This window comes from Streptomyces poriferorum (assembly GCF_019399235.1).
GTDB classification, from domain to species: Bacteria; Actinomycetota; Actinomycetes; order Streptomycetales; family Streptomycetaceae; genus Streptomyces; species Streptomyces poriferorum.
This window is the reverse complement of record NZ_JAELVH010000033.1, coordinates 1-44,405: the sequence shown is the minus strand read 5'-3', so window position 1 is coordinate 44,405 and position 44,405 is coordinate 1. Positions and strand designations below refer to the sequence as shown.

Genomic DNA, 44,405 nt, shown 5'->3' with positions numbered 1-44,405 from the left:
CACGCTGGACGCGTCCAGCGGGTCGTCACCCCGGATCCGCAGGAAGCCCGCGCACTGCTCGTACGCCTTCGGGCCCAGCCTGGCCACGTCCTTGAGGCCCTTGCGGGAGCGGAACGGGCCGTTGGCGTCGCGGTGCGCCACGATGTTCTCCGCAAGCCCCGAACCGATTCCGGAGACCCGTGAAAGCAGCGGTGCCGACGCGGTGTTGACGTCGACCCCGACCCCGTTCACACAGTCCTCGACGACGGCGTCCAGCGAGCGCGACAGCTTCACCTCGGACAGGTCGTGCTGGTACTGCCCGACCCCGATGGACTTCGGGTCGATCTTCACCAGCTCGGCGAGGGGGTCCTGGAGACGGCGCGCGATCGAGACCGCGCCGCGCAACGACACGTCCATGTCCGGGAGTTCCTGCGAGGCGAACGCCGAGGCCGAGTAGACGGAGGCGCCCGCCTCCGACACCATCACCTTGGTCAGCTTCAACTCCGGGTGCTTGTCACACAGTTCACCGGCGAGCTTGTCCGTCTCGCGGGACGCCGTGCCGTTGCCGATCGCGATCAGATCGACATCGTGCGCCTTCGCCAGCTGCTCCAGCTTGGCGAGCGACTGGTCCCACTTGTTGGCCGGTACGTGCGGGTAGATGACATCGGTCGCGACGACCTTGCCGGTCGCGTCGACGACGGCGACCTTCACCCCGGTACGGAAGCCGGGGTCGAGCCCCAGCGTGGAGCGCGTGCCGGCCGGCGCGGCCAGCAGCAGGTCGCGCAGGTTGGACGCGAAGACGCGCACCGCCTCGTCCTCCGCCGCGGTGCGCAGCCGCAGCCGCAGATCGATCCCGAGGTGGACGAGGATCCGGGTCCGCCACGCCCAGCGCACCGTGTCACCGAGCCACTTGTCGCCGGGGCGCCCGCGGTCGTTCACCCCGAAGCGCCGGGCCACCATGTTCTCGTAACCGGACGGGCCGGGTGTCTCGGACGGCTCCTCCGGCTCCAGGACCAGGTCGAGGACGTCCTCCTTCTCGCCCCGGAGCATCGCCAGCACCCGGTGCGAGGGCAGCGCGGTGAACGGCTCCGCGAAGTCGAAGTAGTCCGCGAACTTGGCGCCCGCCTCCTCCTTGCCGTCCCGCACCTTGGCCATCAGCCGCCCGCGCGACCACATGCGCTCCCGCAGGTCGCCGATCAGGTCGGCGTCCTCCGAGAAGCGCTCGGTGAGGATGGCCCGGGCCCCCTCCAGGGCCGCCGCGGCGTCCGCGACCCCCTTGTCCGCGTCGACGAAGGCCGCGGCCGCGGCGAGCGGGTCCGTCGACGGGTCGTCGAGCAGGCCCGAGGCGAGCGGTTCGAGACCGGCCTCACGGGCGATCTGGGCCTTGGTCCGCCGCTTCGGCTTGAACGGCAGATAGATGTCCTCCAGCCGCGCCTTCGTGTCGGCGGCCCGGATCTGCGCCTCCAGCGCCTCGTCGAGCTTGCCCTGCTCCCGTACGGATTCGAGGATCGCCGCCCGGCGCTCCTCCAGCTCCCGCAGATACCGCAACCGCTCCTCGAGCGTGCGCAGCTGCGCATCGTCGAGCATCTCGGTCGCTTCCTTGCGGTAGCGCGCGATGAACGGCACGGTCGATCCGCCGTCGAGCAGCTCGACGGCCGCCTTCACCTGTCGCTCGCGTACGCCGAGCTCCTCGGCGATCCTGCCTTCGATGGACGTCGTCACGGTTCTACCGACTCGCCTTCTCCTGCTGGCTGTGCTGGTCGGGCCCGGGCCGCCCGTTCGGGCGGAAACCGGAGCCACTCGCCTGCATTGTGCCGGGTGGCCGCGTGCCGTGTCGCCCGACCACCCCAGTTACCGGCCGCCGTTTTCCGGCAGGTCAGCCGGTCGCGTCCGTCGGAAACGCACCGGCCGCCAGTGCGATGCCGAGGAATCCGCGCCCCAGCTCCGTCAGCCGGGCCACGCCCGCGCCGCCGAGATGCTCGTACGGTGCCAGGTCCATCCGGTCCGTGGTCTCCTCCAGGCCGGTCCGCAGCGCGGTGCCCTCTTCCGTCAATTCACCCTCGGCGGTGAGCAGTCCACGCCCGCGCAGCCGCGCGGACGCGTCCTCCCAGTCGGTGCGCCGCCAGCCGCGGCTGGCCAGGATCCAGCGCGGCGCCATGCCCTTGCCGGTGGCCGTGTGGCTGACCAGGGCCTCCATCGGGTCGAGCGAGGCCGCGAGGAGCGCGGCGAGATGCGCGTCGCCGCGGTGCTCACGCAGGAGTGTCGCGGCGTGCCAGTACGCCAGGTGCGGCTGCTCCGGCACCGGGAGGTCGGCGTGCGCCGCGTAGAGCGGCCGGGCGTGTCGCGTGCAGCCCTCGGTGGCGCGCAGGGCCAGCCGGGCCGCCTCGGCCATCTCGGGGGAGGCGATGACCTCCTCGCCCAGCAGCCGGCGCAGCGTCGAGTCGGCGGCACGCAGCCGCGCTGTCAGGACCGCCTCGGGCGACGCGATGTCCCAGACGGCGGGCACGTGCCTGGCCACGAGCTCGTGGTTGAAGTTGTAGAAGGTGGCGGTGACCGTGCCCGGACCGACCGCGCCCATGGCGGCCGCACGCGAGGCGAAGTAGGCGGCGGACGGATCATCGATCCCGATCCCGCCGAGCTCCTTGCCGAGGTCGGGGGAGAAGTAGAGCGCGGAGTGCAGCGGGTTGAGGGCGTTGTGGCAGCGGCGTCCGGCACGGGGCGGAAGAGTACTCATACCCGCACGTTACCGACTGGTCGGTACGTGTCGGAACCCCAGGGCCCGGTGAATCACGCCGCATCCCGGAATGGCAGGAAAGGTGGGCAACCCGTCATTGCGGCCTTCCATCCGGCTGCCCAGGATGGCTGACATGAAGCAGCGATCCGTCCTCGTCGTCCTCTTCGACGGCATCCAGAGCCTCGATGTCACCGGGCCCCTGGAGGTCTTCGCCGGTGCCTCGGGGTTCCCGGAGGTCACGTACGAGCTGCGCACCGCCTCCCTGGACGGCGCGCCGGTGCGTTCGTCCAGCGGTCTCGTGCTGGTCCCCGACGGCAGCCTCGCCGACGCCGCGACACCCCACACCCTCCTCGTCCCGGGCGGTGAGGGCACCCGCGACCCCGCCCCCGGCCTCATCGACTGGCTGCGCCTGCACGGCCCGCGCCCCGAACGGCTCGTCTCCGTCTGCAGCGGCGCCCTGCTCCTCGCCGCGGCCGGACAGCTGGACGGGCACCGGGTGACCACCCACTGGAACGTCTGCGACCACCTGGCGCGCACCTATCCGGCGGTCGAGGTCGACCCCGAGCCGATCTTCGTACGCGACGGCCGGCTCGCCACCTCCGCCGGGGTCACCGCGGGCATCGACCTCGCACTCGCGCTCGTCGAGGAGGACCACGGCCGGGAGGTGGCCCTCACGGTGGCGCGTCACCTGGTGGTCTTTCTGCGCAGACCCGGGAACCAGTCCCAGTTCAGTGCCCAGCTCACCGCTCAGACGGCCCGTCGCGAACCGCTGCGCGAGGTCCAGCACTGGATCACCGAACACCCCGGCGAGGACCTCTCCGTCGAATCCCTCGCCGCCCGCGCCCGGCTCTCGCCGCGCCACTTCGCCCGCGCTTTCCAGGCGGAGACCGGCATGACCCCCGGCCGGTACGTCGACCGGGTGCGCCTCGAACAGGCCCGCCGGCTCCTGGAGGACACCACCGACGGAGTCACCGGGATCGCGAGCACCTGCGGCTACGGAACCCCGGAGGCCATGCGCCGGGCGTTCCTCAAGGCGCTGGGCACGGGCCCCGCCGAATACCGGCGGCGGTTCAGCCCCCGCCCGGCGGGCGACCCCGCCACCACCACGAAGCAGTTCGCCCACTGACCGGAAGGCAGGCACCCGCCCATGCAGATCGCCATCGTCCTCTTCGACCGCTTCACGGCGCTGGACGCCGTGGGACCGTACGAGATGCTGAGCCGGGCGCCCGGCGCCGAGACCGTGTTCGTCGCAGAGTCGGCCGGCGCGGTGCGCAACGACAGCGGCGGCAGCCTGGCGCTGGTCGCCGACCGGACACTGGACGACGTCCCGGCACCGGACCTGGTGATCGTCCCCGGCGGCCCCGGGCAGAGCGCCCAGATGGACAACGAGACCCTCCTCGGCTGGCTGCGCCGGGTCGACGCGACCAGCACCTGGACGACCTCCGTCTGCACCGGATCGCTGCTGCTCGCGGCCGCGGGACTGCTGACGGGGCGGCGCGCCACCTCGCACTGGCTCGCGCTGGACACACTGAAGACGTACGGCGCGGAGCCGACCGGTGAACGCGTGGTCACCGATGGCAAGTACGTCACCGCCGCGGGCGTCTCGGCCGGCATCGACATGGGCCTCACCCTCCTCGGCCGGATCGCCGGTGACGAGCACGCCCAGGCCGTGCAACTGCTGGCGGAGTACGACCCGCAGCCGCCCTACGACGCGGGATCACCCGAGAAGGCCCCGGCCGCCATGGTCGAGCAGTGGCGAGCCAGGAGCCGCTTCATCCTCGAATAGCTCGAACAGACCGAATAGCCGGCACAGGCCGAGTGGCAGGTCCTGCGCTCAGGCCGGCCAGGTGAAACGGGGCGAGCGGCGCTCCAGAAACGCGGCGACGCCTTCCGCGGTGTCGCCGCTGCGGCGCGCCTGGTCCGCCCAGTGCGCGTCCCGGTCCTCGCGCCCCGCGGCGAACTCCTTGGCCGCCGCCTGGGTCAGCTGCGAACGGGACACCAGCGTCCGTACGTACGCCCCGACCCGCTTGTCCAGCTCTCCCGCGGGCAGCACCTCGTCCACCAGACCGGTCCGCAGCGCCCGGTCCGTCCCGATCAGCTCACCGGAGAACAGCAGGTGCTTGGCGGTCGCCGGCCCGGTGAGCGCGACCAGCCGCCGCGTCGACGAGGCGGGGTAGACGATGCCCAGCTTCGCCGGGGTGACGCCGAACGAGGCCCCTTCCTGCGCGAACCGCAGATCGCAGGCGGCCGCCAGCTGGCTGCCCCCGCCCACGCAGTAGCCGCGCACCGCGGCGATCGTCGGCCGGGGGAAGGCGGCCAGCGCCTCCTCCGCCTCCACGGCAAGCCCCTGCGGGGCGCCCGAGGGGTCGCGGAGCGAGGAGATGTCCGCGCCGGCACAGAAGGTGTCCCCGGCGCCGGTCAGCACCAGGGCGCGCACCGACTGGTCGGCGGCGAGCCCTTCGAGCAGCAGCGGCAGCGCCTGCCACATCGCGGCCGTCATCGCGTTGCGCTTGGCGGGGTTGCTGATGACGACGGTGGCGACGCCGTCCGTGACGGTGTGCTCCAGCCTGGGTTCCGTACGGTCCATACGCCGGATGCTATCCATGGCGTTCGAACCTATGATCAAGAAGGGGTCGCGAAGCAGGTACGCACCCTGAGGAGTGTCTGGTGGCCGATCCCGTCAAAGAGGGCAGGAAGCTCCACCGCAGTTTCAGCGGTCTGGCCCTGCTCGGCATCCTGCTCGTCGTCGCCGGCCTGGTCGGCCTCGTCTACACGGGCGTCGCGACGCTCACCTCGATGATCCTCTTCGGCTGGCTGCTGCTCATCGGCGGCCTGGTCGGGCTGCTCCACGCGATCCAGTCGCGCGGCACCAGCTACTTCTGGCTGGGCGTGGTGGTCGCGGCGCTGAACATCGCCGCCGGAGTCGTCGTCATCCGCCACCCCCACGGCACCGCCGAGGCGCTGACCATGTTCGCCGCGCTGCTGTTCCTCACGGGTGGGGTGTTCCGCCTCGTCGGCAGCGTCGTGGTGCGCGGGCCCCAGTTCGGCTGGACGCTGCTGCAGGGCGCGTTCGGACTGCTGCTCGGGCTGCTGGTCCTCTTCGACTGGCCGCACAGCAGCCTCTACGTGCTCGGCTGCTTCTTCTCGCTCGCGCTGCTCTTCGACGGGCTGGGGCTCATCGCGATCGGTGTCGGCGGCCGGCGGATCGTGTCCATGGTCTCGGATCAGATGGCGCCCGGCACCGACGCGGACAGCCTCTCGGAGGAAGAGCAGAAGCGGTCCGAAAGCTGACGAAGTCTCGCTGATCCGGTCAAGTTCCGTCGATTGGAGTCGACTTCTGTTCAGTGCTACGGACCGGGCCGACTACGCCCCGCACCCTGTACTCGACGTGCAGTCACCACCGAGTGGAGAGCGGGTACGGACAATGGAGAGCCGCGGGAGTGTCCCCGCCCGGCCCGTGTCGTACGAAGGGGTCTGGCGGTTCACCGCCCCGGCAACGGACGTCTCCGTACCCCAGGCCCGGCACGCCGTACGCGATCTGCTGGAGCGCCAGGGCGTCCCCGTGGACGACGACATCGCCCAGGGTCTGCTGCTCATCGTCTCCGAACTGGCGACCAACGCCGTGAAGCACGCCGCACTGCTCTCGCCCGAGCTCGCGGTCGAGGTCGCCGTGGGCGCCGAGTGGATCAGGGTGTCCGTCGAGGACAACCACCCCTACCGGCCGACGGCCCTGGAGACGGACTACGCGCAGACCGGCGGGCGCGGGCTCCTGCTCGTCCGTGAGATCACCCGGGAAGCGGGCGGCACCTGCGACGTGGAGCACACCGCAGGCGGCGGAAAGGTCATCTGGGCGGCCCTGCCGCTCAGCACACGGCTGTGACCCCTCCGCGCCGGCGGGTCGCGCCTACCAGCCCGCAGACGGTCCGGTCAGCTCCCGGATCGCGGGACGGGCGGCGTCCAGCACCGTCATGAACCAGGCGGAGAAGGGCGCCCGGGCATGCCGCTCGGTCAGCTCCCCGGCCGTCACGAAGGCCGTCTCGCCCACCTCCTCGGGATCCGGCCGCAACTGCTCCTGGGCCATGCCCACGAAGAGGTGGTTGAACTCCTGCTCGACCAGACCCGACGCGGGATCCGGGTGGTTGTAGCGCACCGTGCCCGCCTCGGCCAGCAGCGAGGGCGAGACACCCAGCTCCTCGTACGTCCGCCGGGCGGCGGCGGCGAAGGGCGCCTCACCCGGATAGGGGTGGCCGCAGCAGGTGTTGGACCAGACACCGGGGGAGTGGTACTTGCCGAGTGCGCGGCGCTGGAGCAACAGCCGGCCCTGCTCGTCGAAGAGGAACACGGAGAACGCCCGGTGCAGTTGACCCGGTGCCTGGTGGGCGGCGAGCTTCTCCGCCGTGCCGATGGTGGTGCCGTTCTCGTCGACCAGTTCGAGCATGATCGCTTCTGCTGCGCCGTTCGACGAGTTGTTCGCCGCGGTGGCTGGTGTGGTCGGCATACCCATCCTTCGCTATGGACTCGGCCCCGAGCGCCGGTCCCGTCGAGTCTGCTCAAGTCTGCCGTACAAAAGCGGCTTGTCCGCACTTCGGGTGCTGGCATGTCCGGCCCCGCCGCACCACCCGGGCGCGCCGGGTCCGGACGGCGCGTCAGACCCCGAACGCCGCCGGATACTCGATCGTGCCCCGCGCGACGGCCGCGGAACCATCGAGGACCAGGGCCATCATCGCCTCGTCGGGCACCTCGAATCCCGGCCGGATTCCGTACCGCGAAGCGGGCACGAAACCGAACTTCGGGTAGTACTCGGGATGGCCGAGCACCAGGACCAGTGACTCCCCGCGCAAGCGTGCGGCATCGAGCAGGGCCCGTACGACGGCCTGCCCCGCGCCACGGCGCTGATACGCGGGGGCGGTTGCCACCGGAGCCAGTGCGAGTGCGGGTTCGCCTGCGACCAGGCAGCGGGTCAGCAGGGCGCAGGCGGCGAGGGATCCGTCGGGCGCCTCGGCGACGTACGCGAGCCCGGGCAGCCAGGCCGACGGGTCCTCGCGCAGGGCGTCGACCAGGTCGGCTTCGGCCTCCGTCGGGAACGCGGCGGCGTTGACCGCGTGCACGGCGGCGATGTCGGCAGCGGTTTCGGGACGGGTGGCCCAGCGGATTCCGGCGGGCGGGTGCCCCGGATCGCGATCATGCGGGGAGGAAAGGGAAGGAAGAGGCGAGTCGTCCAGAGAATGGTCGTCGTCGGTCAACGTGGGCAGCCCTTGAGTGATTCGTACATCGCTGCGAAAACCCTACACCGCGGGTTCGCCCGGCCCCGCGTCAGTGGCAGAGCCTCGCCTCGTGCTCGGCGTGGCCGCTCGGCTCCAGCTGGAAGGTGCAGTGCTCGACGTCGAAGTGGTCGCCGAGACAGCCCTGCAGTTCATGGAGGAGCTTCTCGTGCCCGATCGAGTCGAGGAACTCCTGATGCACCACCACATGGGCGGAGAGGACCGGCATTCCCGAGGTGATCGTCCAGGCATGCAGGTCATGGACGTCCAGCACCCCGGGCAGGGCTGTGATGTGGTCCCGCACCTCACTCATGTCGACCCCCGGCGGCGCCGACTCCAGGAGGACGTTCAGCGTCTCGCGGAGCAGCTTCACCGTGCGGGGGACGATCATGAGCCCGATGACCAGGGACGCGGCCGGGTCCGCGGCCTGCCAGCCCGTCGCCAGGATGATGCCCGCCGAGACCAGCACGGTCACCGAGCCCAGGGCGTCCGCCAGCACCTCCAGATAGGCGCCGCGCACGTTGAGGCTGTCCTTCTGCCCGCGCATCAGCAGGGACAGCGACACCATGTTCGCGACCAGGCCGACCAGGGCGAAGGCGATCGTCAGACCGCCCCGGGTCTCGGCCGGGGTGATGAAACGCTCCACCGCCTCGAAGAGCAGATAGCCGCCCACCCCGAGCAGCAGGACACAGTTGGCCAGCGCGGCGAGGATCTCCGCACGGGCGTAGCCGAAGGTCCGGTTCGGCCCGGCCGGCTTGTTCGCGAAGTGGATCGCCAGCAGGGCCATGCCCAGCCCGAGGGCGTCGGTCGCCATGTGGGCGGCGTCCGCGATCAGCGCGAGGGAGCCCGACAGCACACCTCCGACGACCTCCATGACCGCCACGGCGAGCGTGATGCCCAGCGCGATCCTCAGTCGCCCCCTGTACGCGGCGGCCGCCGTGCCGGTGGGCGCGGGCCCTCCGTGCGCATGTCCGTGATCGTGCCCTGCCCCCATGGGGACGCCTCCCGGTCGTCTGCGGACCCGGACGCGAACGGTCCGGGCCCGGGTTGTGCTCTGAAAGTCCCGCCTGCCCTGCGGGCGGACGGCGCTGCCTTCCAAGCACGCCCCGGTGCCCCTCCCGGCGAGCTCTGCCCCGTCGCGTCGTCCAGCACGCACGCGCCTGACGGGGCAGACATCGCCGTTCGGCACTGCCAGTGAACTACGGGTGGGGGGTATTGGGCAACACGGCACTGAACACCGTTGTCAACTGCTCTGACCTGCGGAAATGCTTGCAGGTCAGAGCGGCGGACCGGCCCGCTGGACCGCCTACCCGGCCACCGGGCCGGGGTGGTGCAGCAGCCAGCCCTGCCAGGCCGACTCGACCATCTCGCGCACCCCGCGCCCGGCCGTCCAGCCCAGCTCCCCGGACATCCGCTCGCACGAGGCGACCGCCTTCGCGGCGTCCCCGGCGCGGCGCGGCTCGATCTCCGGCTTCAGCTCGTGGCCGGTGACCTCCGCCACCAGATCGGCGAGCTCGCGCACCGAGACGCCCTCTCCGCGGCCGATGTTCACGGTCAGGTCCCCGGGTCCGTCCTGCGCGGCCAGCTGCCGGGCCACGGCCAGATGCGCGTCGGCCAGATCGGCCACGTGGATGTAGTCGCGGATGCAGGTGCCGTCCGGTGTGGCGTAGTCGTCCCCGAAGATCCGAGGCGCCTCACCGCGGGTCAGCCGGTCGAAGAACATCGGAATCACGTTGAAGACGCCCGTGTCCGACAGTTGCGGCTCGGCGGCGCCCGCCACGTTGAAGTAGCGCAGGCAGCCGGTGGACATCCCGTGGGCCTGCCCGGCCGCCCGCACCAGCCACTCGCCGGCGAGTTTGGTCTCGCCGTAGGGACTGATCGGGACGCAGGGGGCCGCCTCGGTGATCATCTCCGCCTCCGGTACGCCGTAGACCGCGGCCGACGACGAGAACAGGAAGCGCCGCACCCCGGCGGCCGCGACGGCCTCCAGGAGGATGTTCAGCCCGGTGACGTTCTCCCGGTAGTAGAGAAGCGGCTTCTCGACGGATTCGCCGACCTGCTTCTTCGCTGCGAGATGCACCACACCGGTCACCCCGTGCTCCGCGAGCACCCGGTCCAGCAGCGCACGGTCGGCCGCCGAGCCCCGGACCAGCGGCACGTCGTCCGCCAGCCGGTCCGGATTGCCCGTCGAGAGGTCGTCGAGCACGACCACCCTCTCTCCGGCTCCCCTCATCGCCCGCACCACGTGGGCCCCGATGTATCCGGCTCCGCCGGTGATCAGCCATGTCATGGCGGCCAGGTTAGAGGGTCGGGCGACGGGGGCACGGCGTCGCATGCCCGCCCCCTGTGACGCGGGACCCGTGTTTTGTCAGGCGGGGCGGCCATCGACGATGATGATCGCGGACGGGGCCGGATGATGCCGGTCCCCCCGGAACGGAGCACAAACGGGCAGTGAACTCCCGCTTCCGTTCATCCGATAGCCTCTGCCGACATGCCGCCGGCCATATCAAGGGCCGCACTGTCGCGCGCCGACCCGTGTCAGCACCAAGGAGTGAGTTCGTCTGTCGACCGCCATTCTCACAGGTGCTCCGGTACCCGGATCCTCGCTCCATGACGATCTGAGGTCACTGGGCTTCGACGTACAGACCGCCGCCGACGTCACCGAGGCGGCCCGGTTGCTGTCGGCGGTGCCGGCCGAGAGCCGCGTCGCCCTCGTCGACCCCCGCTTCGTCGGTCATGTTCACGCCCTACGGCTCGGACTGACCGACCCCCGCTTCCCCGCCGCCACCGTTCCCGGAGCGCTCACCGCGCAGCCCGAGGCGCGTCCCGCCCTGGTCCGGGCCCTGCGCACCACCACCGAGGCGGTCGGCGCAGGCGTCCCCCCAGGCCCGCCCGGCAACACCGTCACGGTCACCGACCGCACCGTGCCCGGCCGGCTCGCCGCCACCATGGACGCCGAAGGCACCGCGGTCCAGCGCCCGGAGCTCGGCTCGCTCGTCGCCACCGTGCCGGCGGACGGGGCCGCACGCGTCACCGCACAGTCCGCCGTCGCCGCCGTCGACGACGAGGCGGTCCGGCTGCGCGGCGCGGTGAAGGCCCGCGACGGCTTCTTCACCACGTACTGCATCAGCCCGTACTCGCGCTACATCGCCCGCTGGTGCGCGCGCCGCGGCTTCACCCCGAACCAGGTCACCACCGCGTCCCTGCTGACCGCGCTGGTCGCGGCCGGCTGCGCCGCCACCGGCACCCGCGGCGGATACGTCGCCGCCGGGCTCCTCCTCCTCTTCTCCTTCGTGCTGGACTGCACCGACGGGCAGCTCGCCCGCTACTCGCTGCAGTACTCGACGATGGGCGCCTGGCTCGACGCCACCTTCGACCGGGCCAAGGAGTACGCCTACTACGCGGGTCTCGCCCTCGGCGCGGCACGCGGCGGTGACGACGTCTGGGCGCTGGCGCTCGGCGCGATGGTGCTCCAGTCCTGCCGCCACGTGATCGACTTCTCGTTCAACGAGGCGAACCACGACGCGGTCGCGAACTCCAGCCCCACGGCCGCCCTCTCCGACAAGCTCGACAGCGTCGGCTGGACGGTCTGGGTGCGCCGCATGATCGTGCTCCCGATCGGTGAGCGCTGGGCGATGATCGCCGTACTGACCGCGCTGACCACCCCGCGGATCGTCTTCTACGCGCTCCTCGTCGGCTGCACCTTCGCGGCCTGCTACACCACCGCCGGCCGGCTGCTGCGGTCCCTGACCCGCAAGGCCCGCCGCACCGACCGCGCCGCCCAGGCGCTCGCCGACCTCGCCGACTCCGGTCCGGTCGCCGAACTCGTGGCGGCCCGCGGCCCCCGGATCCCCGGCGCCTGGAGCGCCCCCGTGGTGGCGGTCGTCGGTACCGGCGCGCTGATCGCCGCCGCACTGCAGCAGCCCTTCGGCAGCCGGCAGATGATCGCCGCCGCCGTCTTCTACGCGATCTGCTCCGGCATAGCCGTCGCCCGCCCGCTCAAGGGCGCACTCGACTGGCTCGTACCCCCCGTCTTCCGGGCGGCGGAGTACTGCACGATCCTCATCCTGGCCGCGCGCAGCGACATCGACGGAGCGCTTCCCGCGGCCTTCGGCCTGGTTTCGGCGGTCGCCTACCATCACTACGACACGGTGTACCGCATCCGAGGCGGCACCGGCGCCCCGCCGAAGTGGCTGGTGCGCGCGATCGGCGGTCACGAGGGCCGGACCCTGGTGGTGGCCGTACTCGCCGCCGTACTCACGGGGGCCTCCGACTTCACCGTGGCCCTCACCGCCCTCGCGGTCGCCGTGGCACTGGTCGTGCTCGTGGAATCCATCCGTTTCTGGGTGTCCTCCGGGGCGCCCGCCGTTCACGACGAAGGAGAACCCGCATGATCGGCCTCGTACTGGCAGCCGGCGCAGGACGGCGCCTGCGCCCCTACACCGACACCCTCCCCAAGGCCCTCGTGCCCGTGGACGGCGACAAGACGGTCCTCGACCTCACGCTGGCCAACTTCGCCGAGATCGGGCTCACCGAGGTCGCGATCGTCGTCGGCTACCGCAAGGAAGCCGTGTACGACCGCAAGGAGGAGCTGGAGGCGAAGTACGGCCTGAAGCTCACCCTCGTCGACAACGACAAGGCCGAGGAGTGGAACAACGCCTACTCGCTGTGGTGCGCCCGCGAGGTCCTCAAGCGCGGAGTGATCCTCGCCAACGGCGACACCGTGCACCCCGTCTCCGTCGAGCGGACCCTGCTGGACGCGCGCGGCAAGGGCCAGAAGATCATCCTCGCCCTCGACACGGTGAAGAACCTCGCCGACGAGGAGATGAAGGTCATCACCGACGGTGACAAGGGCGTGCAGCGGATCACGAAGCTGATGGACCCGGCCACCGCCACCGGCGAGTACATCGGCGTCACCCTCATCGAGGCCGAGGCCGCCGAGGAGCTCGCCGACGCGCTCAAGGCCACCTTCGAGCGGGACCCGGACCTCTACTACGAGGACGGCTACCAGGAGCTCGTCAACCGCGGCTTCACCGTCGACGTGGCCCCGATCGGCGAGGTCACCTGGGTCGAGATCGACAACCACGACGACCTCGCGAAGGGCAGGGAGATCGCGTGCCGGTACTGACCCGACTCATTCCCTCCCCGGTCTTCGTCGACATCAGCCGGGGCGCCATGGACGACCTCGCCGGTCTCCTCGTCGACCAGCGGATCTCCGCATCCGGCAAGCTCGCGATCGCCATCAGCGGCGGCTCCGGGCAGGCCCTGCGCGAGACGCTCGCCCCGGCCCTGCCGGGCGCCGACTGGTACTGCGTCGCCGGCGGCAACATCGACGCCGCCGTGAAGCTGGCCGACGACATCAAGGGCAAGCGCTACGACGCCGTGGTCGGCCTCGGCGGCGGCAAGATCATCGACGTGGCGAAGTACGCCGCGGCCCGGGTCGGCCTGCCGCTCGTCTCGGTCGCCACGAACCTCGCGCACGACGGTCTCTGCTCACCCGTCGCCACCCTGGACAACGACAACGGCCGCGGCTCCTACGGCGTCCCGATGCCGATCGCCATGGTCATCGACCTCTCGGTGATCCGCCAGGCCCCGGACCGCTTCGTGCGTTCGGGCGTCGGCGACGCGATCTCCAACATCTCCGCGATCGCCGACTGGGAGCTCTCGCACCAGGTCAACAACGAGCAGATCGACGGACTGGCCGCCGCCATGGCCCGTACCGCCGGCGAAGCCGTCCTGCGGCACCCCGGCACCGTCGCCGACGACGAGTTCCTCACGGTCCTTGCCGAGTCGCTGGTGCTCTCCGGCATCGCCATCTCGATCAGCGGTGACACCCGCCCGTCGTCCGGCGCCTGCCACGAGATCAGCCACGCCTTCGACCTGCTCTTTCCCAAGCGGGCAGCCAGCCACGGTGAGCAGGTCGGCCTCGGCGCCGCCTTCGCCATGCACCTGCGCGGCGCCCGCGAGGAGTCCGGCTTCTTCGCCGAGGTCCTGCGCCGGCACGGGCTGCCGGTCGTGCCCGAGGAGATCGGCTTCACCGTCGACGAGTTCGTCCAGGCCGTCGACTACGCCCCGCAGACCCGTCCGGGACGTTTCACGGTCCTGGAGCACCTCAACCTGTCCACCGACCAGATCAGGGACGCGTACGCCGACTATGCCAAGACCATCAGTAGCTGAACTCCGTCCTGTCGTTCACCCCCCGGGCGTCAAGGACCGGCGCAGCGGCGAACACTGGGCGGGCCGGATATACATGCGCGAGGTCTCGCTGCGTGTGGACCGGTACCTGGTGAACACCAAGGTGACGCCCAACCAGCTGACCTACCTGATGACCGTCGCCGGTGTGCTCGCCGCTCCGGCCCTGCTCGTTCCGGGTATCCCCGGTGCGCTGCTCGGCGTCCTCATGGTCCAGCTCTACCTGCTGCTGGACTGTGTCGACGGCGAGCTCGCCCGCTGGAAGAAGCAGTTCTCCCTGGGCGGGGTCTACCTGGACCGGGTCGGCGCCTATCTCTGTGACGCCGCCGTGCTGGTCGGCTTCGGCCTGCGCGCCGCGGACCTGTGGGGCACCGGGCGGATCGACTGGCTGTGGGCCTTCCTGGGCACGCTCGCCGCGCTGGGCGCCATCCTGATCAAGGCCGAGACCGACCTGGTCGGGGTCGCACGCCACCAGGGCGGGCTGCCGCCGGTCAAGGAGTCCGCCTCCGAGCCGCGCTCCTCCGGCATGGCGTTCGCCCGCCGGGCCGCCGGTGCGCTCAAGTTCCACCGGCTGATCCTGTGCGTCGAGGCGTCGCTGGTCATTCTGGTCGCGGCCGTCCTGGACGCGGTCCGCGACGACCTCTTCTTCAGCCGCCTCGCGGTCGCGGTGCTGGCCGGTATCGCCCTGCTCCAGACCCTCCTCCACCTCGTGTCGGTCCTGGCATCGAGCAGGCTGAAGTGAGCTCCCCCATGAAACTCGGCGCGGTCATCATCACGATGGGCAACCGCCCGGCCGAGCTGCGTGCCCTGCTCGACTCGGTCGCCAAGCAGGACGGCGACCGGATCGAGGTGGTCGTCGTCGGCAACGGTTCCGCCGTCCCGGAGGTCCCCGCAGGCGTGCGGACCGTCGAGCTGCCCGAGAACCTGGGCATCCCCGGCGGCCGCAACGTGGGCATCGAGGCCTTCGGCCCGTCCGGTGCCGACGTCGACGCCCTGCTCTTCCTCGACGACGACGGGCACCTGCCGCTCACCGACACCGCCGAGCTGTGCCGGCAGGCGTTCGAGGCCGACCCGAAGCTCGGCATCATCAGCTTCCGGATCGCCGACCCCGACACCGGTGAGACCCAGCGCCGCCATGTACCGCGGCTGCGCGCCGCCGACCCGATGCGCTCGTCACGGGTGACGACCTTCCTCGGCGGCGCCAACGCCGTACGCACCCGGGTCATCGCCGAGGTCGGCCCGCTGCCGGGCGACTTCTTCTACGCGCACGAGGAGACCGATCTCGCCTGGCGGGCGCTGGACGCCGGCTGGCTGATCGACTACCGCGCGGACATGGTCCTCAACCACCCCACGACCGCTCCGTCCCGCCATGCCGTCTACCACCGCATGGTCGCCCGGAACCGGGTCTGGCTGGCGCGGCGCAACCTTCCCGCGCCCCTGGTTCCCGTGTATCTCGGGGTGTGGCTGCTGCTGACCCTGCTCCGCAAGCCCTCGGGCCCCGCGCTGAAGGCCTGGTTCGGAGGCTTCCGGGAAGGGTGGTCGACACCCTGCGGACCGCGACGCCCGATGAAGTGGCGTACGGTATGGCGGCTGACCAGACTCGGCCGGCCTCCGGTGATCTGAGAGGGTTCGCCTCTGGGAGCATGAGGCGTAAATTTTCTTGTCGGGACCTGTCCGCCCTGAGCCGCGCCCGCGACTGGCCGCGCGTTTTGAATACGAGAGTTTCATCTGGTGAGTGACACAACCCATGACGGTGCTGTTGCGTTGAGCACCCCGCCCTCGGTCGATGACGGCCTGAGCCCAGCCGGTCTGGCCACGAAGTACGGCCTGACGGTCAGCGGCGCCCGGCCCGGGCTCTTCGAGTACGTGCGCCAGCTCCGCGGGCGACGCCACTTCATCATGGCGTTCTCCCGGGCCAAGCTGACCGCCCAGTACAGCCAGGCCAAGCTGGGTCAGTTGTGGCAGGTGGCCACCCCGCTCCTGAACGCCGCGGTCTACTTCGTCATCTTCGGCCTGATCCTCGGCACGAAGAAGGGGATGGAACCCGAGGTCTTCATCCCCTTCCTGGTGACAGGGGTCTTCGTCTTCACCTTCACCCAGAGCTCGGTGATGGCCGGGGTCCGAGCGATCTCCGGCAACCTCGGCCTGGTGCGGGCGCTGCACTTCCCGCGCGCCTCGCTGCCCATCTCGTTCTCGCTCCAGCAGCTCCAGCAGCTGCTGTACTCGATGATCGTGCTGGTCGCGGTGACCGTCGGATTCGGCAGTTACCCGCGGCTGTCCTGGCTGCTGGTGATTCCCGCGCTGGTCCTGCAGTTCTTCTTCAACACCGGGCTGGCGCTGATCATGGCGAGGCTCGGGGCCAAGACGCCCGACCTGGCCCAGCTCATGCCGTTCGTCATGCGGACGTGGATGTACGCCTCCGGCGTGATGTTCTCCATCCCGGTGATGCTCGCCGACAAGCCGGCCTGGATCGCCGATGTGCTGCAGTACAACCCGGCGGCCATCTACATGGACCTGATCCGTTTCGCGATGATCGACGGCTACGGCTCCGAGAACCTGCCGGCGCATGTCTGGGTCGTGGGTCTCGCCTGGGCGCTCCTGGTGGGCGCGGCGGGCTTTGTGTACTTCTGGAAGGCAGAGGAGCGGTACGGCCGTGGCTGAGGACAACACCGCGGGGCGCATCCCCACCGTGATCGCCGACGACGTGCACATCGTGTACCGCGTCAACGGCGGCGGCGGTGGCAAGGGCGGCGCCACCGCGGCACTGAGCCGGATACTGCGCCGCGGCAAGGGCGAGGAGCGGGGTGTCCGCAAGGTGCACGCCGTGCGCGGCGTCTCCTTCACCTCCTACCGCGGCGAGGCCATCGGGCTCATCGGTACGAACGGCTCCGGCAAGTCCACCCTGCTGCGGGCCATCGCCGGACTGCTGCCGACCGAGAGCGGCAAGGTGTACACGGACGGACAGCCCTCGCTGCTCGGCGTGAACGCGGCGCTGATGAGCGATCTGACGGGCGAGCGCAACGTGGTGCTCGGCGGGCTCGCCATGGGAATGAGCCGCGAGGAGATCCGCGAGCGATACCAGAGCATCGTGGACTTCTCCGGCATCAACGAGAAGGGCGACTTCATCACCCTGCCGATGCGGACGTACTCCTCCGGCATGGCGGCCAGGCTGCGCTTCTCCATCGCGGCCGCCAAGAACCACGACGTCCTCATGATCGACGAGGCGCTGGCGACCGGTGACCGCAAGTTCCAGATCCGCTCCGAGGAGCGCATCCGGGAGCTCCGCAAGGAGGCCGGCACCGTCTTCCTCGTCAGCCACAGCAACAAGTCGATCAGGGACACCTGCGACCGGGTGCTGTGGCTGGAAAGGGGCGAACTGCTGATGGACGGTCCGACCGACGAGGTCCTGAAGGCGTACGAGCGCGAGACGGGCAAGTAGGGCGTCACCGAAGTCGCGTACCGCAGCGGCCTTTGCCGGAGCCTTCCGGCAAAGGCCGCTGTGCTGCTCCCGGATCGTCGGCGGCGTCCGGGCCGTCCACGGCTCGTCGTACGGCGCCCGGCAAGATCTCCTCCCGCCGGATGACGTCAATTTCCTTGCACAAGGGGAAAGTTGACAAGGCCAAGCGCGCAGGTGTTGCGCGCCCCACACCCCGGCGTATGGATGAGCGTTGTACAACGTAAGCTGTACCGGTGCTGATTCGTGGCAAGTGGGGCGATACCGCCTGGGGGGACGGCTGGTCGTCGGCCCCCGCACTCGGGAGAGCGGGCGGCGTGTCCGGAATGGGATGTTTTGGGTCAGCAGTGTAGAACGGGAGATGTGACGGCTATGACGGAAGATCTCCAGCTCCGAGGTGCTCACGCCGTCCTCGCGCAGGGCGGTCCGCAGTGACCCGTACCCCGCAGGCGCGGCTTGATTCCGCCGTACCCGGAACCCTTGACAAGGCAGCCGACGAGAACTTCCCGGTGGCCCCCTTCTTCCTGCCGCGCGCCTGGCGCGACGACCTGATGGCCGTCTACGGCTTCGCCCGGCTCGTCGACGACATCGGTGACGGCGACCTCGCCCCCGGCGGCGCCGACGCCCGGCATCTCGGTCTCGACCGGGCCGGGGGCGAGGACCGGCTCGCGATGCTCGACGCGCTGGAGACGGACCTGCGCCGGATCTTCGCCGCCACCGGCGAGACGCCGCACCACCCCCTCCTGCAGGCACTGCGCCCCACCGTGCGGCGCCGCGCGCTCACTCCCGAACCCTTCCTCGGCCTCATCGAGGCCAACCGGCAGGACCAGAAGATCCGCCGCTACGGGACGTACGAGGAGCTCCTCGCCTACTGCGAGCTCTCCGCGAACCCCGTCGGCCGCCTCGTGCTCCAGCTGACCGGCACCGCCAGTCCCGAGCGCGTCCGCCGCTCCGACGCCGTCTGCACGGCGCTGCAGATCGTCGAGCACCTGCAGGACGTGACCGAGGACCTCGGCCGTGACCGGATCTATCTCCCGGCCGACGACATGGCCGGATTCCATGTCACCGAATCCGACCTGGCGGCGCCCTCCGGGAGCGCATCGGTGCGGGCGCTGATCGCGTACGAGGCCGAACGTGCCGGAGATCTGCTGAATGAAGGCACCCCTCTGGTGGGTAGCGTCCACGGCAGGCTCAAGCTGCTTCTCGCCGGATTCGTGGGAGGGGGGCGTGCCGCCCTCACCGCGATCGCGGCCGCCGGGTTCGACGTACTGCCCGGACCCCCCAAACCCACCAAGCCCAGCCTGCTGCGCGAGGTGGGAGTTGTTTTGCGAAGAGCGCGTAGAGAGGGGTGAGCCGGACCGTGGAGGGACAGACGACGTACATGTCGGCACCGGTACAGGCCGCATACAGTTACTGCGAGGCGGTCACCGGACAGCAGGCGCGTAACTTCGCGTACGGCATCAGGCTGCTGCCCGTCGAGAAGCGGCAGGCCATGTCGGCCCTGTACGCGTTCTCCCGGCGGGTCGACGACATCGGTGACGGCGAGCTGGAGCCGGAGACCAAGCGCGTCCGACTGGAGGGCACCCGCGCGGTGCTGGACCGGATCCGTGGCGGAGCGGTCGACGAGGACGACACCGACCCGGTGGCCGTCGCGCTCGCCGACGCCGCCCGCCGCTTCCCGCTGCCGCTCGAAGGGCTCGACGAGCTCATCGACGGCGTGCTCATGGACGTGCGCGGTGCGACCTACGAGACGTGGGACGACCTCAAGATCTACTGCCGGTGCGTCGCCGGCGCCATCGGCCGCCTCAGCCTGGGCGTCTTCGGCACGGAACCCGGCGCGCCGGGCACGGAGCGCGCCGCGGAGTACGCCGACACGCTCGGCCTCGCGCTCCAGCTGACGAACATCCTGCGTGACGTGCGCGAGGACGCGGGCAACGGGCGGACCTACCTGCCCGCCGACGACCTCGCCAAGTTCGGCTGTTCCGCCGGCTTCCACCGGGCCACTCCGCCGCCCGGCTCCGACTTCGCCGGGCTCGTCCACTTCGAGGTCCGGCGCGCCCGCGCCCTCTTCGCCGAGGGCTACCGCCTGCTGCCGATGCTCGACCGGCGCAGCGGCGCCTGTGTCGCGGCCATGGCCGGCATCTACCGGCGGCTCCTCGACCGGATCGAGCGCGACCCCGAGGCCGTGCTGCGAGGCCGGGTCTCGCTCCCGGGCCACGAGAAGGCGTACGTGGCCGTGCGCGGCCTGTCGGGCCTCGACGCACGCCACATCTCTCGCCGCACGATCAGGGGGCGTGTCTGAATGCCTCACGCGGACATCTCGCGCACCATGTGCATCATGGATGATCACTCCGTGCGGCGGGCAACCCTCTGCCGTGCGCATGCGTCCCTGACTGAACAGACCTGGCGAGAGGGGGACGCATGACGGACGACACCCTGCGTTCCTCGCGCGCGGTCGTGATCGGGGGCGGGCTCGCCGGTGTGACGGCGGCCCTGCGGCTGGCCGACGCCGGGCTTGACGTGACCCTGCTCGAAGGACGGCCCCGCCTCGGCGGCCTGGCCTTCTCCTTCCGGCGCGGCGAGCTGACGGTCGACAACGGCCAGCATGTCTATCTGCGCTGCTGCACGGCCTACCGCTGGTTCCTCGACCGGGTCGACGGGGCGGCGCTGGCGCCGCTGCAAAACCGTTTGGACGTGCCCGTTCTCGACGTGGGACGGCTTGCGGGCCCCCGCCTCGGGCGGCTGCGCCGCAACGGCCTCCCGGTCCCGCTCCACCTCGCCGCCGGACTCGCCGCCTATCCGCACCTCTCGCTCGCCGAGCGCGCGAGCGTCGGGCGGGCCGCGCTGGCCCTCGGCCGGCTCGACCCGGACGACCCCGCACTCGACGACATCGACTTCGGCAGCTGGCTCGCCCGGCACGGCCAGTCGCCCCGCACCGTCGAGGCACTCTGGGATCTCGTCGGCGTGGCCACGCTGAACGCCACCGCACCGAACTCCTCGCTCGCGCTCGCCGCGAAGGTTTTCAAGACCGGCCTCCTCTCCGAGCCCGGCGCAGCCGACATCGGCTGGGCCTCCGTGCCGCTCGGGGACGTCCACGACACCCTCAGCCGCAAGGCCCTGGACTCCGCCGGCGTCCGCACCGAACTGCGGACGAGGGCCGGCGCGCTCACCCGTACCGACGACGGACGCTGGGTGGTCGACACCGGCGCCGAACGGATCGAGGCGGACACCGTCGTGCTGGCCGTACCGCAGCGCGAGGCCCATGACCTGCTGCCCGAGGGCGCGATCGACGCACCGGAGCGGCTGCTGGAGATCGGCACCTCGCCGATCCTGAACGTGCACGTGGTCTACGACCGCAAGGTGCTCAGGCAGCCTTTCTTCGCCGCGCTCGGCTCGCCGGTGCAGTGGGTCTTCGACCGGACCGAGGCCTCCGGCCTCACCGGCCCGGGCCAGTACCTCGCGGTCTCCCAGTCCGCCGCCCACGAGGAGATCGAGCTGCCCGTCGCCGAGCTCCGCGCGCGCTACCTGCCCGAGCTGGAGCGGCTGCTGCCCGCCGCCCGCGGGGCCGGGATCAGGGACTTCTTCGTCACCCGGGAGCGGACGGCGACCTTCGCGCCCGCGCCCGGCGTCGGCCGGCTGCGACCGGGGACGCGCACCCGCGTCCCCGGTCTCTTCCTGGCCGGCGCATGGACCGCCACCGGCTGGCCCGCCACCATGGAGGGCGCCGTCCGTAGCGGTGCCGGCGCCGCGGATGCCGCACTCCTGGCGCTCGGCCGCCCCCACGAACATCCGCTGCAGGAGGCGGCATGAGCAGTACCACCGGAACAAGAGGAGAGTCAGTGACCCCGGCGAATCCGGCTTCCGACACCGTGGCGGAGACCACGGACGTCACCGCGCTTCTGGAGCGCGGACGGGCCCTTTCCGCGCCGGTGCTCCGGGCCGCCGTTGACCGGCTCGCACCGCCCATGGACACCGTGGCCGCGTATCACTTCGGCTGGATCGATGCCCAGGGCAGGCCCGCCGACGGCGACGGCGGCAAGGCCGTCCGCCCGGCGCTGGCCCTGCTGTCCGCGGAGGCGGCCGGCGCCGCCGCCGAGGCCGGCATCCCCGGCGCGGTGGCCGTCGAACTCGTGCACAACTTCTCGCTGCTGCACGACGACCTGATGGACGGCGACGAGCAGCGGCGCCACCGCGACACGGTGTGGAAGGTGCACGGCCCCGCCCAGGCGATCCTCGTCGGCGACGCCTTGTTCGCCCTGGCCAACGAGATCCTGCTGGAGCTCGGCACCGTCGAGGCGGGCCGCGCGGCCCGCCGGCTGACCTCGGCCACCCGCAAGCTCATCGACGGGCAGGCCCAGGACATCTCCTACGAGCACCGCGAGCGGGTCACCGTCGAGGAGTGCCTGGAGATGGAGGGCAACAAGACGGGCGCCCTGCTCGCCTGCGCCTGCTCCATCGGCGCGGTGCTCGGCGGCGCCGACGACCGCACCGCCGACGTCCTGGAGGCGTACGGCTACCACCTCGGCCTCGCCTTCCAGGCGGTCGACGACCTGCTCGGGATCTGGGGCGACCCGGAGTCCACCGGCAAGCAGACCTGGAGCGATCTGCGCCAGCGCAAGAAGTCCCTGCCGGTCGTCGCCGCGCTCGCCGCGGGTGGGCCGGCCTCGGAGCGTCTGGGTGAACTGCTCGCCGCCGACGCGAAGAGCAACGACTTCGACAGCTTCTCCGAAGAGGAGTTCGCCGCCCGTGCGGCGCTCATCGAGGAGGCGGGCGGCCGCGAGTGGACCGCCCAGGAGGCCCGTCGTCAGCATGCGGTCGCCATCGAGGCGCTGCATGGTGTGGACATGCCCGAAACCGTGCGGGCGCAGCTCACGGCGCTCGCGGACTTCGTCGTCGTACGAAAGAGATGATGACCATCTGCTCCATATGACTCGCAGTCGCCGGCCGGCGCCCGTCACGGGCGCCGGCCGACGGAGACCCCAGCACAGCAGAGGACCAACTGCACGAAGGGGAAGCCATGACAGCGACGACCGACGGAAGCTCCGGGGCTGTGGACCCCCGAGCAGCCTCGGCCAGTAATCCGACAACCGAATCAACCATCGCCGCGGACGACGTACTCGCCGCCGCGCGGCGGGCCGCGGAACGCTCGGTGGAGCACCTCCTCGGCAGGCAGGACGAGCAGGGCTGGTGGAAGGGCGACCTCGCCACCAACGTCACCATGGACGCCGAGGACCTCCTGCTCCGGCAGTTCCTCGGAATTCAGGATCCCGCCACGGTCCAGGCGGCCGGCCGCTTCATCCGCGGCGAACAGCTCGGCGACGGAACCTGGGCCACCTTCCACGGCGGCCCCGGGGACCTCTCCGCCACCATCGAGGCGTACGTCGCACTGCGGCTGGCGGGGGACCGCCCGGACGAACCGCACATGGCCCGCGCCGCGGGATGGGTCAGGGAGCAGGGCGGCATCGGGGCGAGCCGCGTGTTCACCCGCATCTGGCTGGCCCTCTTCGGCTGGTGGAAATGGGACGACCTGCCGGAGCTCCCGCCCGAGCTCATGTTCTTTCCCAAATGGGTCCCGCTCAACATCTACGACTTCGGCTGCTGGGCCCGCCAGACCATCGTGCCCCTCACCGTCGTCTCCGCGAAACGGCCGGTGAGGCCCGCGCCCTTCGCCCTGGACGAGCTGCACACCGACCCCGGCGAACCGAACCCGACCCGCCGCCCCGCCCCGGCCGCCAGCTGGGACGGCGTCTTCCAGCGCCTCGACAGGGCGCTGCACGTCTATCACCGGTTCGCCCCGCGCCGGCTGCGCCGGATCGCCATGAACGCGGCCGCCCGCTGGATCATCGAGCGCCAGGAGAACGACGGCTGCTGGGGCGGCATCCAGCCACCCGCCGTGTACTCCGTCATCGCCCTGCATCTGCTCGGATACGACCTCGACCACCCGGTGATGCGGGCCGGACTCGAATCCCTCGACCGGTTCGCGGTGTGGCGCGAGGACGGCGCCCGCATGATCGAGGCCTGCCAGTCCCCGGTCTGGGACACCTGCCTCGCGACCATCGCACTCGCCGACGCCGGGGTCGGCGCCGACCACCCCGCGCTGGTGAAGGCGGCGGACTGGATGCTCGGCGAGGAGATCACCCGGCCCGGCGACTGGTCGGTACGCAGGCCCCAACTGGCCCCGGGCGGTTGGGCGTTCGAGTTCCACAACGACAACTACCCAGATATCGACGACACCGCGGAGGTGGTCCTCGCGCTGCGCCGGGTCCGCCACCCGGACCGGGCGCGGATCGAGGCCGCCATCGAGCGCGGCGTCCGCTGGAACGTCGGGATGCAGTCCCGCAACGGCGCCTGGGGTGCCTTCGACGCCGACAACACCAGCGCGTTCCCCAACCGGCTGCCGTTCTGCGACTTCGGCGAGGTCATCGACCCGCCGTCCGCCGACGTCACCGGGCACGTGGTGGAGATGCTCGCCATCGAGGGCCACTCCGCCCACCCCGCGACCCGGCGGGGCATCGAGTGGCTCCTCGCCGAACAGGACGCGGCCGGCGGCTGGTTCGGCCGCTGGGGCGTCAACTACGTCTACGGGACCGGGTCGGTGGTGCCGGCCCTGGTCGCCGCCGGACTGTCCGCCTCGCACCCCTCGATCCGGCGCGCGGTCGGCTGGCTGGAATCCGTCCAGAACGACGACGGCGGATGGGGCGAGGACCTGCGCTCCTACAGCGAGGACAAGTGGATCGGCCACGGAGCCTCGACGGCGTCCCAGACCGCCTGGGCGCTGCTGGCGCTCCTGGCGGCCGACCGGCGCGACACCGTGGCCGTCTCACGGGGCGTCGCCTGGCTGACCGACACCCAGCAGGCCGACGGCTCCTGGGACGAGCCGTACTTCACCGGGACCGGGTTCCCCTGGGACTTCTCCATCAACTACCACCTCTACCGGCAGGTCTTCCCCCTGACCGCACTCGGACGGTACGTGCACGGCGACCCGTTCGCCGGCCGCACGGCGGTCCGCGAGGGGGCCTGATGGGCGATGCCCCGGGGCCGGCCGGCCCCACCGCCCCGCTGCTCATCGCCTGTGCGCTGGGCATCGAGCATCTGGCCCTGCGCACCGGCAGGGCCAGGGCGGGCACCGCCCCGGGCCCCGTGACCGTACTGCGTACGGGCATGGGGCCGAAGGCGGCCGAAACGGCCGTGGCGAAGGCGCTCGGCGAGGGCCGGGCAGCCGGCGCCGCCGTCATCGCCTCGGGGTTCTGCGCCGGGCTCGCACCCGGTATGCACCCCGGGGACCTGGTGGTGGCCGACGAGACCCGGACAGCCGGGACGTCGGACGCCTGCACCGGCACTGAACTCCTCGCCGACGCACTCGCCAGGGCCGTACCCGGACGCACCGTCCACACCGGTCCGCTGACCGGCTCCGACCATGTCGTACGCGGGCATGAGCGGGCCGGTCTGCGGGCCACCGGAGCGATCGCGGTGGACATGGAGTCCGCCGCGACCCTGCGCATCGCCCTGCGGTCCGGACCACGCCCGGTTGCGGCCGTACGGGTGGTCGTGGACGCTCCGGAGCATGAGCTCGTCCGCATCGGCACGGTCCGCGGTGGAATATCGGCTTTCCGCGTTCTCCGTGCCGTCCTGCCGGCTTTCTATGAATGGCACCGATCTTTGCTGCTCCCCAGGAGGTGAGCTAGATGGCCATGCCGCTCCGTCAGTCCATCAAGGTTGCGACGTACCTCATTGAACAGAAGCTCCGAAAGCGGGAGAAGTTTCCGCTGATTGTCGAGCTGGAGCCGTTGTTCGCCTGCAACCTCGCCTGCGAGGGCTGCGGGAAGATCCAGCACCCGGCCGGAGTCCTCAAGCAGCGCATGCCGGTGGCCCAGGCCGTCGGCGCCGTGCTCGAATCGGGCGCCCCGATGGTTTCCATCGCCGGCGGCGAGCCGCTGATGCATCCGCAGATCGACGAGATCGTCCGACAGCTGGTGGCGAAGAAGAAGTACGTCTTCCTCTGCACCAACGCGATGCTGATGCGCAAGAAGCTCGAGAAGTTCACGCCCTCGCCCTACTTCGCGTTCGCCGTCCACATCGACGGCCTGCGCGAGCGCCACGACGAATCGGTCGCCAAGGAAGGGGTGTTCGACGAGGCGGTCGCGGCGATGAAGGAGGCCAAGCAGCGCGGCTTCCGCGTCACGACCAACTCCACGTTCTTCAACACCGACACACCCCAGACCATCATCGAGGTCCTCAACTTCCTCAACGACGACCTGAAGGTCGACGAGATGATGATCTCGCCCGCCTACGCCTACGAGAAGGCACCCGACCAGGAGCACTTCCTGGGCGTCGAACAGACCCGCGAGCTGTTCAAGAAGTCCTTCGCGGGCGGCAACCGGGCCAGGTGGCGCCTGAACCACTCGCCGCTCTTCCTGGACTTCCTGGAAGGCAAGGCGGACTTCCCGTGCACGGCCTGGGCCATTCCGAACTACTCCCTGTTCGGCTGGCAGCGGCCCTGCTACCTCATGAGCGACGGGTACGTACCGACGTACCGGGAGCTCATCGAGGAGACGGACTGGGACAAGTACGGCCGCGGCAAGGACCCGCGCTGCGCCAACTGCATGGCGCACTGCGGCTACGAGCCCACCGCCGTCCTCGCCACCATGGGGTCGCTGAAGGAGTCCCTGCGCGCGGCGCGGGAGACCATCGGCGGGAACCGGTGACGTGATGACCGCGGGAGAGCCGGTCGTACCGGCTCTCCCCGTTCCGCCGGCCCGGCAGCTCTCGGGACACCGCCCCGTGCGGCGCGTCCGGGCCGGGCCGGCGGCAGTCGGTGGGAACGCGCACCGGGGGTCCCAGCCGTCATCGTGAGCCGACAACAGGACCAGAGAGGGGGCCCGGGCATGACGCTGCTGCAGTCCATCCGGGGGCCACACGATCTCAAGGCACTGAACGAACCACAGCTCGGCGAACTCGCCGAAGACATCAGGAAGTTCCTCGTCCAGGCAGTGGCCAGGACCGGTGGCCATCTCGGCCCCAACCTCGGGGTGGTGGAGCTCTCCATCGCCCTGCACCGGGTCTTCGACTCCCCGGTGGACCGGATCCTGTGGGACACCGGCCACCAGAGTTACGTACACAAGCTCCTCACCGGGCGGCAGGACTTCTCCAAGCTGCGCGGCAAGGGCGGCCTCTCCGGCTACCCCTCGCGTGCCGAGTCCGAGCACGACGTCATCGAGAACTCGCACGCCTCCACCGTGCTCGGCTGGGCCGACGGTCTCGCCAAGGCGAACCAGCTCCTCGGCCGCCCCGGCCACGTCGTCGCGGTCATCGGCGACGGGGCGCTCACCGGCGGGATGGCCTGGGAGGCGCTGAACAACATCGCTGCCGGGGACCGCCCGCTGATCATCGTCGTCAACGACAACGAGCGCTCCTACGCCCCGACGATCGGCGGCCTCGCCAACCACCTCTCCACCCTGCGTACCACCGACGGATACGAGCGCTTCCTCTCGTGGGGCAAGGGCGTCCTGCAGCAGACACCCGTCATCGGGCAGCCGCTGTACGAGTCGCTGCACGGCGCCAAGAAGGGCCTGAAGGACTTCATCGCCCCGCAGGGCATGTTCGAGGACCTCGGCCTGAAGTACGTCGGACCGGTCGACGGCCACGACACCGCGGCTGTCGAATCCGCGCTCCACCGCGCCAAACGCTTCCACGGCCCCGTGCTCGTGCACTGCATCACCGAGAAGGGCCGCGGCTACCTCCCCGCCCTGCGGGACGAGGCCGACCGCTTCCACACGGTCGGCGCGATGGACCCGCTGACCTGCGCCCCGCTCGCACCCGCGGCCGGCCCGTCCTGGACCTCCGTGTTCGGGGACGAGATCGCGTCGATCGGCGCGGAGCGTCCGGACGTCGTGGCCCTCACGGCGGCCATGCTGCATCCCGTCGGCCTGACGAAGTTCGCCGAGGCGTTTCCCGGCCGGGTCTGGGACGTCGGGATCGCCGAGCAGCATGCGACGGTCTCGGCCGCCGGACTGGCGACCGGGGGACTGCACCCGGTCGTCGCCGTGTACGCCACGTTCCTCAACCGGGCCTTCGACCAGCTGCTGATGGACGTCGCCCTGCACCGGTGCGGCGTCACGTTCGTGCTCGACCGGGCCGGGGTCACGGGGCCCGACGGGGCCTCCCACAACGGCATGTGGGACATGTCCGTCCTCCAGGTCGTGCCCGGCCTGCGGATCGCCGCGCCGCGCGACGCCGACCGGCTGCGCGCCGCACTGCGCGAGGCCGTCGACGTCGACGACGCACCGACCCTGATCCGGTTCCCCAAGGAATCGGTGGGGGAGCCGGTCCCCGCGACCGGCACCATCGGCGGCATGGACGTCCTGCACCGCGCCGAGGACGCCGACGTGCTGCTGGTCGCGGTCGGCGTGATGGCGCAGGTATGCCTCCAGGCCGCAGATCTGCTGAAGGGCGCCCGCATCCGCTGCACGGTGGTCGACCCCCGCTGGGTCAAACCGGTCGACGAACAGCTCGCGCCGCTCGCGGCGCAGCACCGCCTCGTCGCCGTCGTCGAGGACAACAGCCGGGCGGGAGGCGTCGGCTGGGCCGTGGGGCAGGCGCTCCGGGACGCCGGGGTCGACGTACCGCTGCGGACATTCGGCATTCCCGATCAGTTCCTCGCCCACGGGAAGCGGGCCGAGATCCTGGCCGACATCGGGCTCACACCGGTCGAGATCGCGGGCCGGATCAGTGCCGCGCTGGCCACCGGGGGCGCGGCCACCGGCAGGGGACACCACGCCCGGGGCAACGGGCACAAGGGGAGCGGAGCATGAAGGACGACGGGCCCAAGGGCTTCGATGTGGCGCGGCTCCTCGCGGAGCGCGGCGCCGAACGCTACGAGCTGCACACCAAGCACCTCAACCACCAGCTCCCGCGCATGCTGCACACCATCGGCTTCGACAAGGTCTACGAACGGGCCGAGGGCGCGCACTTCTGGGACGCGGACGGCAACGACTACCTGGACATGCTCGCCGGTTTCGGGGTCATGGGGCTCGGCCGGCACCACCCCGTCGTACGCAAGGCGCTGCACGACGTCCTGGACGCCTCGCTGGCCGACCTCACCCGCTTCGACTGCCAGCCGCTGCCGGGACTGCTGGCCGAGAAGCTGCTCACGCACAGTCCGCACCTGGACCGGGTCTTCTTCGGCAACAGCGGCACGGAGGCGGTGGAGACGGCCCTCAAGTTCGCCCGGTACGCCACCGGGAAGCCGAGGATCCTGTACTGCGCGCACGCCTTCCACGGGCTCACCACCGGCTCGCTCTCGGTCAACGGCGAGGCCGGCTTCCGGGACGGGTTCGCCCCGCTGCTGCCCGACACCGCCATCGCGCTCGGTGACCTCGACGCGCTGCGCCGCGAGCTGAAGCGGGGTGATGTGGCGGGCCTCGTCGTCGAACCGATCCAGGGCAAGGGCGTGCACGCCTCGCCGCCCGGGTTCCTGCGCCAGGCACAGGAGCTGCTGCACAAGCACAAGGCCCTGCTCATCGCCGACGAGGTGCAGACCGGCCTGGGCAGGACCGGGGACTTCTACGCGTACCAGCACGAGGAGGGCGTGGAACCCGACCTGGTGTGCGTCGCCAAGGCGCTCTCCGGCGGCTACGTACCCGTCGGGGCGACCCTCGGCAAGGACTGGATCTTCAAACGCGTCTACTCCTCGATGGACCGGGTTCTGGTCCACTCCGCGAGCTTCGGTTCCAACGCCCAGGCGATGGCGGCCGGACTGGCGGTCCTCGCCGTGATGGAGGACGAGGAGACGGTGGCGCATGCGCGCCGCACCGGTGACCTGCTCCGCGAACGGCTGGCCGCGCTCGTCGGGCAGTACGAGCTGCTGCACGAGGTGCGGGGGCGCGGGCTGATGATCGGCATCGAGTTCGGCCGGCCGTCCTCGCTGAAGCTGCGCAGCCGCTGGACCATGCTGCAGGCGGCCCGCAAGGGACTGTTCGCGCAGATGGTGGTCGTGCCGCTGCTCCAGAAGCACCGGATCCTGACGCAGGTCTCCGGCGACCACCTCGAAGTGATCAAGCTGATTCCGCCGCTGGTGATCGACGAGGCGGACGTGGACCGCTTTGTCGCCGCGTTCACGGCCGTGATGGACGACGCGCACAGCGGCGGCGGCCTGATGTGGGACTTCGGGCGGACCCTGGTGAAGCAGGCCGTCGCCAACCGCTGACCCGCCCGGCCGGTCTGTGCCGGGGAGTTTGCCTCGGAGGCAAGAAATTTGCCTCCGAGGAAAGGTCCTGGCCCAATGGAGGCATGAATCCTCCAGAAGGAGGGGCGGCCGACGAGCTGCCCGGGGTCGCACCGCGCCTGCGCGAGCTGCGCCGCAGCCGTGGTCTCACTCTGGAGACCGCCGCCCAGCGGGCCGGACTCTCGCCCGCCCACCTGTCCCGGCTCGAGACGGGCCGGCGCCAGCCCTCGCTGCCGATGCTGCTCGGACTCGCCAGGATCTACGGTACGACGGTCTCCGAGCTGCTCGGCGAGATTCCCCCGGAACGTGACGCGGTCGTCCGGGGCCGCAGGTTCGAGGGCGCCGAGGCCGACGGCTGGATGTACCAGCAGGCCGGCGGTCCGGGCCGGGCGATGCAGGCCCTGCGCGTCCGGGTCCCGTACGGCGCGCAGGGGGACCTGGTGCGCGTGCACCCCGGCGAGGAGTGGCTGTACGTCCTGGCCGGGCACCTCAGGGTGACGCTCGGGGAGACGGTCCATGACCTCGCCCCCGGCGACAGCGCGCACTTCGATTCGCTCACACCGCACCGGATCGCGGCCCTGGACCGTGACGGCGCCGAGCTGCTCTTCGTCCACACCCTGCTGCAGAGCCCCGCCGCCGAGCTGTGTCTCGGCAGCGGGATCCACCGTCGCTGAGGCGCTGTCCCCGCCACCGGCCCGCCGGTCGCCAGAGAGGACCTGTCATGTCCGATTCCGAGAACTACGACCCGCTCGGCCCCGGCCGGCCCAAAAACTACGACCCGCAGGAGAAGAAGATGCCCCGCGGGCTCGTCATCAGGCTCTTCGCCTACCTGGTGGCCGGGCACGTCATCGCGGGCTTCCTCTATCTGCTGTTCGCCGTGGGGATGCACAACCAGTAGGAAGGCGGGCGGACGTGCCGTAGCGGGCCGTCACCGAGGCATCCGCTCCGGCCGAGCCGCTGGGCGGACAGGCGTGGCCGCGGAGCCCGCCCGGGTGGTCAGCCCGCGTCGAGCAGGCGCTCGCGCAGCCGCTCCCGCGTCTCGGGGCTGATCCTGAGGCCTTCGGCGAGATAGCGGTCGGTGCCGCCCCAGGTCTCGTCGATGGTGGTGAAGGCGGCGGCGAGGTAGTCGGGGTGGGCGCCGAAGAGCGGATTGAGCAGCTCCATCACCTCGGGCGACATCCCGGCGGCCGAGGTGTCGCTGCGGCGGACCTTGTAGCGGCGGTGCGCGTCGTTGGACTTGAGGTAGTCGGCCTCGATGGCCTCGCGCTCGACGCCGACGGCGAGCAGGGACACCGCGATGGAGAGACCCGCGCGGTCCTTGCCCGCGGCGCAGTGCATCAGGGCGGGCACACTGTCCTCGGCCAGGGCGTGCAGCACCCGGCTGTGCTCGGCGGTGCGGTCCAGGATGATCCGGCGGTAGGAAGCGACCATGCGGTCCGTCCCCTTTCCGTCGGCCAGGATCGACCGCAGTTCGTTCATGTTGCCGTCCCGCACCATCCGCCAGAACTCCGCGCCGTCCGCCGGGTCGCTGAGCGGGATGTTCACGTTGCGCACGCCCGGCAGCTCCACGTCCACGCCGTCGAGCTTGTGGTCGGCGCCGTTGCGGAAGTCGAAGACGGTGTGCAGGCCGAGACCGGTGAGGAACGCGGCGTCCTCGGTCGTGGCGTGCGCCAGGTGACCGCTGCGGTAGAGCCGCCCGTACCGCACCCGGCGGCCGTCCGAGGTGGGCAGGCCGCCCACGTCCCGGAAATTGCGGACACCCGCCAGTTCGGGCTCCGTCGACGGGGTCTGCGGCAGCTGCTGCGTCACGGTCACTCCTGGGGGGCTCTGCCGCCGGCGCGTGTCGCCCGCGGGTCCACTCTCGTGACGATACGACATTGATTCCTCAGGCAATCATCTTGGTCATACCCGCACTTCGGGCCTGCGTGGCGGTCCGCCCGACGGGTCTCTCCGCCCGGCCGCGCGGACCCGGATCCACGCTGACAGTCCGACGGGAGGGAGGCGGCGAGCATGACATGTCCGTATTGGGGCTTTTAGTTGAACATGCCCTACTTCTACGGTAGATGATCGCCCTCTCGTGAGCGGGATCATATCCGTGACGGTGTGTGGCGGCGGAGCGGCTGGGCATTCCATGCGCGGCGCGGAAATCCAAGATCCGTAATCCACGGAGTGTGACCGGAATTCCTCGCCGAATTTCAGGCACGGAATCCCGCACGGAACCCGTGGCTTGTTTCCGCCGTCCCGGCTCGCTTACGTTCGCTGCAATCCGGACGGACCGCCTAATCCTGCCGCCGCCCGGAATTCGAACCCACTCACCGCGTGGCAGGAGCGGGGGAACCAGGTAAGCCGCCGACCGGGAAACCGGACGGCTCGGGGTGAAGTCGCGCCAGCCGCGACCGGACATCTCCAGTCCGAACCCGACAGCTCACCTCGCAGGCGCCGGAGAGGAAAACCTTCATGCCCATACCGGGTAAGCACCGTCGTCCCAAGTCCAGCACCATCGCCCGTGGCGTCGTCGCCGCGAGCGCCGGCGGAGCCGTCATCGCGCTTCCGCTGCTCGGCGCCACCGGTGCCCACGCCGCGGAGCAGTCCGCTCCGGCCACCTCGAAGTCGGCCGCCGCTCACGCCACCCCGGCCAAGCCGGCCGCGAAGAAGCAGGCCGGCACCACGTCCTACTCCGTGGTCTCCGGCGACTACCTGTCGAAGATCGCTGCCGAGCACAAGCTCAAGGGCGGCTGGGAGAAGCTGTACCAGGACAACCGCAAGGTCGTCGGCGACGACCCGAGCCTGATCTTCCCGGGCATGAAGCTGACCCTCGGCGGCAAGGCCTGGGGCCACGCCTCGACCACCTCCACGGGCGCCACCACCCCCTCGAAGGCCCCGGCCAAGACCGAGACGAAGGCCTCCACGACCTCGGACTCGTCCTCCTCCGACGACTCGTCGTCCAAGGAGACCTCGGCCCCGGCCACCCAGAGCAACGACTCCGGTTACGTCCACCCGGTTCCGGGCAACCACACCACCGCCTACCGCGCCTCCGGTGCCAACTGGTCCAGCGGCAGCCACACCGGCATCGACTTCCCCGTGTCCACCGGCACGAGCGTGAAGGCGATCACCTCCGGCACCGTCGTCACCGCCGGCTGGGGCGGCGCGTACGGCAACGAGGTCGTCATCAAGCACGCCGACGGCCACTACTCGCAGTACGGCCACATGTCCTCGCTCTCCGTCTCGGCCGGCCAGACCGTGACCGCGGGCCAGCAGGTCGGCCTGTCCGGCTCCACCGGCAACGCCACCGGCCCGCACCTCCACTTCGAGGTCCGCACGGGTCCGGCGTACGGCTCGGACATCGACCCGATCGCCTACCTGGCGTCGCACGGCATCAACGTCTGACCGGGGCAACACCGGTCCGGTGAACCGGGCCTGGGCAATGCATGGAGGGACGGTGCGCGGCGGCGCACCGTCCCTCTGCCTTTGGCTGTCCGCGCCCGGAAGCGGCACGCGGTCCAGGGCGGCTGCAATGGGCGGTGGCCGTTCTTATTCCCCCTTTACCAAAAACTGACCGGGTGGTCTATCTCACCACCCGTCAACCCCTTATTACGGTCGCGTAGGTCACATTCGGCGGTGCAGGATATGCCCTTGTGGCAGACGATTCGAACAACATCCAGCAGGGCGTCATCAACCAACGGGGCGTCATCGGGTCGTACGCGGCGATTGGCGACAGCTTCACCGAGGGAGTCGGTGACCCCGGCCCGGACGGAACCTTCGTCGGCTGGGCGGACCGGTTCGCGGTCCTTCTCGCGGACCAGCTCCCGGACCCCGGTGCGGCGGCAGGCACCGCTCACGGAAACTTCAGGTACGCCAATCTCGCCGTACGAGGACGCCTCCTCGACCAGATCGTCGAGGAGCAGGTGCCGCGCGCCAAGGAACTCGCCCCCGATCTGGTGAGCTTCTGCGCCGGCGGCAACGACATCATCCGGCCGGGCACCGATCCGGACGACGTGGCCGAACGCTTCGAGCGAGCGGTCGCCGACCTCACCCGGTCGGTCGGCACCGTCATGGTCACCACCGGCTTCGACACCCGCAACGTGCCCGTGCTGCGCCATCTGCGCGGCAAGATCGCCACGTACACCGCCCATGTACGGTCCATCGCCGACCGCTACGACTGCCCGGTCCTCGACCTGTGGTCCCTGCGTTCGGTCCAGGAACGGCGCGCCTGGGACAACGACCGGCTGCACCTGTCGCCCGAGGGCCACACCCGGGTCGCGCTGCGCGCCGCCCAGGTCCTCGGCCTCGACGTGCCCGCCGATCCGGACCAGGAGTGGCCGCCGCAGGCCCAGCGCGGCACGCTCGAAGTACGGCGCGACGACATCCACTGGGCACGCGAGTACCTGGTCCCGTGGATCGGCCGACGGCTGCGCGGTGAGTCCTCCGGCGACCACGTGGAGGCCAAGCGGCCCGACCTGCTGCCGCTCTGAGGGGCGTCCCGCAGTTCTCAGTCGCCCCTGGTTTCAGTCGCCCCGGGCGGACGGGGCGACCGAGGGCAGCGGCATCGCCGGTATGCGCTCCAGTACCCCGCCGGCGAAGACGTCGTACAGCGGCAGCGTCTCCAGGTGCACGTAGCCGATGTGGCAGTCGCAGACGGCGAGCGGACAGGCCCGGGGGCCCAGCGCCGCGCGGTAGCTGCCGTCGTAGAGATTGCCGAGCTCCGCGCGGACGAAGTGGCAGCGGCGCACCGTGCCGTCGCCGTCCACCGAGATCACCGACTCACCGGTCCGGCAGGGCAGCCCCGCCGAACGGTGCGGGTGCCGGCTGTACGGGAACAGCGGGTCGATCGCCGTCCACCGGTCCGCCTCCTCGTCCGTGTAGGTGTGGCCCTCGGCGGCGTTGACCCAGAGGTAGACCTCCTCGGGCAGGGCCGCCCGTAGTCGCCGCGCCTCGTCGAGGTGACCGTCGAGCCCGACGATCCCCACGCTGTGGCGGATCCCCAGGGCCACCAGCTCCCCGCACCGCCCGAGGAACCGCTCGTACGGTGTCTGGCCCGGGTGGTACGTGCACCAGAGCGCGATCTTGTCGCGTCCGGCGGCACCGGCCGAGGCCAGCCACTGGGTCCGGCCGCCGAGGTTCGTCTGGACCGCCACCCGGCGGACGTGCGGCAGCCGTGCCAGCTCGACCACCGCCCGGCGGTACCAGGAGCGGACCAGCCCCTCGCCCCACGGGGTGAACAGCACGGAGATCCGGTCGCCGGTCTGCGCCGCCGCCCACGCCGTGAAGCGCTCCAGCGCGGCCCGGTCGGCCCTCAGCTGCTCCCGGCTGTCGCGGCGCTTGGCGAACGGACAGTACGGGCAGTCGTAATCGCACGACGCGAGCGGACCGCGGTAGAGGATCGTCAGGTCCATGCGAGGCTCACTTCAGGTCGTACGCGGCCATCGCGGCCCGTACGGCAGGGGAGAAGAGGTCGGGGCCCAGCGCGTCGGAGTGGGCGAGGCCTTCGGGGGACAGGCGCAGCAGGCCGGCGGCCGACGCGCCGCGGTCGAGCCAGCCCCGGGCGTCGAACCGGGCGAGCTCCTCGGTGAAGTCCTCGTCCGGGTCCGTACCGAACCGTTCGCGGTACTCGGACACGCGCAGCCCCTCGGCCTGCAGGACGGACTGCAGGAGATGACGGCGGCGCGCCTCGTCGGCGTCGGTGAACCTGCCCACCTCGGCGTGCGAGAAGTCCTCGGTGGCCGTGTAGCCGTCGATGATGGCCCGCACCTCACGCATCTCCACCGCGTAGTCGAAGGAGTAGTGGAGCCGCGACGTGTACGAGCGGGCGCCGCAGCCCAGGCCGATCATGCCGTCGGTCTGGCATGCGTAGTCGTCGGGGCCCCCGGCCCGCGGGGCGTCGGCGCGGCGGAACATCCGCATGGACACCTGCTCGTAGCCGCGGGCGAGCAGATGGTCGCGGCCGGCCCGGTACAGCCGCAGCCGCTGCTCGTCCCAGGCCACGTCCGCCGCGGCCTCGTCAGCGGCCCCGAGCCGGCCCAGCCCGGTCAGCGGACGGACGTAGAGCGGGTAGAGGTACAGCTCCTCCGGCCGCCACTGGAGCGCGGCGTCCAGCGAGGTGCGCCAGCTCCGCTCGGTCTGGCCGTCGATGCCGTAGATCAGGTCGATGTTCAGGACCGGGATGCTGCTGTCCCTGATCAGGCCGAGGGCTCTCTCCACGTCGGCGCGCCGCTGCGGACGGACCGCGGCCCGGGCCTCGGCCTCGACGAAGCTCTGTACACCGATGCTGATCCTGGTCGTCCCCCGGTCCGCGAGGACGGCCAGCCGGTCGGCGGTCGCCGTCGACGGCGAGGTCTCCACGGACAGCGGCACGGACCGCAGGTCGGCGCCCATGCGCTTCTCCGCTATGTCGCACAGCCGCTCCAGCTCGCCCGCGGTCAGGAACGTCGGCGTGCCGCCGCCGAACGCGGCTGCGGCGAAGCGCACCGGCTCCCCGTCGCCCAGCGCGTCCCGTACGGCGGTCGACTGGCGGTCCAGCGCGTCGAGATAGCGGGTGGTCAGCTCGTCGGGCGCGCCGATCCGCGTGAAGAGGTTGCAGAAGCCGCAGCGGACCTCGCAGAAGGGTATGTGGAGGTAGAGCGAGAGCGCGGCCTTGCTCTCGCCCGCCCACAGGTCACTCAGTGCGGGCCGCCCGCCCGGGTGCCCGGCGAGCCTGCCGTACGCCGTCTTGTGCGGATAGGCGTAGACGTAGCTTCGGTACGGGCGGGTGGTGTGCGGAATGGTCATCGTGCGGTGGCTCCCGGTTCCAGGAAGAATTGCGCGTACGGAACGGTCCAGACCGACTCGTGACCGAGCCGGTGACCGGTGTAGCCGTCGTCGCCGTACGCCGTGCCGTGGTCGGAGCAGACGATGGCGAAGGCGCGGCGGCGGCTGCTCGCGGCGGCGAAGAGACGCCCGATGTGGGCGTCCACGTACTCCAGCGCGGCCGCGTGGGTGGCGCGGCTGTCGCCCGCGTCGCGGGTCGCCCCGGGCCGGTGGAACCAGTTCGGCTGGTGCAGAGCCGACACATTGACGAAGAGGAACAGCCTTTGGCCGGACGGGAGTTCCCGGACGACCTGCTCGGCGCGGGACACCTGCGCCTCGAACGACGTGGGCGAGGCCACACCGAACTCCGGCTCCCAGTGCGCCTCCTGGAACAGCCCGGGCAGCACCGAGCCGAGCGGTGCCTGCCGGTTGAAGAACCCGACGCCGCCGATGCACACCGTGCGGTATCCCGCCCCCGCGAGCGCCGAGACCAGGTCGGGCGCATCGAAGACGAACGTGCGCTCCGCCGTGGTCTCGCTGCCGGCGAAGCGTGCGGCGAACAGCCGGGGATGCGGCCCGGGAGCGGCCGGCGTGGGCAGGAATCCCGCGAAGATCGCCTGGTGGGAGGCGTAGGTGAAGCTGCCCGGGGCATGTCGCTCCTCCCAGACGCCGCCGGGCAGATGCCGGGCCAGATGCGGGATGCGTCCGGCGGCGGCGAGCTCCGCCGCGACGTCGTACCGCAGCGTGTCCAGGGTGACGAGCAGCAGATCGTGGCTGCCCACGACCTCGCTCATGTCGGGGTCGACGGCGCCGCCCGCGAGGCCGGGAGAGGGTTCAGGGTGTTGCTCTGGCACGGTGGTTCCTTGCTCGGTTCAGTACGGCGGCGACCTGCGCCGCGTAGGTGTCCAGGCCCTCGGCGCCGCTGCCCGGCAGACCGGTCAGTCCCGGCAGCAGATCACCGAAGGCGTTGACCTCGCCGACGGCGAAGCGCCGCCAGCCGGTGGCGGGCAGCAGATCGACGCCCACGCACAGCGTGTCCGGGAAGGCGGCGGCCGCCCGCTCGCACACGGCCAGCGCCTCGGCCCAGCTGCCGCCCGCCGCCTCGACGGCGGCGCGCGCCTCGTCGAGGTCGCCGCGTGCACCGCCGAGGTGCAGGTTGGTCATGGGGGAGCGGCTGGTGCGCACGACGGCGTGCGTCGCACGGCCGTCGACCACCACGACCCGCAGATCCGCGGCCCGGCCCCGCTGCGAGGCCTTCGGCAGCCAGCGTTCGATGTGCAGACCGTCCGGCGCGAGTGCGTCCACGATCGCCGCGACCTCACGCTCGGTGGTGAGACGGCGGACCCGGAGCGAGTTGTAGAGCGGGCCGGCCGGGTCCCGCTCGACCGACGTGGCCGCCCGGATCCTGCCTGGACCGGCCGTCTCCACGGCCATCACCCCGGAGGCGGAGGACCCGTGCGCCAGCTTCACGAACACCCGCGGCAAGCGGTGGTCCGCCATGAGCGCGCGGACATCGGCCCAACCCCGCACCGGACGCCCGCCGGGCCCAGACGTCGGCGATGCGGGCACCGGGACGCCCGCGGCGTCCAGGACACCGTGACACCTGCGCTTGTCGAACAGCACCGCGATGTCACCGGGGGTGTCCAGCAGGAGCGCGCCGGCCGCGGTCGCGGCGCGCGACACGTCCCGTACGGCAGAGGTGAACCGGGCGTACCAGAGGGCCGAGCCCTCCACCCGTGCCGGGTCGTCGACGCCGCGCAGCAGACGGTCGACCTCGGGGTCCTCCCCGGGCGACTCGATGCGCACGGTCTCCCCGGTCAGGAAGTCCGCCTTCCCCCGCAACACGTCGAGCCACGGCAGCGTCCGGGCCCGCGGCAGCCCGGCGGCGCTCACGGCGTCCTGGAAGAGGCCGATCCGGCGGTTGCCGGGGTTGCCGACGACTGCCAGACGCGGCGAGCTACTCGCTGACCGCGACATAACGGGGCTCGTCGTCCTCGGGATCCCAGTAGTCCGCTGCGTCGAGATCGACGTGAACACCCTCGCGGGCGCACATCTCCCGGATGCGGGACATCACCGGATCGGTCAGGTAGTGGTGGTGCAGATCCAGCGAGGTCAGATGGGTGAGCGGCTGACCTTCGAGAAGAGCCAGGGCGCCCGTGTCGCTGAGCGTTCCCATGGCGAGCGAGAGCGACTCCAGCTGCGCGACGACCGGGGCGGACGCGACCGCCGCCGCGATCTCGTCCTGGATCTCGCTGTTCTGCAGACCGAGATGGCGCAGCCGGGGAAAGCCCGCGCCGGAGAGGACGGGCCTCATGTCCTCCACCGTGGCGTCGCCGCCGTACCACGCGGCACCGAACCAGAGCTCCAGCCTTTCCAGAGCGGGCAGTTCACAGGCGCCGACGGCCCGGACCACATGGCCGGGCAGGCCGCCGGACTCGAACCTCAGCGACCTCAGCGCCTGATGCCGCAGTGGACGCAGCTGGAGCTTCTCCTCCTCGGGGACGGGATCCCCGCCGCCGCGCACCACCAGTTCCCCAAGGCGGGGAAACGCCTCGATGAGGCCGGTGACGTCCGACATCTCCAGCCACGACACCTCGCACTCCTCGCCCGTGACATCGGCGAGGAACAGCGCACGCAACGCCGGAAAGCGGCCCGCGTCCTTCGCGATCAGCTCCGCGACGGGAGCGAAGGAGCTGTAGTCGTCCGGCCACCAGGGACCGATCAGCAGAGCATGGACTCCGCCGGGGTCGACCGTGTCCAGGAAGTACTGCCAGATCTCCGGGAACGCGGGCCCCTCCCAGGTGCAGTCCAGCCGCCAGGCCACGGAGTCCGCCCGGGGCAGTGCTGCCGGGTCCGGTCCGCCCTCGCCCGGCGGCGGCAGGGTGAAGACGGGAAGACCGTGGAACGTCCCGGGATGTTCGATGTCCGTCATCGCGTCATCACTCCGACGCCGTGACGTACCGGCCTGCCGCGCCCCGGTCGCCCCATGGCTCGCAGCGCTCCGACAGGTCCACCCGCACGCCGTGCGGTTCCAGGGCCTCCGTGACCCGGCGCTCCATCGGCTCGGTGAGGAAGTGGTGGTGCAGGTCGAGAGCGTCGAGATGAGTGAGCGGCTGGCCCTCCAGCAGTGCTGCCGCGCCCTCGTCGCCGAGGGTGCCGCAGGACAGATCGAGGGTGCGAAGCCGGGCCACGAGCGGGGCCGAGGCGACAGCGGCCGCGATCTCGTTCTCCACCTCGCTGTTGCGCAGACCGAGATGGTGCAGGGCCGGGAAACGTGTCCCCGACAGGAGCGGCGCCAGATCCGCCACATCGGCGTCGCCCCCGTACTCGGAGACACCCAGCCACAGGTCGAGCCGCTCCAGCGACGGCAGTTCACTGTCCAGCACCCCCCGCACCACCTCCACCGGCAGCCCGCCGGCCTCAATGGTCAGTGAGCGCAGCCTCTCGTGCCTCGTGGCCGGGAAGACGAGCTTGGTTCCGCCGCGCACCCCCAACTCCACCAGCGCGGGAAAGGCGGTGAGCAGCGCGGTGACATCACTCTGCTCGATCCAGGAGATCTCCGCCTCCTCCGACGTCAGATCGCCGACGAACACAGCTTCCAGCGACGTCAGCCGCTCGGCAGCGGCGATGACGAGACCGATCGGATACGACGACCTCTCCTCGTACGACTCGCCCCACTGCCCGATGATCAGCGCGCGGACACCGGCCGGGTCCACCTCGTCCAGGAACGCGGTGAACTCCTGCTCCCAGGTGCGGTCCTCGTCCTCGTACGGCTCGATCGAGACGCGCCAGGCCGCCGCATCGGCGGCCGGCCCGGGGCTGTCGTTCGTCCCGGACTGGAAATCGACGGCCGGAAGGCCGAGCAGCTCGTGCAGGTGGTCCGCATCGGACATGGCTCCGGGCTCCTGATGACGGCGACGGATTGATGTCCGCAAGGTCTATCAAGGCCCACTGACAACGGGACGACCGGGCCCGCCGGCCGGGTGGGTCGGACAGGACATTGAGGGGGCCTCTGGCCAAACTCCTGTCAGGTCATGTTCCACCTGGCCGGAGCAATGGAGAACGGGTTCTGGCAGCCGGACAGAACAGTCGCAGGACGGCCCGGCGGGACGTCAGTCAGACCCTGAGCCACGACCACCGGAACCCGCCACGAGTATCGATGTCAGACCCCCGTCGTAGCGTTTTCCACGTGGTCGGCACAGCGGGTGCCGCCGCGGAGGGGAGACGTCCGTGTACCGGCAGGGCGACGTACTGATCATGGCGCTGGAGGAGTCCGCGGTGCCCGCGAACCTCCTGGAGGCGCCGGGCGAACTGCGCGACGGGCGCGGCCGGCTGGTGCTCGCGCTCGGCGAGGTCACCGGACATGCGCACGCGGTGCCGGGACCGGGGCGGCTGATCAGGGAGGGCGGAGTGTTCGGCCCGATGCTGCTCCACCTCCCCGACGGCGGACGCGTGGTGCATGAGGAACACGCGGTGATATCGCTGCCGAAGGGCTGGTTCCGGGTGGTGCGCCAGCGCGAGTACGCACCCGGGGCGGTCCGCATCGTCGCCGACTGACGGTCCGTAGACCTCCAGCAGCTCAAGACCAGCGGGATTCCGTGATCACGGAACTCCGGGATCACGGGACACAGGCAAACAGGGGACGGGGAAACCGATGGAGTACGTGGACTCATGGCGAGCGGTGGCGGCGGCGACCGGCGCGGCGGACCGGGCGGCAGCCGAGGACGGGGTACGGCTCGCCTACCGCGGCGCGGGGCTGGCCGAGCCGGTCGAGTTCGTCTGGGCCGATTCGCCCAGGGCCGCCGTCGAGGCGGTGGAGAAGCTGAAGGACCCGGGGCGGTCGGTCCGTGACGACGTACGGACCCGGCCCTGGGCGGGCGAGCGGCGCCGTATGTACGACGAGTTGGGCCCGGCCGGCTGGTCCGCGCTGTGGTCCGCCACCGGTGCCCAGCTCTGGGAGACCACGTCGGCGCTCGCCGACCGCATACGGGCGGGGGTCGTGGCGGACCTCACCGTGAAGCCCGAGGACGCGTCGGATGTCCGGCTGGTGCTCATGGACGCCGTGCTGGGCCAGCACGACGCGGCCTGGCTCGCCGCCTTCGACGGCAGGGGCGGCCGGCTCGACGGACTCGCGGCCGTCGCGAGGAACGCGGGCTGGTGGTGGCCCTACGAGCGCACCGTGGTGATGAGCGAGCGTCCTGAGACGCTGCACCGCGACGAGGCGGGCCGACTGGACAGCGGCGCGGGCCCCGCACTCGCCTACCGCGACGGCTTCGCCCTGTACGCCTGGCGCGGCATGCCCGTGCCGGCCGAATTCCTCGCGGAGCTGGGCGCGCTGACTCCCGAGCGGATCCGCGCCGAGGAGAACGCGGAACTGCGCCGCGTGATGCTGGAGTTCTACGGGTACGACCGCTATCTGACCGAGTCGGGGGCCGAGCCGGTGCACCGGGACGAGACGGGCGTTCTCTGGCGGATTCCGCTCGACGGCGACGAGGACGTGGCGATGGTGGAGGTCGTCAACTCCACTCCGGAGCCGGACGGGTCGCATCGCACGTACTGGCTGCGGGTGCCGCCGCGCACGAGGACCGCGAAGGAGGGCGTCGCGTGGACGTTCGGGCTTCAGGGCGATACCTACGCTCCTCTGCGTCAGACCTGACGCGCATCTGTGGGGCGCCGTGGTGAGCCGCTGCCGAGCCGGGGGCGAACCGGGGTCGAGCCGGGGTCGAGCCGGGGGCGAGCCGCCAACTGCTTTCGCGCCGTGGTCGAACTGCGGCGAGCTGCCGTCGAGTCGCGGTCAAGTCGCGGTCGAGTCGCGGTCGAGCCGCGGTCAAGTCGCGGTCGAGTCGCGGTCGAGCCGCCGTCAATCCGTCAGGGTCGCGTGGTCGATGCCCAGTTCGCGGGCGAGCGCCTCTTCGGTCCACTCCAGCATCGTGGCCCGGGACAGCGGACCCGCGTACGACGTCATCTGCACCGCCAGGCCGTCCAGCAGCGCGGTCAGCCGCCAGGCCACGGACATCGGGTCGTCGCACTGGAACTCGCCCGCGGCCGCGCCCTCTTCGATGACCTCGGCCAGCTCCGCCTTCCACTGCTGGTCGAGATCGCCTGCGACATTGCGCAGCGCCGGGTCGCGGAGGGAGGCGGTCCAGCCCTCGATCCACAGCCGCCAGCCCTTGGCCTGGCCCGTCGGTGCGTACCAGCGCACGGCGGCGCGCAGTCTGCGGACCGCGGTGGTGCGCCGGCTCAGGAGCTTGCGCAGATGGGCGAGATCGGCTTCGGCGGCGTGCGCGAACGCGGCGGCGACCAGCTTCTCCTTGGTGGAGAAGTGGTAGAGCACTAGGGCGTTGCTCACTCCGAGTACGGACGCCACATCGGCGATCCGTACGGCCGCGACACCCCGTACCTCGATCTGCTCGACGGCAGCCCGCAGCAATTCCTCGCGCCGCTCCGCCACACCCAACCGGACTCTTGCCACGGCGTCACCCTAACCAATGCCCGTTCCGGGCAGGCCGGGGCGGGGCGGGAGACGGGGCCCCGCCGCCGGTCGCACCGCGCCCCGGGGTCAGCGGAACCACCCGAAACGGTCGGCAATCAACGGCAACCGGTCGGCGACGACGGCGTGGGCCGCCGCACGCGGCGTGCAGCCGTCGGCCGCGGCGCGGGCCAGCACGAGTTCGATGAGGGCGCTCATGGAGTGCCGGATGTGGGCGAAGGCCTCGTCCGCGTCGGCGCCGATGTCACCGAACAGGGTCCACCACCACCAGGCGTTGGTACCGGAGTTGACGACCACATCGGGAAGCACCGTGATCCCGCGCGCGGTGAGCAGCGCCTCCGCTTCCGGCAGGACCGGCATGTTGGCCGCCTCGACGACCCAGCGGGCCGTGATCCGGGCCTGGTTCGTCAGGTCGACGGCATACGAGACGGCGGCGGGTACGAGCACGTCCACGTCCTGGTCCAGCCAGGCGTCGGCGGGCAGTTCCAGGTCGGTGCCGCGCAGCACGCCGCGGTCCACCGTGCCGTAGGCGTCCCGGGCGGCCAGGAGTGCCTCGACGTCGAGACCCGCAGGATTCGCGATCGTCCCCTTGACGTCCGCGACGGCGACCACCCGCAGGCCGGCCCGGGACAGGAACCGGGCGGTCGCCCCGCCCATGGTGCCGAGCCCCTGGATGGAGACCCGGGCGTCGCTGTGCGGGACCCCCGCCCCGTCCAGCGCGGCGAGCGCGCACTCGGCGACTCCGCAGCCGCCGGCCAGCTCGTCCAGGCCGATGCCGTCCACCTCGACGGCGAAGGCGTCGGCCAGCCGCCGGCGCGCCCCGGCCTCGTCGTCGAGCAGCGGATAGACCGCCTGGACGGTGGAGACGAGCCCGGCCTCCGCGGCGGCCCGGTCGACCAGGTCCTGGGTGAGCCCGAGGTCCTCGCCGGTCGTCCAGACGCTCTCCACGTACGGACGCATCGCCCGCAGGTAGCGCACCAGGATGCCGTACGCCGCCGGATCGCGGGGGTCGCAGTCGATGCCGCCCTTCGCGCCGCCGAGCGGTATGTAGCGCGCCCCGGTCCGGTCCGCGTCGAAGTGGAGCGCTTCCTTCATGGTCATGCCGCGGGCCAGGCCGGCCACCTCGTCCAGGGTGCAGCCCGCCCGCATGCGCAGCCCGCCGCTCGACACCCCCCGCACCAGCCGGTCGACCACGAGGTGACCCTGGCGGCCCGTGACGTGGTCCGTCCAGGTCAGCGAGATCAGCGGGGCGGGCGGGGACACCGGTGGTGTCGTCATCGGGGGTCTCT

At 71.2% G+C, this 44,405-nt stretch carries 42 protein-coding genes and 1 riboswitch; of the genes, 26 read left to right on the top strand and 16 right to left on the bottom strand.

The genetic code is table 11. The annotated features are described in order from the left end of the window. A partial coding sequence (locus JGS39_RS09120; RefSeq protein ID WP_219568251.1) for a helix-hairpin-helix domain-containing protein occupies window positions 1-1,701 on the bottom strand: 1,701 nt, incomplete at its 3' end. 154 nt (window positions 1,702-1,855) lie between these two features. Further along, complete coding sequence (locus JGS39_RS09115; RefSeq protein WP_219568250.1) at window positions 1,856-2,713, bottom strand: SCO6745 family protein; 858 nt, start codon at window positions 2,711-2,713, stop codon at window positions 1,856-1,858. A gap of 133 nt (window positions 2,714-2,846) precedes the next feature. Between JGS39_RS09115 and JGS39_RS09110 the strand changes: the two genes are divergently transcribed. Beyond that, entirely contained in the window at window positions 2,847-3,839 is a 993-nt protein-coding gene (locus JGS39_RS09110; RefSeq protein ID WP_219568249.1) for a GlxA family transcriptional regulator, read from the top strand. A gap of 21 nt (window positions 3,840-3,860) precedes the next feature. Next, window positions 3,861-4,499, top strand: a complete 639-nt coding sequence (locus tag JGS39_RS09105; RefSeq protein WP_219568248.1) for a DJ-1/PfpI family protein — start codon at window positions 3,861-3,863, stop codon at window positions 4,497-4,499. A gap of 48 nt (window positions 4,500-4,547) precedes the next feature. Here JGS39_RS09105 and JGS39_RS09100 read toward each other — a convergent pair whose 3' ends face one another. Further along, window positions 4,548-5,300: an enoyl-CoA hydratase/isomerase family protein gene (locus JGS39_RS09100; protein WP_219568247.1), complete on the bottom strand. Its 753-nt coding sequence runs from the start codon at window positions 5,298-5,300 to the stop codon at window positions 4,548-4,550. Window positions 5,301-5,380: 80 nt separating this feature from the next. On the opposite strand from JGS39_RS09100, the gene JGS39_RS09095 reads away from it, so the two are divergent. After that, window positions 5,381-6,004 carry an HdeD family acid-resistance protein gene (locus JGS39_RS09095; protein WP_219568246.1) on the top strand — a complete coding sequence of 208 codons (624 nt, stop codon included), beginning with the start codon at window positions 5,381-5,383 and terminating at the stop codon, window positions 6,002-6,004. Between the two features lie 133 nt (window positions 6,005-6,137). Next, window positions 6,138-6,593, top strand: a complete 456-nt coding sequence (locus tag JGS39_RS09090; protein ID WP_219568245.1) for an ATP-binding protein — start codon at window positions 6,138-6,140, stop codon at window positions 6,591-6,593. A gap of 24 nt (window positions 6,594-6,617) precedes the next feature. Here the strand turns inward: JGS39_RS09090 and idi are convergent, their stop codons facing one another. The 4 genes from idi to galE form a co-directional block, all read right to left on the bottom strand. Next, entirely contained in the window at window positions 6,618-7,211 is a 594-nt protein-coding gene (idi, locus tag JGS39_RS09085) for an isopentenyl-diphosphate Delta-isomerase (RefSeq protein WP_219568244.1), read from the bottom strand. 148 nt (window positions 7,212-7,359) lie between these two features. Further along, entirely contained in the window at window positions 7,360-7,956 is a 597-nt protein-coding gene (locus JGS39_RS09080; protein ID WP_236063103.1) for a GNAT family N-acetyltransferase, read from the bottom strand. Window positions 7,957-8,026: 70 nt separating this feature from the next. Beyond that, on the bottom strand, window positions 8,027-8,968 hold the full coding sequence (locus JGS39_RS09075; RefSeq protein WP_219568243.1) for a cation diffusion facilitator family transporter: 942 nt from the start codon (window positions 8,966-8,968) through the stop codon (window positions 8,027-8,029). A 312-nt stretch (window positions 8,969-9,280) separates the two neighbouring features. Continuing rightward, window positions 9,281-10,264 (bottom strand): UDP-glucose 4-epimerase GalE, encoded by a 984-nt coding sequence (gene galE, locus JGS39_RS09070; protein ID WP_219568242.1) that lies wholly within the window; start codon window positions 10,262-10,264, stop codon window positions 9,281-9,283. Between the two features lie 328 nt (window positions 10,265-10,592). On the opposite strand from galE, the gene JGS39_RS09065 reads away from it, so the two are divergent. From JGS39_RS09065 to JGS39_RS08980, 18 genes are all read left to right on the top strand, one after another. Further along, a complete protein-coding gene (locus JGS39_RS09065) occupies window positions 10,593-12,368 on the top strand; it encodes a DUF5941 domain-containing protein (RefSeq protein WP_371930478.1) in 1,776 nt (591 codons plus the stop codon). After that, window positions 12,365-13,102 carry a phosphocholine cytidylyltransferase family protein gene (locus JGS39_RS09060; RefSeq protein ID WP_219568241.1) on the top strand — a complete coding sequence of 246 codons (738 nt, stop codon included), beginning with the start codon at window positions 12,365-12,367 and terminating at the stop codon, window positions 13,100-13,102. Before JGS39_RS09065 ends, JGS39_RS09060 begins: the two co-directional genes overlap by 4 nt. After that, window positions 13,090-14,151, top strand: a complete 1,062-nt coding sequence (locus tag JGS39_RS09055) for an iron-containing alcohol dehydrogenase family protein (protein WP_219568240.1) — start codon at window positions 13,090-13,092, stop codon at window positions 14,149-14,151. The genes JGS39_RS09060 and JGS39_RS09055 overlap by 13 nt, the downstream gene beginning before the upstream one ends. Beyond that, entirely contained in the window at window positions 14,129-14,908 is a 780-nt protein-coding gene (locus JGS39_RS09050) for a CDP-alcohol phosphatidyltransferase family protein (protein WP_148016970.1), read from the top strand. Before JGS39_RS09055 ends, JGS39_RS09050 begins: the two co-directional genes overlap by 23 nt. 8 nt (window positions 14,909-14,916) lie before the next feature. Further along, entirely contained in the window at window positions 14,917-15,789 is an 873-nt protein-coding gene (locus JGS39_RS09045; protein WP_219568239.1) for a glycosyltransferase family 2 protein, read from the top strand. A gap of 108 nt (window positions 15,790-15,897) precedes the next feature. Beyond that, window positions 15,898-16,827 (top strand): ABC transporter permease, encoded by a 930-nt coding sequence (locus tag JGS39_RS09040; RefSeq protein WP_219568238.1) that lies wholly within the window; start codon window positions 15,898-15,900, stop codon window positions 16,825-16,827. Next, a complete protein-coding gene (locus JGS39_RS09035) occupies window positions 16,820-17,605 on the top strand; it encodes an ABC transporter ATP-binding protein (RefSeq protein ID WP_219568237.1) in 786 nt (261 codons plus the stop codon). Before JGS39_RS09040 ends, JGS39_RS09035 begins: the two co-directional genes overlap by 8 nt. A gap of 446 nt (window positions 17,606-18,051) precedes the next feature. Further along, on the top strand, window positions 18,052-18,972 hold the full coding sequence (gene hpnC / locus JGS39_RS09030) for a squalene synthase HpnC (protein ID WP_219568236.1): 921 nt from the start codon (window positions 18,052-18,054) through the stop codon (window positions 18,970-18,972). A 29-nt stretch (window positions 18,973-19,001) separates the two neighbouring features. Continuing rightward, the gene (gene hpnD, locus JGS39_RS09025; protein ID WP_219568235.1) at window positions 19,002-19,922 is read left to right on the top strand and encodes a presqualene diphosphate synthase HpnD; all 921 of its coding nucleotides are present in this window, start codon (window positions 19,002-19,004) and stop codon (window positions 19,920-19,922) included. 119 nt (window positions 19,923-20,041) lie between these two features. Next, window positions 20,042-21,430 (top strand): hydroxysqualene dehydroxylase HpnE, encoded by a 1,389-nt coding sequence (gene hpnE, locus JGS39_RS09020; RefSeq protein ID WP_219568234.1) that lies wholly within the window; start codon window positions 20,042-20,044, stop codon window positions 21,428-21,430. Continuing rightward, the gene (locus JGS39_RS09015; protein WP_219568233.1) at window positions 21,427-22,530 is read left to right on the top strand and encodes a polyprenyl synthetase family protein; all 1,104 of its coding nucleotides are present in this window, start codon (window positions 21,427-21,429) and stop codon (window positions 22,528-22,530) included. The genes hpnE and JGS39_RS09015 overlap by 4 nt, the downstream gene beginning before the upstream one ends. 107 nt (window positions 22,531-22,637) lie before the next feature. Continuing rightward, on the top strand, window positions 22,638-24,641 hold the full coding sequence (shc, locus tag JGS39_RS09010; RefSeq protein WP_219568232.1) for a squalene--hopene cyclase: 2,004 nt from the start codon (window positions 22,638-22,640) through the stop codon (window positions 24,639-24,641). Further along, a complete protein-coding gene (locus JGS39_RS09005; protein WP_219568231.1) occupies window positions 24,641-25,300 on the top strand; it encodes a phosphorylase family protein in 660 nt (219 codons plus the stop codon). Before shc ends, JGS39_RS09005 begins: the two co-directional genes overlap by 1 nt. Window positions 25,301-25,305: 5 nt before the next feature. Continuing rightward, entirely contained in the window at window positions 25,306-26,325 is a 1,020-nt protein-coding gene (hpnH, locus tag JGS39_RS09000) for an adenosyl-hopene transferase HpnH (RefSeq protein WP_219568230.1), read from the top strand. A gap of 180 nt (window positions 26,326-26,505) precedes the next feature. Next, window positions 26,506-28,431 carry a 1-deoxy-D-xylulose-5-phosphate synthase gene (gene dxs, locus JGS39_RS08995; RefSeq protein ID WP_219568229.1) on the top strand — a complete coding sequence of 642 codons (1,926 nt, stop codon included), beginning with the start codon at window positions 26,506-26,508 and terminating at the stop codon, window positions 28,429-28,431. After that, entirely contained in the window at window positions 28,428-29,825 is a 1,398-nt protein-coding gene (locus JGS39_RS08990; protein ID WP_219568228.1) for an aspartate aminotransferase family protein, read from the top strand. The genes dxs and JGS39_RS08990 overlap by 4 nt, the downstream gene beginning before the upstream one ends. A gap of 83 nt (window positions 29,826-29,908) precedes the next feature. Then, entirely contained in the window at window positions 29,909-30,517 is a 609-nt protein-coding gene (locus JGS39_RS08985) for a helix-turn-helix domain-containing protein (protein ID WP_219568227.1), read from the top strand. A gap of 47 nt (window positions 30,518-30,564) precedes the next feature. Continuing rightward, window positions 30,565-30,741, top strand: coding sequence for a DUF6126 family protein (locus JGS39_RS08980; RefSeq protein WP_168713529.1), 177 nt, complete (start codon window positions 30,565-30,567; stop codon window positions 30,739-30,741). A 98-nt stretch (window positions 30,742-30,839) separates the two neighbouring features. On the opposite strand, the gene JGS39_RS08975 is transcribed toward JGS39_RS08980, so the two are convergent. Further along, window positions 30,840-31,652: a tyrosine-protein phosphatase gene (locus tag JGS39_RS08975; protein WP_219568226.1), complete on the bottom strand. Its 813-nt coding sequence runs from the start codon at window positions 31,650-31,652 to the stop codon at window positions 30,840-30,842. Window positions 31,653-32,142: 490 nt separating this feature from the next. Next, window positions 32,143-32,297, top strand: a riboswitch (cyclic di-AMP (ydaO/yuaA leader). Between the two features lie 3 nt (window positions 32,298-32,300). On the opposite strand from JGS39_RS08975, the gene JGS39_RS08970 reads away from it, so the two are divergent. Both JGS39_RS08970 and JGS39_RS08965 read left to right on the top strand, forming a co-directional pair. Then, window positions 32,301-33,230: a M23 family metallopeptidase gene (locus JGS39_RS08970; RefSeq protein WP_219568225.1), complete on the top strand. Its 930-nt coding sequence runs from the start codon at window positions 32,301-32,303 to the stop codon at window positions 33,228-33,230. A 248-nt stretch (window positions 33,231-33,478) separates the two neighbouring features. Beyond that, the gene (locus JGS39_RS08965; protein WP_219568224.1) at window positions 33,479-34,315 is read left to right on the top strand and encodes an SGNH/GDSL hydrolase family protein; all 837 of its coding nucleotides are present in this window, start codon (window positions 33,479-33,481) and stop codon (window positions 34,313-34,315) included. A 33-nt stretch (window positions 34,316-34,348) separates the two neighbouring features. On the opposite strand, the gene JGS39_RS08960 is transcribed toward JGS39_RS08965, so the two are convergent. The 6 genes from JGS39_RS08960 to JGS39_RS08935 are packed head-to-tail and all read right to left on the bottom strand — an operon-like array spanning window position 34,349 to window position 40,519. Then, complete coding sequence (locus tag JGS39_RS08960; protein WP_219568223.1) at window positions 34,349-35,236, bottom strand: STM4011 family radical SAM protein; 888 nt, start codon at window positions 35,234-35,236, stop codon at window positions 34,349-34,351. Window positions 35,237-35,243: 7 nt separating this feature from the next. Further along, window positions 35,244-36,608 (bottom strand): STM4012 family radical SAM protein, encoded by a 1,365-nt coding sequence (locus JGS39_RS08955; RefSeq protein ID WP_219568222.1) that lies wholly within the window; start codon window positions 36,606-36,608, stop codon window positions 35,244-35,246. Next, a complete protein-coding gene (locus JGS39_RS08950) occupies window positions 36,605-37,420 on the bottom strand; it encodes an STM4013/SEN3800 family hydrolase (RefSeq protein ID WP_219568254.1) in 816 nt (271 codons plus the stop codon). Before JGS39_RS08950 ends, JGS39_RS08955 begins: the two co-directional genes overlap by 4 nt. A 40-nt stretch (window positions 37,421-37,460) precedes the next feature. Beyond that, window positions 37,461-38,603: an STM4014 family protein gene (locus JGS39_RS08945; protein WP_219568221.1), complete on the bottom strand. Its 1,143-nt coding sequence runs from the start codon at window positions 38,601-38,603 to the stop codon at window positions 37,461-37,463. Further along, window positions 38,584-39,558 (bottom strand): STM4015 family protein, encoded by a 975-nt coding sequence (locus tag JGS39_RS08940; RefSeq protein WP_219568220.1) that lies wholly within the window; start codon window positions 39,556-39,558, stop codon window positions 38,584-38,586. The genes JGS39_RS08945 and JGS39_RS08940 overlap by 20 nt, the downstream gene beginning before the upstream one ends. Before the next feature lie 7 nt (window positions 39,559-39,565). Then, window positions 39,566-40,519, bottom strand: coding sequence for an STM4015 family protein (locus tag JGS39_RS08935; protein WP_219568219.1), 954 nt, complete (start codon window positions 40,517-40,519; stop codon window positions 39,566-39,568). Between the two features lie 337 nt (window positions 40,520-40,856). Here JGS39_RS08935 and JGS39_RS08930 point away from each other — a divergent pair, with 337 nt between their 5' ends. Together JGS39_RS08930 and JGS39_RS08925 are read left to right on the top strand one after the other, a co-directional pair. Next, window positions 40,857-41,183 (top strand): DUF8820 family protein, encoded by a 327-nt coding sequence (locus JGS39_RS08930; protein ID WP_136330525.1) that lies wholly within the window; start codon window positions 40,857-40,859, stop codon window positions 41,181-41,183. Between the two features lie 97 nt (window positions 41,184-41,280). After that, window positions 41,281-42,282, top strand: coding sequence for a DUF6745 domain-containing protein (locus tag JGS39_RS08925; RefSeq protein WP_219568218.1), 1,002 nt, complete (start codon window positions 41,281-41,283; stop codon window positions 42,280-42,282). Between the two features lie 204 nt (window positions 42,283-42,486). On the opposite strand, the gene JGS39_RS08920 is transcribed toward JGS39_RS08925, so the two are convergent. Both JGS39_RS08920 and JGS39_RS08915 read right to left on the bottom strand, forming a co-directional pair. Next, window positions 42,487-43,077, bottom strand: a complete 591-nt coding sequence (locus JGS39_RS08920) for a TetR/AcrR family transcriptional regulator (RefSeq protein ID WP_219568253.1) — start codon at window positions 43,075-43,077, stop codon at window positions 42,487-42,489. Window positions 43,078-43,185: 108 nt separating this feature from the next. Further along, a complete protein-coding gene (locus tag JGS39_RS08915; RefSeq protein WP_219568252.1) occupies window positions 43,186-44,394 on the bottom strand; it encodes a glutamate dehydrogenase in 1,209 nt (402 codons plus the stop codon). Window positions 44,395-44,405 lie beyond the last annotated feature (11 nt).

Excerpts from the sequence above, each read along its gene's own strand:
- JGS39_RS09115 (WP_219568250.1), bottom strand. The coding sequence starts at position 2,713 with ATGAGTACTCTTCCGCCCCGTGCCGGACGCCGCTGCCACAACGCCCTC.
- JGS39_RS09110 (WP_219568249.1), top strand. The coding sequence starts at position 2,847 with ATGAAGCAGCGATCCGTCCTCGTCGTCCTCTTCGACGGCATCCAGAGC.
- JGS39_RS09105 (WP_219568248.1), top strand. The coding sequence starts at position 3,861 with ATGCAGATCGCCATCGTCCTCTTCGACCGCTTCACGGCGCTGGACGCC.
- JGS39_RS09100 (WP_219568247.1), bottom strand. The coding sequence starts at position 5,300 with ATGGACCGTACGGAACCCAGGCTGGAGCACACCGTCACGGACGGCGTC.
- JGS39_RS09090 (WP_219568245.1), top strand. The coding sequence starts at position 6,138 with ATGGAGAGCCGCGGGAGTGTCCCCGCCCGGCCCGTGTCGTACGAAGGG.
- idi (WP_219568244.1), bottom strand. The coding sequence starts at position 7,211 with ATGCCGACCACACCAGCCACCGCGGCGAACAACTCGTCGAACGGCGCA.
- JGS39_RS09075 (WP_219568243.1), bottom strand. The coding sequence starts at position 8,968 with ATGGGGGCAGGGCACGATCACGGACATGCGCACGGAGGGCCCGCGCCC.
- galE (WP_219568242.1), bottom strand. The coding sequence starts at position 10,264 with ATGACATGGCTGATCACCGGCGGAGCCGGATACATCGGGGCCCACGTG.
- JGS39_RS09060 (WP_219568241.1), top strand. The coding sequence starts at position 12,365 with ATGATCGGCCTCGTACTGGCAGCCGGCGCAGGACGGCGCCTGCGCCCC.
- JGS39_RS09050 (WP_148016970.1), top strand. The coding sequence starts at position 14,129 with ATGCCAAGACCATCAGTAGCTGAACTCCGTCCTGTCGTTCACCCCCCG.
- JGS39_RS09045 (WP_219568239.1), top strand. The coding sequence starts at position 14,917 with ATGAAACTCGGCGCGGTCATCATCACGATGGGCAACCGCCCGGCCGAG.
- hpnD (WP_219568235.1), top strand. The coding sequence starts at position 19,002 with ATGTCGGCACCGGTACAGGCCGCATACAGTTACTGCGAGGCGGTCACC.
- hpnE (WP_219568234.1), top strand. The coding sequence starts at position 20,042 with ATGACGGACGACACCCTGCGTTCCTCGCGCGCGGTCGTGATCGGGGGC.
- JGS39_RS09015 (WP_219568233.1), top strand. The coding sequence starts at position 21,427 with ATGAGCAGTACCACCGGAACAAGAGGAGAGTCAGTGACCCCGGCGAAT.
- shc (WP_219568232.1), top strand. The coding sequence starts at position 22,638 with ATGACAGCGACGACCGACGGAAGCTCCGGGGCTGTGGACCCCCGAGCA.
- JGS39_RS09005 (WP_219568231.1), top strand. The coding sequence starts at position 24,641 with ATGGGCGATGCCCCGGGGCCGGCCGGCCCCACCGCCCCGCTGCTCATC.
- hpnH (WP_219568230.1), top strand. The coding sequence starts at position 25,306 with ATGGCCATGCCGCTCCGTCAGTCCATCAAGGTTGCGACGTACCTCATT.
- dxs (WP_219568229.1), top strand. The coding sequence starts at position 26,506 with ATGACGCTGCTGCAGTCCATCCGGGGGCCACACGATCTCAAGGCACTG.
- JGS39_RS08990 (WP_219568228.1), top strand. The coding sequence starts at position 28,428 with ATGAAGGACGACGGGCCCAAGGGCTTCGATGTGGCGCGGCTCCTCGCG.
- JGS39_RS08985 (WP_219568227.1), top strand. The coding sequence starts at position 29,909 with ATGAATCCTCCAGAAGGAGGGGCGGCCGACGAGCTGCCCGGGGTCGCA.
- JGS39_RS08980 (WP_168713529.1), top strand. The coding sequence starts at position 30,565 with ATGTCCGATTCCGAGAACTACGACCCGCTCGGCCCCGGCCGGCCCAAA.
- JGS39_RS08970 (WP_219568225.1), top strand. The coding sequence starts at position 32,301 with ATGCCCATACCGGGTAAGCACCGTCGTCCCAAGTCCAGCACCATCGCC.
- JGS39_RS08960 (WP_219568223.1), bottom strand. The coding sequence starts at position 35,236 with ATGGACCTGACGATCCTCTACCGCGGTCCGCTCGCGTCGTGCGATTAC.
- JGS39_RS08955 (WP_219568222.1), bottom strand. The coding sequence starts at position 36,608 with ATGACCATTCCGCACACCACCCGCCCGTACCGAAGCTACGTCTACGCC.
- JGS39_RS08950 (WP_219568254.1), bottom strand. The coding sequence starts at position 37,420 with ATGAGCGAGGTCGTGGGCAGCCACGATCTGCTGCTCGTCACCCTGGAC.
- JGS39_RS08945 (WP_219568221.1), bottom strand. The coding sequence starts at position 38,603 with ATGTCGCGGTCAGCGAGTAGCTCGCCGCGTCTGGCAGTCGTCGGCAAC.
- JGS39_RS08940 (WP_219568220.1), bottom strand. The coding sequence starts at position 39,558 with ATGACGGACATCGAACATCCCGGGACGTTCCACGGTCTTCCCGTCTTC.
- JGS39_RS08935 (WP_219568219.1), bottom strand. The coding sequence starts at position 40,519 with ATGTCCGATGCGGACCACCTGCACGAGCTGCTCGGCCTTCCGGCCGTC.
- JGS39_RS08925 (WP_219568218.1), top strand. The coding sequence starts at position 41,281 with ATGGAGTACGTGGACTCATGGCGAGCGGTGGCGGCGGCGACCGGCGCG.
- JGS39_RS08915 (WP_219568252.1), bottom strand. The coding sequence starts at position 44,394 with ATGACGACACCACCGGTGTCCCCGCCCGCCCCGCTGATCTCGCTGACC.